The 57,671-nt window shown below is 47.4% G+C and carries 44 protein-coding genes (1 of these 44 running past the window's edge); 25 read left to right on the top strand and 19 right to left on the bottom strand.

Features of this window, described 5'->3' with window-relative positions:
- Positions 1 to 156, top strand: the 3' portion of a protein-coding gene (locus JWH17_RS10980; protein WP_205222665.1) for an ABC transporter permease. Its footprint begins 594 nt before the window's first position; 156 of the gene's 750 nt are visible here — the last part of the coding sequence; its start codon lies off the left edge, out of view; the stop codon is at positions 154 to 156.
- A 60-nt stretch (positions 157 to 216) separates the two neighbouring features.
- The gene (locus tag JWH17_RS10975) at positions 217 to 1,230 is read left to right on the top strand and encodes an ABC transporter substrate-binding protein (protein ID WP_205222664.1); all 1,014 of its coding nucleotides are present in this window, start codon (positions 217 to 219) and stop codon (positions 1,228 to 1,230) included.
- A gap of 213 nt (positions 1,231 to 1,443) precedes the next feature.
- Here the strand turns inward: JWH17_RS10975 and JWH17_RS10970 are convergent, their stop codons facing one another.
- Positions 1,444 to 2,715: a putative sensor domain DACNV-containing protein gene (locus tag JWH17_RS10970; RefSeq protein ID WP_205222663.1), complete on the bottom strand. Its 1,272-nt coding sequence runs from the start codon at positions 2,713 to 2,715 to the stop codon at positions 1,444 to 1,446.
- A gap of 953 nt (positions 2,716 to 3,668) precedes the next feature.
- Here JWH17_RS10970 and JWH17_RS10965 point away from each other — a divergent pair.
- The 3 genes from JWH17_RS10965 (at position 3,669) to JWH17_RS10955 (ending at position 7,226) form a co-directional block, all read left to right on the top strand.
- Entirely contained in the window at positions 3,669 to 4,862 is a 1,194-nt protein-coding gene (locus tag JWH17_RS10965) for a porin family protein (protein WP_205222662.1), read from the top strand.
- 709 nt (positions 4,863 to 5,571) lie between these two features.
- The gene (locus JWH17_RS10960; RefSeq protein ID WP_205222661.1) at positions 5,572 to 5,946 is read left to right on the top strand and encodes a DUF2237 family protein; all 375 of its coding nucleotides are present in this window, start codon (positions 5,572 to 5,574) and stop codon (positions 5,944 to 5,946) included.
- 152 nt (positions 5,947 to 6,098) lie between these two features.
- Positions 6,099 to 7,226 carry an ADP-ribosylglycohydrolase family protein gene (locus JWH17_RS10955; protein ID WP_205222660.1) on the top strand — a complete coding sequence of 376 codons (1,128 nt, stop codon included), beginning with the start codon at positions 6,099 to 6,101 and terminating at the stop codon, positions 7,224 to 7,226.
- 489 nt (positions 7,227 to 7,715) lie between these two features.
- Here JWH17_RS10955 and JWH17_RS10950 read toward each other — a convergent pair whose 3' ends face one another.
- Positions 7,716 to 8,207, bottom strand: a complete 492-nt coding sequence (locus JWH17_RS10950) for a cyclic nucleotide-binding domain-containing protein (protein ID WP_205222659.1) — start codon at positions 8,205 to 8,207, stop codon at positions 7,716 to 7,718.
- A gap of 455 nt (positions 8,208 to 8,662) precedes the next feature.
- Between JWH17_RS10950 and hrpB the strand changes: the two genes are divergently transcribed.
- The 10 genes from hrpB (at position 8,663) to JWH17_RS10900 (ending at position 23,510) form a co-directional block, all read left to right on the top strand.
- Positions 8,663 to 11,191 carry an ATP-dependent helicase HrpB gene (gene hrpB / locus JWH17_RS10945; protein ID WP_205222658.1) on the top strand — a complete coding sequence of 843 codons (2,529 nt, stop codon included), beginning with the start codon at positions 8,663 to 8,665 and terminating at the stop codon, positions 11,189 to 11,191.
- On the top strand, positions 11,188 to 12,096 hold the full coding sequence (locus JWH17_RS10940) for a radical SAM protein (RefSeq protein WP_205222657.1): 909 nt from the start codon (positions 11,188 to 11,190) through the stop codon (positions 12,094 to 12,096). The genes hrpB and JWH17_RS10940 overlap by 4 nt, the downstream gene beginning before the upstream one ends.
- A gap of 676 nt (positions 12,097 to 12,772) precedes the next feature.
- Positions 12,773 to 13,066, top strand: a complete 294-nt coding sequence (locus JWH17_RS10935) for a 4Fe-4S dicluster domain-containing protein (RefSeq protein ID WP_205222656.1) — start codon at positions 12,773 to 12,775, stop codon at positions 13,064 to 13,066.
- A 25-nt stretch (positions 13,067 to 13,091) separates the two neighbouring features.
- Positions 13,092 to 14,237, top strand: a complete 1,146-nt coding sequence (locus JWH17_RS10930) for a 2-oxoacid:acceptor oxidoreductase subunit alpha (RefSeq protein ID WP_205222655.1) — start codon at positions 13,092 to 13,094, stop codon at positions 14,235 to 14,237.
- A gap of 3 nt (positions 14,238 to 14,240) precedes the next feature.
- Positions 14,241 to 15,092 (top strand): thiamine pyrophosphate-dependent enzyme, encoded by an 852-nt coding sequence (locus JWH17_RS10925; protein WP_205222654.1) that lies wholly within the window; start codon positions 14,241 to 14,243, stop codon positions 15,090 to 15,092.
- Positions 15,093 to 15,128: 36 nt separating this feature from the next.
- On the top strand, positions 15,129 to 15,734 hold the full coding sequence (locus JWH17_RS10920) for a 2-oxoacid:acceptor oxidoreductase family protein (RefSeq protein WP_205222653.1): 606 nt from the start codon (positions 15,129 to 15,131) through the stop codon (positions 15,732 to 15,734).
- Complete coding sequence (locus tag JWH17_RS10915) at positions 15,734 to 19,132, top strand: FAD-dependent oxidoreductase (RefSeq protein ID WP_205222652.1); 3,399 nt, start codon at positions 15,734 to 15,736, stop codon at positions 19,130 to 19,132. Before JWH17_RS10920 ends, JWH17_RS10915 begins: the two co-directional genes overlap by 1 nt.
- Positions 19,116 to 20,732, top strand: coding sequence for a hydrogenase iron-sulfur subunit (locus JWH17_RS10910; RefSeq protein WP_232371036.1), 1,617 nt, complete (start codon positions 19,116 to 19,118; stop codon positions 20,730 to 20,732). The genes JWH17_RS10915 and JWH17_RS10910 overlap by 17 nt, the downstream gene beginning before the upstream one ends.
- A gap of 21 nt (positions 20,733 to 20,753) precedes the next feature.
- Positions 20,754 to 23,183, top strand: coding sequence for a CoB-CoM heterodisulfide reductase HdrA2 (gene hdrA2 / locus JWH17_RS10905; RefSeq protein ID WP_205222651.1), 2,430 nt, complete (start codon positions 20,754 to 20,756; stop codon positions 23,181 to 23,183).
- A 150-nt stretch (positions 23,184 to 23,333) separates the two neighbouring features.
- Positions 23,334 to 23,510 (top strand): Trm112 family protein, encoded by a 177-nt coding sequence (locus tag JWH17_RS10900; RefSeq protein WP_205222650.1) that lies wholly within the window; start codon positions 23,334 to 23,336, stop codon positions 23,508 to 23,510.
- 331 nt (positions 23,511 to 23,841) lie between these two features.
- Here JWH17_RS10900 and ppsA read toward each other — a convergent pair whose 3' ends face one another.
- On the bottom strand, positions 23,842 to 26,292 hold the full coding sequence (gene ppsA, locus JWH17_RS10895) for a phosphoenolpyruvate synthase (RefSeq protein WP_205222649.1): 2,451 nt from the start codon (positions 26,290 to 26,292) through the stop codon (positions 23,842 to 23,844).
- A gap of 281 nt (positions 26,293 to 26,573) precedes the next feature.
- Between ppsA and JWH17_RS10890 the strand changes: the two genes are divergently transcribed.
- From JWH17_RS10890 to JWH17_RS10865, 6 genes are all read left to right on the top strand, one after another.
- Positions 26,574 to 28,334: a phosphohexomutase domain-containing protein gene (locus JWH17_RS10890; protein WP_232371035.1), complete on the top strand. Its 1,761-nt coding sequence runs from the start codon at positions 26,574 to 26,576 to the stop codon at positions 28,332 to 28,334.
- A 112-nt stretch (positions 28,335 to 28,446) separates the two neighbouring features.
- Positions 28,447 to 29,283 carry a Fe-S cluster assembly protein NifU gene (gene nifU, locus JWH17_RS10885; RefSeq protein ID WP_205222648.1) on the top strand — a complete coding sequence of 279 codons (837 nt, stop codon included), beginning with the start codon at positions 28,447 to 28,449 and terminating at the stop codon, positions 29,281 to 29,283.
- On the top strand, positions 29,283 to 30,464 hold the full coding sequence (nifS, locus tag JWH17_RS10880; RefSeq protein WP_205222647.1) for a cysteine desulfurase NifS: 1,182 nt from the start codon (positions 29,283 to 29,285) through the stop codon (positions 30,462 to 30,464). The genes nifU and nifS overlap by 1 nt, the downstream gene beginning before the upstream one ends.
- Positions 30,465 to 30,488: 24 nt before the next feature.
- Positions 30,489 to 31,421, top strand: coding sequence for an FAD-dependent thymidylate synthase (locus JWH17_RS10875; RefSeq protein ID WP_205222646.1), 933 nt, complete (start codon positions 30,489 to 30,491; stop codon positions 31,419 to 31,421).
- Between the two features lie 225 nt (positions 31,422 to 31,646).
- Entirely contained in the window at positions 31,647 to 33,890 is a 2,244-nt protein-coding gene (gene pilB, locus JWH17_RS10870) for a type IV-A pilus assembly ATPase PilB (protein ID WP_232371034.1), read from the top strand.
- On the top strand, positions 33,887 to 34,672 hold the full coding sequence (locus JWH17_RS10865) for a glycosyltransferase family 2 protein (RefSeq protein WP_205222645.1): 786 nt from the start codon (positions 33,887 to 33,889) through the stop codon (positions 34,670 to 34,672). Before pilB ends, JWH17_RS10865 begins: the two co-directional genes overlap by 4 nt.
- 167 nt (positions 34,673 to 34,839) lie before the next feature.
- Here JWH17_RS10865 and JWH17_RS10860 read toward each other — a convergent pair whose 3' ends face one another.
- The 14 genes from JWH17_RS10860 to JWH17_RS10795 form a co-directional block, all read right to left on the bottom strand.
- Positions 34,840 to 35,943 (bottom strand): glycosyltransferase, encoded by a 1,104-nt coding sequence (locus JWH17_RS10860; RefSeq protein WP_205222644.1) that lies wholly within the window; start codon positions 35,941 to 35,943, stop codon positions 34,840 to 34,842.
- Positions 35,944 to 36,442: 499 nt separating this feature from the next.
- Positions 36,443 to 37,237 carry a glycosyltransferase family 2 protein gene (locus tag JWH17_RS10855; RefSeq protein ID WP_205222643.1) on the bottom strand — a complete coding sequence of 265 codons (795 nt, stop codon included), beginning with the start codon at positions 37,235 to 37,237 and terminating at the stop codon, positions 36,443 to 36,445.
- A 9-nt stretch (positions 37,238 to 37,246) separates the two neighbouring features.
- Positions 37,247 to 38,314: a glycosyltransferase family 9 protein gene (locus JWH17_RS10850; RefSeq protein WP_205222642.1), complete on the bottom strand. Its 1,068-nt coding sequence runs from the start codon at positions 38,312 to 38,314 to the stop codon at positions 37,247 to 37,249.
- 8 nt (positions 38,315 to 38,322) lie between these two features.
- A complete protein-coding gene (locus JWH17_RS10845; RefSeq protein WP_205222641.1) occupies positions 38,323 to 39,381 on the bottom strand; it encodes a glycosyltransferase family 4 protein in 1,059 nt (352 codons plus the stop codon).
- Positions 39,382 to 39,390: 9 nt separating this feature from the next.
- A complete protein-coding gene (locus tag JWH17_RS10840) occupies positions 39,391 to 40,266 on the bottom strand; it encodes a glycosyltransferase family 2 protein (protein ID WP_205222640.1) in 876 nt (291 codons plus the stop codon).
- 234 nt (positions 40,267 to 40,500) lie between these two features.
- Positions 40,501 to 41,697, bottom strand: coding sequence for an O-antigen ligase family protein (locus tag JWH17_RS10835; protein WP_205222639.1), 1,197 nt, complete (start codon positions 41,695 to 41,697; stop codon positions 40,501 to 40,503).
- 16 nt (positions 41,698 to 41,713) lie between these two features.
- Positions 41,714 to 43,444 (bottom strand): lipid A export permease/ATP-binding protein MsbA, encoded by a 1,731-nt coding sequence (gene msbA / locus JWH17_RS10830; protein ID WP_205222638.1) that lies wholly within the window; start codon positions 43,442 to 43,444, stop codon positions 41,714 to 41,716.
- 69 nt (positions 43,445 to 43,513) lie between these two features.
- Positions 43,514 to 44,395: a glycosyltransferase family 9 protein gene (locus tag JWH17_RS10825; RefSeq protein WP_205222637.1), complete on the bottom strand. Its 882-nt coding sequence runs from the start codon at positions 44,393 to 44,395 to the stop codon at positions 43,514 to 43,516.
- A gap of 57 nt (positions 44,396 to 44,452) precedes the next feature.
- Positions 44,453 to 46,738 carry a peptidase U32 family protein gene (locus JWH17_RS10820; RefSeq protein WP_205222636.1) on the bottom strand — a complete coding sequence of 762 codons (2,286 nt, stop codon included), beginning with the start codon at positions 46,736 to 46,738 and terminating at the stop codon, positions 44,453 to 44,455.
- Positions 46,739 to 46,788: 50 nt separating this feature from the next.
- Positions 46,789 to 48,255: a sensor histidine kinase gene (locus JWH17_RS10815; RefSeq protein ID WP_205222635.1), complete on the bottom strand. Its 1,467-nt coding sequence runs from the start codon at positions 48,253 to 48,255 to the stop codon at positions 46,789 to 46,791.
- Between the two features lie 59 nt (positions 48,256 to 48,314).
- Complete coding sequence (pyrR, locus tag JWH17_RS10810) at positions 48,315 to 48,848, bottom strand: bifunctional pyr operon transcriptional regulator/uracil phosphoribosyltransferase PyrR (RefSeq protein ID WP_205222634.1); 534 nt, start codon at positions 48,846 to 48,848, stop codon at positions 48,315 to 48,317.
- A 4-nt stretch (positions 48,849 to 48,852) separates the two neighbouring features.
- Positions 48,853 to 49,428, bottom strand: a complete 576-nt coding sequence (gene purN, locus JWH17_RS10805; protein WP_205222633.1) for a phosphoribosylglycinamide formyltransferase — start codon at positions 49,426 to 49,428, stop codon at positions 48,853 to 48,855.
- Entirely contained in the window at positions 49,428 to 50,051 is a 624-nt protein-coding gene (locus tag JWH17_RS10800) for an IMP cyclohydrolase (RefSeq protein ID WP_205222632.1), read from the bottom strand. Before JWH17_RS10800 ends, purN begins: the two co-directional genes overlap by 1 nt.
- 63 nt (positions 50,052 to 50,114) lie before the next feature.
- Positions 50,115 to 50,495: an RNA-binding S4 domain-containing protein gene (locus JWH17_RS10795; protein WP_205222631.1), complete on the bottom strand. Its 381-nt coding sequence runs from the start codon at positions 50,493 to 50,495 to the stop codon at positions 50,115 to 50,117.
- A 269-nt stretch (positions 50,496 to 50,764) separates the two neighbouring features.
- Here JWH17_RS10795 and folE2 point away from each other — a divergent pair, with 269 nt between their 5' ends.
- Both folE2 and JWH17_RS10785 read left to right on the top strand, forming a co-directional pair.
- Complete coding sequence (folE2, locus tag JWH17_RS10790) at positions 50,765 to 51,514, top strand: GTP cyclohydrolase FolE2 (protein ID WP_205222630.1); 750 nt, start codon at positions 50,765 to 50,767, stop codon at positions 51,512 to 51,514.
- Between the two features lie 189 nt (positions 51,515 to 51,703).
- A complete protein-coding gene (locus tag JWH17_RS10785; protein ID WP_205222629.1) occupies positions 51,704 to 52,147 on the top strand; it encodes a PilZ domain-containing protein in 444 nt (147 codons plus the stop codon).
- A gap of 118 nt (positions 52,148 to 52,265) precedes the next feature.
- Here the strand turns inward: JWH17_RS10785 and JWH17_RS10780 are convergent, their stop codons facing one another.
- Positions 52,266 to 53,810, bottom strand: a complete 1,545-nt coding sequence (locus tag JWH17_RS10780; protein WP_205222628.1) for an adenylate/guanylate cyclase domain-containing protein — start codon at positions 53,808 to 53,810, stop codon at positions 52,266 to 52,268.
- A 535-nt stretch (positions 53,811 to 54,345) separates the two neighbouring features.
- On the opposite strand from JWH17_RS10780, the gene JWH17_RS10775 reads away from it, so the two are divergent.
- Positions 54,346 to 55,260, top strand: coding sequence for a metallophosphoesterase family protein (locus JWH17_RS10775; protein WP_205222627.1), 915 nt, complete (start codon positions 54,346 to 54,348; stop codon positions 55,258 to 55,260).
- A gap of 83 nt (positions 55,261 to 55,343) precedes the next feature.
- Here JWH17_RS10775 and JWH17_RS10770 read toward each other — a convergent pair whose 3' ends face one another.
- On the bottom strand, positions 55,344 to 56,264 hold the full coding sequence (locus JWH17_RS10770; RefSeq protein ID WP_205222626.1) for a manganese-dependent inorganic pyrophosphatase: 921 nt from the start codon (positions 56,262 to 56,264) through the stop codon (positions 55,344 to 55,346).
- Between the two features lie 297 nt (positions 56,265 to 56,561).
- Here JWH17_RS10770 and JWH17_RS10765 point away from each other — a divergent pair, with 297 nt between their 5' ends.
- The gene (locus tag JWH17_RS10765; RefSeq protein ID WP_205222625.1) at positions 56,562 to 57,521 is read left to right on the top strand and encodes a hypothetical protein; all 960 of its coding nucleotides are present in this window, start codon (positions 56,562 to 56,564) and stop codon (positions 57,519 to 57,521) included.
- Positions 57,522 to 57,671 lie beyond the last annotated feature (150 nt).

Genomic DNA, 57,671 nt, shown 5'->3' with positions numbered 1-57,671 from the left:
GCCGGAATCGGCTACAATATCCGCATTGCCCTCTATCAAAGCGATCTTAGCAAAATTTTGATCGCACTTTTTCTGATCGGCATCACGGTTGCCGTCTATCAGGCCCTGCTTGAGTTACTGGGAACCGCCATAAAGCGTGCCTGGACAGGAAGGTAACCCTTTGCTTACAGATATGAGGGACGTAATCAGACCTATCAAGCCAACCAAGGAACAAAGATGACACACAAAGCAAAAAGCCTCACCCTTCCTGCCTGTATATTGCTTGCCATGGTGTTGCTCGTCACGACCAGCGTCGAAGGAAAAGAAAAAGTCACCTACCGTCTGAAGTGGCTCCGTAATGTCAGCGTTATCGGTGCTTTATATGCGGAGACGCACCACTTGTTCGAGAAGGCCGGCCTTGATGTGGAAGTGAAGGCCGGTGGCCCGGAGCGGGATGCAATCCGGGAGATAGAAATGGGATACGCTGATTTTGGAGTAGCGTCCGCTGATCAGGTGCTTCGAGCCCGTGCCAAAGGATCACCAGTGGTAGTGATCGCCCAGTTGTTCCAGGTCAACCCTTTGCAATGGATGTATCGCCCTGAAGAGATGCAGATCGATAATCTTGCGGATCTGAAGGGGAAAATCATCGGCATAACATTTGGGGGTAATGATGAAACCATTATGCGAACCTCGCTGGCTAAAGCAGGTCTCAGCAAGTCGGACGTAACGCTGTTTAGCGTCCGCTATGATTATACGCCGTTTTACCGTCGTCAAGTCCAGCTCTGGCCGGTTTATCGGAATGCCCAAGGGCCGATAATCGCGGCACATCTTGATAAAGCACAGGAAAAAACTTCCTTTTTCAATCCAGCGGAGTTCGGAGTAAAATTCGTGTCCAACTCCGTAGTCACCAAATCGCAAACCTTGGAGGAAAACCCTGAGCTGGTGAAGCGTTTTTTAACCGCACTGCTTACAGGGTGGCAACAGGCCCTAAGTCTTGAAAATCAGGAAGAAGCAATTAAAATCCTGCTCCAATATGAAACCAATACGCCGCATTCAATTTTGGAAGAACAGCTAAAAATTACCCGCGAATTAATCCACCCTACAACCAACCTTGCTATCGGTATGATCGATGAACCTGGCTGGGAGCAAACCGAGCGTATCATGCAGGCACAGAAACTCCTTCCCATGGAGGGCGTCGATTTCAAGACTCTGTTACAACCGGTCGACGGTGTCAATGAAATCTACAGGTGAAAAGGTGAAGCAGGTGAAGGGGTCGGACTTCGGCAACTGACTGTTTTGGTCTTATGACACTCATTAGCACACCAGTTTTTTGTCCTTAGCGGCTCCTTTTTCATCTAAAAAAGAACCTTCTCAATAAGATCCAAATGCCTCGTCCCATGTGCGGTGAGTCAAGCAAAGCCAAAGACCTGCACCTTATCGTTTGGCTATACGCCCCGAAACACATCACACTTCCAGCATATCCATTTCAGCAAACCGAAAATAGCTCCACAGCAGGGCTCCCAGCCCTTCGGGTATTACGGCTAACTCTGCTTGTTGAATGGCCACGAGGTCGCCGTTTTCGGGGTCTGCAGTAAAAAAGGTAACATCGCCGTCCTGTGATACTACAATTGCAACAGATTCGGGCTGTGCATGGGCAAATCTGGCTGCAGACTGGTGTCTGGTCCCACCAAGATCCATTATGTTAACCACTCTACCGCTATCACCCTCTACCGGTTTGTAGACGCGGATGTTTGCAGGAGGAGTCTGGTTTGGGGCAAGAATGATTTTGGCGCCAAAGCAATAGACAAATCGATCAAAAGACATGGCCAACGCTCCATCCACAGCCGTCAGCCTGGCGATATGCCGACACTGCTGCTCTATTTGCTCACCCAATCTTCTCAGATTCTCCATCTCGGTAATTGGTTTATTTTTGACCAATGCGCCGAAAAAATCGGTGACGGTCGCCATTAAAGAAGGCTTTTTCGCCAAATCGTAATCATATTCAAGAAAATTTGCGCCGCCGGTATAGGGCACAGGAGTGTCGATGGAGTGTCGCCAATCCTCCGTCTCCGGAACCACCAGAAGGGTCCCTCCCCTGGAGTGCTCACGCATTCGTCTTGCTGTGGCCAAAAGCGACATAAAACGCACCAGACGCAACATTTTATCATTCTGTTGGGTTGCTGGTGATGACAACTTGGCGGTGATTTTTCCCATCAGATGAGAATGATCCACAAAGAATGCTTGATTGCCGTACAGTGCCGCCAGACTTTTTCCACCAAAGGTAATCAGCACCCTTCCCGGCCCTATGGCTTCAACGCACAGGTTGGCAAGGAGTGTATTGGCCGACCGAGTTTTAAATCCCCACACAGAAAGTTTTTCTTGTTCATCCGGCCAGACACCGATATCAGCACGTGGGTTTTCCAGTGCGGCCCCCAATTTGACGAGGTTTTTCACATCAAAATTGATCGGATTTTCAAACTTAAAGGTACCGAATGCATCATCAACAGGACTAAGAACGAGTGAAAGGGTCACAGCATTTCCCTCTTCAGTGGTAAAACTAGTCCAGACGGCCGCATCGATCATCTGCGAAATATGTTCCAACGAAGGGAGCAAGGCTACCTCCTTAAAAAGGCCGCCGAATATTGTCGACGGTGTGGCTGATTCGAGCAGCAACTGTATTCGCTTCCATAATTCTGCAACGAATTCAGCATTTAAGCTGTAAGTGGTATGTATCATATGAAAAAAGTAATTTCCTAACGCTCGATGAAGTTGACGCAGCTGGTGAGAGTCTCATTTTCAGTAACAATACCTGCAAAAATATTACAACCTAAATCCTGCAGAAGATGGCTCCTGGATGCTTGTTGTAGCCATTACACATTCATCAACGCTGAGGTATTGGTATTACCGTAGGCATTTAAAGGGCCAAATACTCTTTTATCGTCTTTTTCAACTTGCCAAGGTACTTGTTCGTTATAGTGAGGATAAGGCGAGCAAGTGTAACCGATCCGCTATAGCCACATTATGTAGTCGAGCGCGGGGTACGTCCCGTTGATATATTTAAGAAGGAACCTGGGTTGCGTCTACATGGTAACTTGCTCGTTCCTTCTACTCTCCAAAGTCCTTACTAACCTTGCAATAATCTTTTTCCCTCCGAAAGGGACCAAGACCGAGCTTGCCTCCCGACAACCCATAAACGCGCTATTTACCCTATTATCGGTACTTGTTCAGCAACAGAAAAATTCAAAAATACTAAGTTGTTACCATTTATCCTTATTCTTCAACAACTCTCCTCGCTAGTTCCATAATGTCTTCACATTTTCTATGTAAATGTTCCACATACATAAAAAAGCACACAATAAGCAAGAATTGCCGGATCATATTCCTTGCTGGTGTAGCTACATGTTTGAAAACAGTTCGCGGAGTCTGACAGGCATATAATTCTCAAGCAAGAGGAAACGGGTAACACTTCATCAGCACCCGACCAGTGCAGGACAGAACAGGCAAACAAAGCATCACTCTTGTTGTCTCGCCTGCTGCATTTGGATCTCTGCTGAGCAGTTACAGATTGTAGAGATAATAAATCAAGGAGTTCTTACCGCCGTGAATAGTTACGACGAGGTTACTTGTTATTTGCTGGATATTAACGGTGATTCCAGCAGAGAAAAAACAATCCAATAAAGGAGAAAAAAATGAAAAAATTATTAGCGGTCGGGCCGGCACTGCTGTTGGCAGGCAGCATTGCTACCGCAGCAGACACGGATAGCGAGTCAGGCATTACAATCACAGGTGATGCTCGTGCTCGTGTAATTTACAAAGACGCATATGATTTCGGCAACAGCGATGATGATGCAAGCATAACGATGGACTCGCGTGTACGTTTTGACGTAACCGGAACAGCAGCAGGCGGCGCGTATGTCGTTGGCCGTATTCGTCTTGCAGAGGAAAAATTCAACGGTGAAACCTCCTCATCTGCTGACGACAACATCTATGTCGATAAAGCATATATCGGCATTCCATTCAACGACGCCTTTACACTTGAGGCAGGTAAGTACCGCGTGAGCTACGGTAATGGTTTTATGTATGATGATATTGGGCTGGCAGGGTTCAGAGGTATTTACAACGCAGAGAATTACCGTCTTATTCCATTTTTCGAGGTGCAATCTGAAGGTCAGGAATCCGACGACGAAACGGATGTGACTGAAGATAATGATAGCTACCGTTTTGGTTTAGCCGGTAATTACGCAATGGACGACTGGAACCTGGGCGCCGTGGCTGCATACCAGACCGATGATCGGACGGCCGTTGATCCTGCAGAAGAAGGATTTTTCGGTACTCTTTTTGGAAAATGGAAACAGGGACAGTTCGGTGTTGAAGGTGAATTCTCTTACGCAGAATCCGGGCTTGATGACTTCACAGGCACAGAGGATGGTTACGGCGGATACATTCGTGGGTTGTGGTATAAGGACGCACTGACCATGTCGCTTGATATAGGGTTCACTAAAGACGGATTTCAAGCTGATGAATACTATGGTTTTATAATGGTCGGTGGCGACCACCCGATAACCGTTGACGAAATCGGCGACACTGGTGACTGGACCTGGGCCGGACTAACCTCCACCTACGCACTTACAGATGCGTTGAGTCTTACGGGCAACATCGTCTATGTTAACATTGACGGCAATGAGGATATTGACGTTACTGACAATCGTCTTGCCAAGTATCTGGAGGTCTCAGGTGCTGTCAAGTATGCCATATCCAAAGGCTGCACCTTTTCCTGGTATGCGGGCTATCTGCAGCCCGATTACGATGGCCGCCTGGATGGTGTCGGTGTTGAAGATGATCCAGCTTTCGGCACCTATGCAAAATTTGATGTAGAATTCTAGTCCGGATTTCTCATCAATATTTTTTTTGCAGGGCAAAACATAACCCGTGCAGCAGGTAAGCGAAGACTCCGGGTAGCGAAGACTCCGGTAGTAAACTACCGCAAGTGGCTTGTAACACAGATCCTGCGGGAAATTTATTACCTCGAAGGAGGAATTTTTTGATTGAAAACGAAAAACAGACTGTTAATTGTGCAAGTATTTTTTGAGCAATAATGTCGATTAATTGAATTTGAAATCAAAAAGTTCATCAGAAATTCAGACCAGTCATTTTCAATGAAAACAAGCGGGTCTTTCCCCACGACCCGCTTCCAAGAGATTCTGAGCACAAGCGACCTTCGAACAATTTCATTTTACGCTGACTGTTTTTTGCCCCTCCAAATTCACCCACACCTCCTTGTTGAAATAAATGAACTGACCATCGGTTACGTCTCTTTTACAGCACACATTATAATAGGCTGGATACACCTCCCCAAACCCTTCAGTCAGGTCCCAAAAGGCACGCAACTCTGCAAAGTGTAGTCTGACAGTCGTCCGGCAACAGATAAATTTTAATTATCTGTGAACCGGAATTTAAGGAACAAATAAAAACGAAGTGAAACTCAGGGGAAAATAAAATTCTTTCTTGTTACTCAATCCCCAGTGTTTACTGTACAAAAGAAAGAATGAGCATGTATGCAGCTACACCAATGACAAAAAGGCGGTTCATTCCATGACAGAGTATAAAAATGTACTAGGCACGCCACTACAAACCTGCAGCCTCGACCCACTTGCCGGGTATACGCGGGAGGGAAGCTGCAAAGTCACAGAAGATGATATGGGCGTACATGGTGTGTGTGCTGTTGTTACCGAAGAATTTCTCGAATTCTCAAAAATGATGGGCAATGATCTCTCGACGCCAATGCCCCTTTACAATTTTCCAGGCTTGCAGCCGGGAGATAGATGGTGTCTCTGCGCGGCTCGCTGGAAGGAAGCGCTGGATAATGATGTGGCCCCGCCAGTGGACCTGATGGCCACCCATGAGGCTGTCTTATCGTATACAACCTTTGCAGAGCTGCTGCTGCATTCAATCGGTAGCGAGCAATAATTGGCGAACAGGCAAACATTACAATTCGATCTGCCTAACAAACGCAAACACACAATACATTGGCAGGCCTGAAGGGCTGCTCACCATCTATTGATGCGCATCGTCTTGATATTTTTCTTGTTTGCAGTCCGGCAATAGCCCAGGAGATGACAATGGCCCCAACTGCAGCCCATACCCAAAAAGAGAGATTTGTGGAAAGAGCCAGGGCTGGTTTACGATCACTCTATGTCGGCGATTCTTTAGCTATGCCGGTTCACTGGTACTACAATCCAATGGACATTCTCGAAGCTTTTCCAGGCGGGATTCAGAAATTTGAGGATGCTCCGGAAAATCATCCGTCTTCGATCATGTCGCTTCATTCCACAGCAAAAGGCGGCCGAGGGAAACAGGCCTGCGCCGGAGGCAGAGAAATTGTGGGAGAGGTAATTCTCAAAGGAAAAAGAGCTGCCTGGGGTCTTCCCAATCAGCACTACCACCAGGGCATGAAGGCGGGAGAAAACACCCTCAACGCTCATTGCGCACGGCTGGTTACACGGGCCATGATAGCAGAAGGTGGCCGTTATAATCAAAAACGTTTTCTCAAGGATTATATCAATTTCATGACCGCCGATATCCCACGGCATCCGGATACATATGCAGAATCATACCACAGGGGATTTTTCGCCAACCTCGAAAGCGGCAGTTCTCCGGAGCAATGCGGAGCAGTGACACATGACACCCCTTCAGTGGGAGGATTGGTGATGTTGGCTCCCATTGCCATTGGATCGTTTGTACATGGGAATTCGCTCCAGTCTGTACAGGGTATCTGCAGGGATCACCTTTTTCTGACCCATCCGGATACCTTTCTTGCCAAGGTTAGCGATGCATTTGTCAAACTTGTAAGCGATTTACTTTTTCGGGAAAATGATGTAGAGGCACGGCAACATATTGCTGCAGCAGCCCAGCACTCTATTGGGATTAACGTGAGTAGCCTTGCGGCAAAGACACGTACAGACAATGAGGTGGTTGGCCGTCGGTATTCCACCGCATGCTATATCACCGACTCCTGGCCAAGTATTCTGTACCTGGCGTATAAATACGTCAATGACCCAAAAGCCGGCCTGCTGGCCAATACCAACCTGGGAGGTGACAATGTGCACCGTGGAGCGATTTTGGGAGTTATCCTCGGTCTTGCCACCAGTCGGACAGTGGATGCGTTTTTCAATTCCTTAACAGATCGACAGGCGATTGATCAAGAGATAGTGGCATTGCTTGGCTCCCTGCAACAAAACGGCAAGTAAACCTGCACACATGGAGCTGATTATCTCACTGCGAAAAATTGACACGCACGACCAAGAAGAAAAACAACGAATTCATCTTGCTGCGATTAAATAATCAGAGCCAAGCGAGCACCAATCCCCCTTTACCCCACATTCCTCATGAGCATTTTGCTTATTTTTCGAAAAAAATAGTGATTTCAGATTGATGCTAATAAATCCAATCCAATGTAAAATTAACAAAATGCTCACCAAAGGGAGTCCATAAAGGACCTATCCCGAATTTCTCATGAACATTGTGCCAACCTGTCAAATTACAAACAATTTTTATATGTTATACAAACTAAGATGCAGTTGAAAGTTTTTCACAATGTTCACCAAAGGTCAGTCCATCCAGCACCATTTTCTTCAGTATTTTGGCAATGAATATAGGCGACTATCGGAGTCTGCGCTTACCTATTCATTACCAAAAACTTTGAACCTGGCACTGCCTGAACTGATGAGAAATCCAGGTTATAACTGGAGGCTGGATCCGACTGAATCTGCAAACAGATTTGACGTTTCGCGGATGGTAGAACAAAGAATTGCGGCAATTTTTCGAATAAGTTTTACTCCGCATCGTGGAGACTGGTCGACAAGGGTGTCAAAGCTTTGCCTTGAAAGTATAAAGAGAGTGGAGGGCTCAGTTGCCATCGCTGTTGCAGATCGTGTTTCATAGTCGATAAGAGCCATTTCCCCCAGTGTTGCACCATTCGTTAATGACGCTATCGCGACTGGGATATCGTTTTCGGAACGTTTTGAAATCTCAATTCGCCCCTCAATAACAATTGCAAAAAAATCGCCTTCATCGCCCTCATCGAAAAGCACTTCATTTTCATCTAAAGAGTGAATCTTTGCATGTTTGACCAAAATGTCGATTTCATCATCCGACAGATCCGTAAAAAGCTCTAGCTGTCGAATATTCTTTCGTAGTACCGAAGATATTGTGTCATGCTGTGCCGTCACCTGAGCACCTCCTCTGAGTTAAGTGTAGGTCAAATTTCCTGGGTTATACTTAAGGGCTATTGCCTGAGCACCTGCCGTTTTTTGTTCGTCTTCTACAAGCATATGGTAGTTTTGTTCCTCTTGTCAAATTTGTATTGCTACCGTGTCTTCCCTTAGCTAAAATTTCTCAAGGGTACCGGCCTCGTTATTTGCAGATTCTTTTGTCCTTTCTCTTTTCCTTTGAATTACGTTAGCATTGGTGCTCCACATTTAAAGCTCACACCTCCCTTGGTTACCAATCCACGTAGCTACTCTTTGGCCCTGCAACAGGTAGCGTCCATAAAGATTGACCTTGCCGGGTACGTTTCTGCTGGTACAATGTGTTATCAAAACCAAAATCACTACAGCACCCGATTTATAGCTACTGCTCGTCTTTTTAAAAAGGTCTACCCAAAGCTTACCTTCCACTGGTTTCCATGCATCTGCCCGACTTACCCATCCACACCGTTATCCCAGAGCTGAAGAAAGCGCTCCGCTATGGTTCAGCTGTCTTAGCGGCACCACCAGGCTCGGGCAAGACCACCATTGTCCCTCTTACCCTGCTTAACGCCCCCTGGTTGAAGGATAAAAAAATACTTATTCTAGAGCCAAGACGGCTGGCAACCCGTGCTGCAGCAGCCAGAATGGCCACCCTCTTGGGAGAACAGGTGAGCCGGACTGTTGGCTACCAGATCCGTTTTGACCGACGAGTATCGCAGGCTACCCGGATTGAAGTTGTCACCGAGGGGATTCTGACCAGACGCATCCAGGAGGATAATGAGCTGCAAGACATAGGGCTTATCATTTTTGACGAATTCCACGAACGCTCCATTCATGCTGACTTGGCCCTGGCTCTTTGCCTCGATTTATGTCAGCTTCGCGAGGATCTGCGGATCCTGGTCATGTCGGCTACCCTGGACACCGCCCCCATTGCCGAGTTGCTGGGTAACGTTCCGGTTATACAAGGAGAAGGCAGAACCCACCCTGTGTGTATTGACTATCTGCCGCAGCAGCCCACCGGCAGGATAGCCGACACAGCAGCTGCAGGTATTCGGCGGGTCTTCAACCGGCATCCAGGCGATATCCTCGCCTTTTTGCCTGGTGCAGGAGAAATTAATGACGTTGCCGGGCAACTCAAGGACACCCCCGGATTTGACAACGAAATTATTGCACCGCTGTATGGCAACCTTTCTCAAAAAGAACAGGACCAGGCTATCATTCCCGATCCCAACGGGCGTCGACGTATCATTCTCTCTACCTCTATTGCTGAAACCAGCCTTACCATTGAAGGTATCAGTTGGGTGATCGACAGCGGTTGGTCACGAAAGCCGCAATTCCATCCAGGCAGCGGACTTTCACGCCTGAAAACTGTTCGCGTTTCCAAAGCCGTAGCGGAACAACGTGCCGGCAGGGCCGGACGACTGGGGCCGGGCAACTGTCTGCGACTCTGGACCCAGCAAGAACACTACAGTCTGGCACCGTTTCACCCGCCTGAGATAGTGGACACGGACCTGGCACAACTGGTGCTTGAGCTGGCCCTCTGGGGAGTCACTGATCCAGCCGAGTTACGCTGGCTGACCCCTCCTCGCCAAGGTGCATACCAGCAGGCAAAAGAACTGCTCTTTTCGCTGGAGGCCTTAACCACATCCGGCAGAATTACCTCGATCGGCAAAAAACTGGCCGGACTTGCTATGCATCCCAGACTCGGCTACATGCTACTGAAAGGACAAGAAAAAGGCCTGGCAGCACTGGCCTGTGACCTGGCTGCGCTTCTTTCAGAGCGTGACATTGTAAGCAACAAGGTTGATACCCCAACCACTGATCTGCAAAGCAGGCTGCAGTTGCTTTCACTGTGGCGTCGGAAAGAAACGGCTGCAGTAAAAAACAAAGGGGGCAATCCGGGAGCATGCAGCCGGGTTGACCGAAATGCGCGTACCTGGATGCAGCGACTGCAAGAGAGTAGGAAACCCTGCGACACCGATTTGGCAGGCATCTTGCTGAGTTTTGCCTATCCTGATCGCGTTGGCCGCCGTCGCCATGATAAGCACGAAAATTACCTCATGGCGTCAGGGCGAGGAGCGATACTCCCTCAGTTTGACCCGCTAACGAGTAGTGAATACATTGTCACCCCGCATCTGGATGCCGGCAGCAAACAGGGAAGAATTTTTCTTGCAGCCTCATTGTCACTTGCTGAACTGCGCAAACAACATAGCAACCTGTTCAGCAAAACAACCGGTGTATATTGGGATGATGACACAGCAAAAGTGATTGCCGTTGATCGTTTATGCCTGGGAGCCATTGTAGTGGAAGAAGAACCGGCAAAAAAAATTTCCCCGGATCAAATCTCCCTCGCTCTTTTAAGCGGCATTAAAAGCATGGGTATAGGCTGCCTTCCCTGGAACAGAGAGTCTCGCCAACTGCAGGCCAGGATAAACTGTCTTCGCTCATGGCAACCTAACGGCCCTTGGCCCGACCTCAGCAACAAACACCTGCTTGATGACCTTTCATGGCTTACGCCCTACCTTACGGGTATCAGCAAAGCAAAACAACTCAAGCAACTGAACCTGCAGGAAATCTTTATGAACATGCTGGGATGGGAAAATCAGCAGCATTTAAAACGTCTTGCCCCAAGCACCCTTACGGTGGCAAGTGGCTCCAGGATACGGCTCACCTATCAACCTGACGAATCACCGCTGCTTGCGGTTCGCATTCAAGAGGTGTTTGGTATGCAGCAAACCCCGGTTATATGTGACGGCACAATCCCTGTCCTTGTTCACCTTCTTTCTCCGGCTCAACGACCGATCCAGGTGACAACAGACCTGGCCGGATTTTGGCAACGAACCTACCCGGAAGTAAAAAAAGAGCTCAAAGGGAGGTATCCTAAGCATTTCTGGCCGGACGATCCCTTGACAGCCATCGCCACCAGAAGAACGAAAAAAAACATAAAACAACCCAAAAACCTATGAGAAAAATTGCTTTCGGCTATTCAACCCGCTGTAACATCCGCTGCTCGCACTGCGTTGCAGCAGGAGAGACTCCAAGCTCGACCAAAATGGAGCTGAACCAGGCTAAAAAAATTATCCGCGAAATGGCGATGGCTCAGGTCAAGGGAATCAGTTTTACCGCAGGAGAGCCTTTTATTTACTTTCAAGAGCTCCTGGAACTGATCGACCTCTGTTCTGAAAACAACATTTACACCCGGGTGGTAACCAACAGTTCCTGGGCCCAAACCCCTGAGCAGGCGGGTGAGAAGATGCACCTGCTTAAACAATGCGGCCTTTGCCAGCTGCGACTGAGCTACAGCAGATGGCACCAGCAACACGTACCCAAACAGCAGATCCTGAACGCGGCAAAAGCTTGCCGGGAAGCAGGGATTGATTCTTTCATCTCTTTTGTTACCGATTTTTCAGAGCTGGACGATCCTTTTGAAAAGTACCTGCGGGACCACAACCTTAAATTTTTTCCAGAACCGGTTATCTACGCGGGACGTGCTGAGGATTTTAGCCGGAAGCCTCTTTTTACGGATTACCAGGCAAATTGCTGTCAAATGAACCCTTACCTTGCCCCTGATCTAACGATGTATGCCTGTTGTGATGCAGGCAGCCATTTCAGCACTACCAATTTTTTCAAACTCGGCAGCCTTAAAGATTGGTCCATGGAGCAGCTGCTCACCAAGAGTGAAACCAATGCTTTGTATAACTGTATCCGCACCATGGGTATTACCACCATCGCCTCATATGCCGGGATGAAATCAAGAGATATTGTGACGTATCGTAAATGCAGCTTATGCAAAAAATTATTCAACGACCGGCAAACCCTGGCCAGCTTGCAAAAGGCTGCCGTAAACGACCTTCTGCAATGGAACAGATAAGGTGGCAGAGCGTGTCCACCACCCTGCGTATTTAACCAGCAGAAAAACGGAATAAAATGAAGAGACCTCAACTACTTCGCATTTTTTAACCTCGTAAGCACCTCACCACTGGGCACACCCATGACCCGGCGCTATAGCCCCAAAACCAAACCTGTAAGCTAAAAACGCGAACCATCACCGCAGACCAAAAGCACGAAAGCAGGACACGCCCACCAAGAAAGTCCAACAAAATGGACAGTCCGCTAAAACGACCACCCCAGTCTCCTGACTTGCATTTTTCTAAAAAGAACTCCCCTTCTCGCAAACTACAGCAGAGCAAACAAAAAGCCCCACCACCAGAACACCCTGTAACCAACACCTACAAACAACAAGACACCGTCAGAAAAAACACCCCCCTGTCTGCTTCAGCCTTCGCTATCAAAAAAATTTATGCTTGACACAAACTGACATTATAGAGTTAATTCCTGGATTCATTCTGACACGTGTCGGAACGCCTCATCTATTTTTTCCACTTTTCCACTTTCTAAAAGGGTCGCTCACCGCGCGACAAACCATGCAGTGCTCTATATCACTTGCAATGGAAACAATATCGAGGCAGCCAGGGAAACAGGGGACGCTTTTCGTTCTTCCACATACAAAAAGTTGCAACATTAACCACCATCACCGGGGAATCAGCATGGCATTCTGGCGAGAGCCTCTCGACGCTCAAGAAATCCAGGTAACAAAAGGGATTGTCTATATCATTGAAGACAGGTGCAAGGGATGTGGGTATTGCATTGAGTTCTGCCCCAAAGAAATTCTGGCTTTTGCCGACAAGTTCAACAATAAAGGGTACCACCCTCCCTTTGCCGTTAGACCCGACGACTGTGTCAACTGCCATTATTGCGAAATAATCTGCCCGGAGTTTGCCATTTACTCTGCAGAAGATCCTCAGTCATCGACTACGACACCCCCTGTAAACCCTTTTTAACATCCAGTAATCCCAGGGACTGATTATGAAACCAGCAGTACTGACAGGTGAACATTATATAACAGGTGACGTTGCCTGCGCCGAAGGCGCTATTGCCGCAGGATGCAAATTTTTCGGAGCCTATCCCATCACTCCTGCAACCGAGGTAGCTGAGCATATGGCAGAACGCCTGCCTGACGTTAATGGCACCTTCATCCAGATGGAGGATGAAATCGCTGCCATTGCCTCCATCCTCGGCGCAGCATGGACAGGCACAAAAAGCATGACCGCCACATCAGGACCTGGATTCAGCCTGATGATGGAAAACCTCGGCCTTGGGGTCTGCACGGAAACGCCATGCGTTATCATCAACGTACAACGTACCGGGCCATCAACCGGGCTCCCTACCCTTACCGGACAGGGAGACATGATGCAGGCCAGGTGGGGATCCCACGGAGACTACGAAATTATCGCTTTAGCCCCCGCATCTCCCCAGGACTGCTTTTATCACACCATTCTTGCCTTTAACCTGAGTGAGAAGTACCGGGTTCCGGTGTTGGTGATGGCCGACGAAATTGTTGGTCACATGAGTGAAAAGGTGATCATTCCAGACGCTTCTAAAATCAAACTGATTGACCGCCCCAAGCCCAGAGGCAGAAAGGACCGATTTAAACTGTACGAACCCGGTCCAAACGGTGTAGCCCCTATGCCGGCCATTGGGGATGGATACAACGTGCATGTAACCGGCCTGACCCACGACGAACGCGGCTACCCTGCCATGAGCGTTGAGGCTCAGGAACAGATGATGACCAACCTCAAAGGGAAAATTCGCAATAACCTCGATGATATTATTGAAACCGAAGAGTACAAGATGGACGATGCCGACATTGTTATTGTCTCTTATGGCATTTCAGTTCGTACAGGTCTGACGGCAGTCGACGAGGCAAGAAAACTTGGATACAAGGCAGGCCTGCTGAGACTGGTGACGGTCTGGCCCTTTCCGGAACAGATGATAAAAGACATTGCCGAGCGCGTGCGGGGCCTTATCACGGTTGAAATCAACCTGGGCCAGGTTCATTACGAGGTTGAAAGGTGCGCAGGCGGCAAAGCTCCAGCCTATCTTGTCGGCAGTGCAGGCGGTAAAATAATCCACCCGGACAAGGTTATCGAACTGATCAAGGAGACATTCTGAGCAATGACAAAAAATCCTAAAAAATACAACAAGCAACCTGTCCACCCCCTTGACGATCTTATTCGTACCGACCGAATCCCGCATATATGGTGCTCGGGGTGCGGCATCGGCACGGTGTTTTCTTCCTGCTTAAAAGCTATCAAAGCTACCGAGATTCCTTACAACCGGTTCACGATGGTCTCCGGAATCGGCTGCTCAGCCAGGGGGGCCGGCTATGTTAACCTTGACTCCTTTCATACCACCCATGGCAGGGCCATTCCCTTTGCCAGCGGGATCAAGATGGCCAACCCGGACCTGAAGGTTATTGTCTTCAGCGGCGACGGCGACCTGTTTGCCATTGGCGGCAACCATTTTATCCATGCAGCCAGGCGCAACATGGATATCACCGTTGTCTGTGTTAACAATCTCACCTATGGGATGACCGGCGGCCAGGTAGCAGCCACCACCCCCAACAACGCAAACACCACAACAACTCCATTCGGCAATCCGGATTCACCTTTCAACCTGCCATTGATGGCCTATGCTTCCGGTGCCTCCTATGTTGCCAGGTGGACTATTCTCCACACCAGGGACCTAACCGACTCTATCAACGAAGCCATCAATAAAAAGGGTTTTTCATTTATCGAGGTACTCTCCCCCTGTCCGATCAATTATGGACGAAGGAACAAGGAAAAGCCGCTCGATACCCTTAAACTCTACCAGGACAACACCATTATCAAAAATGGCGCTGATCCGGTAACGGCTGATATCGATTTTAACCGTGGAGTTATCTTGGGCAAATTTGTTGATACAGAGCGAAACACCTGTGACGACATGTACGCCTCGACCTGTCATCGTCCCTGTTCCGACGACTAAGCCTCCTCTCACCAATACGCCTGCTGACAAAGTAATATGACTGACAAGGAAAAAAACACCATTGCGCAAACGGAAATCATTGTCACTGGATTTGGCGGTCAAGGCATAATCCTTGCCGGAAAAATCCTGGGCATGGCGGCCTCTCTTGGCGACCATAAGGAAAGCACACTGGTGCAGGCCTATGGTCCTGAATCCAGGGGTGGCGCTTGTAACGCACAGGTAATCATCTCCAACACTCCCATCCATTACCCCTATGTGCAATACCCTGATATCCTGATTGCCATGTCCCAGGCCGGTTATGATAAATTCGCCGGCCAGATAACTGAAGACAGCATTCTGCTCATCGACCAAGATCTGGTACCTACCGTTGATGCGCCCTGCCCGGCCTATGCAATCTCCTCTACACGGATGGCGGAAAAACTGGGAAACAAAATGATGGCTAATATCATCATGGTTGGTTTTACAACCGCCATTACCCAGCTTGTCTCCACCAGTTCTGCCGAGGACATGATTGCCAAATCCGTCCCCAAAGGCACAGAACAAAAAAACATTGCAGCCTTCACCAAAGGCTATGATTACGGCCTCTCCACCCTTAAGGGCCGAGAAAGGAAAGCCGCCGGTCAGACAGGAGCCATTGTATAATGAAACGAGAAAAAGAACGTTTACAAAGAGTTATCGTTATCGGAGCCACCCCGGAAGGCATTGCAGCTACCAACAAACTTGGCGAGCTTGGCGTACCCGTCACCCTGATCGAGTCGGAACCGGATATGGACTACAAGCTGAATGCCGACAAGTTCCGACTCCGTTCCGGCCTGAGCTTTAACTATGCATACCGACCTGGACTGATCAGGATCATGCGCAACAGCGCCATCCGTAGCATCCTGCCCGCCAGAATCAATTCCATTAAACACACCGCTCAGGGATTCAGTGTCCGGGTTGCACAAGAACAGACCTTTGTTGATCCTGAAAAATGTACTCTTTGCGGCAAGTGTGCCGCAACATGTCCGGTGACCACCTGTGAAGGCTCCAGCCCCATCACCTTTCACTCTCGGGTGGCACTTCCAGGGCGCCCCGTTATCGATAAAAGACAGCAGCCACTATGCCAGGCAAACTGCCCGTTGGGAGTCAATGCCCAGGGGTATGTTGCCCTGGCGGCTCAAGGGAGATACCAGGAGGCGCTGGATCTGATCCGTGAGCAAAACGTGCTGCCGGGAATATGTGGCCGTATCTGCACCCATCCATGCGAAGATGCCTGCCGAAGAGGCGAGGTTGACGAGGCCGTATCCATACGGGCTATCAAACGCTTTGTTGCCGATTACATAGAGGGTGATACGACAAGAACCGAGCCAACCGACCGTCTACCCGCCCCCAAAAAGCGCAATGAAAAAATAGCTATTATCGGTTCAGGGCCTGCCGGCCTGGCTGCAGCCGCAGAGCTTGCAGGGTTAGGTTACCCGGTGACCATATTTGAAAAAGAAACAGCCATCGGTGGAATGCTCCGCTACGGCATAGGTACTCACCGGTTGCCGGAAGCAATTCTCAACCGCGAGCTGGAACACATTAAACGCCTTGGCGTACACTTTGTAACAGACCGCAAGATAACACTGGAAGACGACCTTCCCCCCCTCCGGAGGGAGCACCAGGCAGTCATCGTAAGTACTGGCACCTGGTATGACCGCAAGCTCGGTGTCCCCGGCGAAGACCTCTCTGGTATCGAAGGATGCATCGCCTTTCTGGGAAGCCGGAAGCTGCAATGCATGAAAACACTCAACGAAAAGGTGGCTGTCATCGGTGACGGCAACTCTGCCTTTGACCTGGCCCGGACTCTGATCAGATTGGGGGCTGCGGTAACACTTGTCTCCTGGTTTGGAAAAAATCAGATACCTGCTGACGCAGATGAAATCCGGGAGGGTATTGAAGAGGGAATAACCATTGTTGACCAAACCCAGGTCATAGGGTTTATAGGCGAAAACAACCACTTTACTGCACTTGAGTGCAAAAAGACAAAACCAGGACAACCTGACGCCAACGGTATTGCCTGGCCGGCCATTGATGATAACCACGCTCCTTTTACCCTCGAATTCGATCGTGCCTTTGTGGCCGTAGGGCAGGTCGGTGGTTTTGCCTTGCAAGATGACACCCTTCCGTTCGAAGTCACGGAACGTGGTTTTATCGCCACCGATGCGGCACAAAGGACATCAACAGACGGATTGTATGCAGCAGGAGACGCAGTTTCCGGGCCATCATCGGTTGTCCACGCCATGGCCTCAGGTAAGCGTGCAGCTGCTGCAATCCATACAGACCTCAGCGGAGAGGCACTTGTCCAGCCTCTTACCCGTCCTGAGCAAAAGGATTTCACAGCCATTCCACCAGATATCGCCTGGCAAAAACGACCGGAAATGGCTGAAAAAGAAGCTGAAGCAAGGAAAAAGGATTTCACCGAGGTAGCACTTGGCCTTTCCAAGCAACAGGCCCAGGCTGAAGCACAAAGATGTCTCCAATGCGGCGCCTGTTCGGAATGCTTCCAGTGCATAGAGGCTTGCGGCGCCCTCAAGGCCATCGACCACCTGCAGCAGGAGCAGGAAATCAAGGAGCAGGGAGGCGTACTTATTGTTGCCGACCCAGCCATGACCACCAATATCAAGGGGGAGGATGTCATCCGGGCATACGGCCCCAAGGCTGCTCGAGCCGATGTTGACGATATGACCGTGCGCGGTTTTGCCGCAGCGGGCAAAGCAATGCTTCTTCTCAGTGACACAGCCGGAAAAAAGACCAAGGGACACGGCCTGGCCTTTGCCGTACCTGATGCCGGCCTCTCTCCCGAATCGCGCATCGGTGTTTTTGTCTGCCGCTGCAACGACTCCCTCGGCTGGATGGAAGGGATGACTACGTATCTCCAGGAACAGAAGGCAATGGACCCTGCAATCGTTCACATGGAGGAATTGACCTCTGCCTGCGTCAGTGAAGGAATCGATACCATCATAAAAACTACCCGGGAAAAGGGCTTGACCAGGATTGTGCTCGGTTCCTGTGTCTGCTGTCCGCTCAACTTTGTGTGCAGCTCATGTACAGATCAACGCAGCCGTCTCAAAGACAAACTTTTCCATGCTACGGGTATCAGTAGATCCATGGTGGAAACGTCCAACCTGCGCGGTGAGATATTACGCTTGGTCAAAAGCAATCCTGAGCTCGCCATGCAACGGTTCCAGGGGTTACTTCACAGGTCAATAGAACGGGCAAAAATACTCAAACCACTGCCCGCAGTAGACCGCAACTATAATTTTACGGCCGCTGTCATCGGCAATTCCGAGGCAACACGCACCAGTGCCGTTCACCTTGCCGATACCGGGCACGACGTCTTTCGCTTTGGCACCAGAGAGCAGCCTCTCACCGAACCTACACCCAATGAAAACATCCACAGTTTCACCGGCTGGGATGTAAAGGCGCTCAGCGGCACCATCGGTGACTTCCAAATCCTGATTGAATCCGATCAGGAACGACAGGTGATCAGGGCCGGAACGGTTATCCTTGGCGACAAGGCACGACGAACCCTTCCCTATACTCATCAGGAAGGTCTCCCCACCTGCCACATAGAACCACTCCTCCAGCAAAAAGGAGTCGCCGGCATTCCTTTTGCCTATCCGTGCGCCACTTCGGTTCCAGGTCTCTTTCTTGCCGAACCACCTGGTATCAATGTTTCCAAGCTGAAAAAAGGCGCTGCTGCAGCGATAATGGCTGCATCTGCTCTGCCGAGAGGGCCACGGCAAAGTAAAGGGTTTACTGTGGTTGTCAATCAGAAACTCTGCCGGGGATGCGGTCGTTGCTCAAGCGTATGCCCATACCATGCCGTCACCTTTCAACAAAACCAAAGCGGAGGGTGGCAAGCCACGGTGGACGAAGCCATCTGCAAGGGCTGTGGTAACTGTATATCCGTCTGCCCGACCGGAGCTGCCGACAGTCCCTATCGTAACCGAGAATACCTTGAGCAAACTCTCGAAGAAATATTAAGCAATCAGGACATTCATGACTATGCACAATAAAGAGTCCTCACCTATTAAAATCATCTTATTCCTCTGCAACTGGGGAGCCCATGCAGCCTACCAGACCCTGCAGGATGAACAGCGCCCTATCCCGGATGAAGTGCACATGGTTCGCATTCCCTGTACCGGCAGGATCGACCGCGCTCTGTTGCTCAAGGCATTTTCCATGGGCGGAGATGGAGTAGCCCTGGTCGGCTGCGATCCGGGTACCTGCAGGTATGGCACAGGCACCGCAACAGCGCAGCGTAACACCAAAGATACAGGAATGATTCTTGACCTTCTGGGTCTTGGTAGCGACAGGCTGCGCTTTGCCTCTTTCTTGCCGGATGAATCAGAAAAACTGCTGCTCTTTCTTGAAACCTTTCTCCACGATCTGCAGCAACGCGGGAAAACAAGTATTCAACCCGCTGTCGGAGCACAACCGGTTACCAACATTCCCATGAATGCAGGCCCCGAGCTGCAGCAACTCATTGCCGCCCATGACATTTACGCTTGCCAGGATTGCGGTAAATGCTCTTCTGCCTGTCCTTTGGCGCTGATCGGTAAACCCTTTTCAGCACGCGGCATAGCCACTGCAGCCATTGCCGGTAATCTGAACGATGAGAGCGTGAAGGAAAATGTCTGGTCCTGCCTGACTTGCGGATTATGTTACGAGCGCTGTCCGTCGGCTGTCAATTTTCCCAAATTTATTAAAGAGCTGCGCCATCTTTACAAACAAAATAACAAACTCGGTGACGAAACCCACGGTGGTTTTCTGCACGCGCTGATGCGCTCCATGGCTTCACCCGAACTGACTCCCAACCGGTGGCAGGACATCCCACAAGAGCTGCAGGTCGACCAGAAAAGCAACATCCTCTTTTATGGAGGTTGCGCACCTTATTACGACATTTTTTTTAACAAGCACCTGGATGTACACACAGAAAAAATCCTGTTCGATGCCATCAGGCTGCTCAACTTCTTTGATGTCCACCCTCGACTACTCAAAGATGAACGCTGCTGCGGCCACGATCTGCTCTGGTCCGGCGACAAGGAGTGTTTTCTTCAAATTGCTCGTCTGAATGCCGACCGGCTGAACAGCCTTGGCATTGACACCATGATCACTTCCTGTCCGGAATGTTACATGACCTTTAACACGACCTATCCGGCACACGGTTTGGCACTGAACTTCGAGGTCATCCACCTGTATGAATTCCTCGAAAAAGAGATTGACCGGTCTGCAGTCAGCTTCAAGCCCTTGGCCAAAAACATAACCTTCCAAGACTCCTGTCGCCTTACTCGCCTTGAGGACAAACCGGAATTGCCGCGCCAACTGCTAGACCGGCTCAGTCCAGAGTCGTTTCAAGAAATGCAGGAATCCGGCAGAGCGGCTGTGTGTTGCGGAAATAGTGCCTGGACAGGGTGTGATAGCTACAGCAAGGCAATGCAGGTTAAACGCCTGGAACAAGCTCAAGATACAGGAGCAGACCTGCTCGTCACAGCCTGCCCCAAGTGCCAGATCCATCTCAAGTGTGCCATGGAAGATCCATTACGGCTTAACAAACTATCCATCGACATGCAGGATCTCACCAGTGTGATTGCGCAAAGCATCAGCTGGAAATAATCATATCAGCGGAGAATTCCCATGACCCCAACCAATTCCCGACAAAGATCCGCAGGAGACGAAGCTGCGCCCCGCATCGGCGTCTATGTCTGTCATTGCGGTCTAAATATAGCCCAATCTGTTAACTGCCCGCAGGTGGCAGAATCAGCCTCTACAGCCAATGATGTTGTTTTGTCCAAAGACATTACCTACGCCTGCTCAGAACCAGGCCAGCAGGAAATAAAACAGGATATTATCGACAACCAGCTGAACCGGGTTGTAATCGCATCCTGCTCTCCACGGCTGCATGAACCGACCTTCAAGCAGATGGTGCAGGATGCAGGCCTCAATCCCTACATGATGGAGATGGCCAACCTGCGGGAGCAGTGCTCCTGGGTGCACATGAACGATATTGAAAACGCCACCCGCAAGGCAGAGACCCTTGTAGATATGGCTGTTTCCAGAGTACGCCACCTTGATCCATTGACCGAAGAGACGCTGCCGCTGATCAAAAAGACATTGGTCATTGGCGGCGGTATTGCCGGAATCCAGGCCGCCCTTGATCTTGCAGATTGCGGATATGACGTCACCCTGGTGGAAAAACAACCCTCCATTGGCGGCATGATGGCCCGGTTGGATAAAACCTTTCCAACCATGGACTGCTCGATTTGAATACTCGGTCCTAAGATGACGGATGCCGGTCGGCATCCACGAATAAAGCTCCTGACCTTAAGTGAGGTCGTGGACGTGAAAGGCTATGTCGGTAATTTTGACGTTAAAATTATCAAAAAGGCAAAATATGTTGACGAAACTGCCTGTACTTCCTGCGGCGATTGCGCCACGGTTTGTCCTGTGGTTCGTCCGGATGAATTTAATATGGGACTTGCCTCGCGCAAGGCCATTTACAGTCCGTTTCCCCAGGCTGTCCCTTCCTCTTATCTCATCAATATCAATGAGTGTTTAGGACATAACCCGGCGGTCTGCTCAAAATGTGTCGATGCATGCGATAAAAAATGTATCAATTTCCATATGTCGGACGAAGAGATTACAGAGCAGGTAGGCTCTATTATTGTAGCAACAGGGCTGGAGCCATATGATCCCACCGAACTGGACGAGTACGGGTATACCCGATTTGAAAACGTACTGACCAGTCTTGAGTTCGAGCGATTGGTCAACGCCGGAGGACCATCAAAAGGGTCCCTGATTCGACCGACAGACAGAAAAAAACCGAAATCGGTCGGTTTTATTCAGTGCGTTGGTTCCAGGTCACTCAGAAAAGGGGAGCAATACTGTTCCAACATCTGTTGCATGAACACCATCAAATCCACACTGGTGCTCAAAGAGCATTATCCGGACATGGAAGTAAAGGTGTTCTATATTGATATCCGTGCCTTTGGTAAAGGATTTGAAGACCTGTATACGAGAAGCCGTAGGCTGGGAGTCAAGTACATCCGCGGATTGCCTGGTTCTCTTGAAGAAACAGCAGAGAATACCATGCGGGTTGCGGTTGAGAACTCCGCCACTGGTAAGCTGGAATTCCATGAACTGGACATGCTGGTGCTTGCCTTAGGCGTAAAACCAGCGCCTAGTACCCAACGCCTGCAGGAGATTATGGGACTACAGCTGACCCCTGATGGTTTTTACCTGGAAGCCCATCCCAAGCTGCAACCGGTGGATGCCGCAACCCGCGGTATCTTTTATGCAGGATGCGCCGAAGGGCCAAAAGACATCAAGGAAAGCGTCACCCAGGCTTCAGCAGCTGCTGTCAGAGCTGTCCGCCTGATGCATAAGGGAGAAATAAGCTCTGAACCGATCACCTCGGAGATTATCGCTGAGAAATGCAAGGCCTGTGGCAAGTGCGCAGAGGTATGTCCCTACAATGCCATTTCGGTTGATGTAAAAAATAAAAAACCGGCAGAGGTCAATTCCGCAGCGTGTGCTGGTTGCGGAACCTGTGCAGCTGAATGCCACTTTGATGCGATCATCATGAATCATTACACCGACCAGCAGATTCTCGGCCAGGTCGATGCCATGCTTACCACAGAACCGGAAACCAAAATATTGGTCTTTGCCTGTAACTGGTGCTCCTATGCAGGAGCCGATTATGCCGGCGTATCGAGGTTGCAGTATCCAGCCAACGCCCACCTGGTAAGAGTCATGTGTTCGGGCAGGGTGGATGAGAAATTCATATGGGAAGGATTTCGCGGCGGAGCACCGGTGGTGCTTGTGAGCGGCTGCCACATAGGCGACTGCCACTATATCGATGCCAATCACTGGACCGAAAAACGGGTGGCGAAACTGCACAAAAAAATGGTACGACTTGGCATCCGCCCGGAAAGGTTGCAACTGGAATGGATCAGCGCGGCCGAAGGAATTCGTTTTGCCGACAAGATGAAGGACATGGAGGCGTTGAGAAAAAGTGTCTCAGCCGAAGAGATAGCAGACACCATAGAACTGCTAACCAAACTGTAGGCCTGCTTGAAAACATTGCCACAGTCAATAAAAGATGTATATTCGTTGTATTGACTGTGGCAAACCAGGCTCGTTGCCTTTTTTGACTACTGCCCATAACAAAGACAGGCAGAGTGCAAACAGACTCCTCTCAAACGACACGACACTCAAATGATAAAAAAAGAACTACTCGACATACTGGCCTGCCCCAAGTGCAAGGGACCTGTAGAAAGTGATGAAGAACACAGCAGTCTCATCTGCCGCAACTGCAAACTGGCCTACCCTGTTAAAGATGATATTCCGATCATGTTGATTGATGAAGCGACTCCCCTTGAAGAAGACAACTGACAAACTTCCGGCAGGTCATTCCTTCTCAGTGCACAAAAAAAGCCCCGGTCATTGACCGGGGCTTTTTTTTAGTGTTCACTAGCCCGGATTTCTCATCAGTGAAGTTTTTCGCAGATCGAGGCGCAGGACACGCAGCTGTAGTAAGCTACCGCAAATGGCCTGCAACAAAGAGTCTGCGGAAAAATCCGCTGACCCGGAGGGTGAGTTTTTTGATTATCGACGAAAAAACAGTCTGTTTTTTTAGCACTACCGTATTTTCTATAAATATCAAAAGCTTAAGTCGAAAACCAAAAAACTCATGAGAAATTCGGGCTAGCTCTGCACTCTTTGCTTAAGGCGCTATACCCATTTCCTTTTCTTTTTTGGCAATTTCCAGCCTGGTCTTAACAACGGTATCCGACACCAGACTGATGGAGTCGATCCCCTGCTCAACCAGAAAGGTTGCAAAATCGGGAAAATCTGAAGGCCCCTGACCACAGATACCGATCTTTTTCCCCCGTCGTTTTGCAGTCTTGATCACCATTTTGATCATATCCTTGACCGCCTCATTACGTTCATCATAGATGTGCGAGACCAGATCGGAATCACGGTCCAGGCCAAGGGTTAACTGGGTTAAATCATTGGAGCCTATGGAAAATCCGTCAAAGACATCGGCAAAGGCGTCGGCGGAAATGACATTGGATGGAATTTCGCACATCACATACACCTCAAGCCCGTTCTCACCCTGCACAAGTCCGAACTCGCGCATCACTTCAATCACCCGTCTCCCCTCTTCAGGGGTTCGACAGAAGGGAACCATCAGCTTAATATTATCAAGCCCCATATCATTTCTTGCCTTGAGCAGCGCCTTGCATTCAAGTTCAAAGGCAACTTTGTACCTGGAGTCATAATAGCGGGAGGCTCCGCGCCAGCCGATCATGGGATTTGACTCCTCCGGCTCATACAGATAACCACCGATCAAATTGGCATATTCATTGGATTTAAAATCAGAAAGCCGAACAATAACATCTCTTGGATAGAATCCGGCTGCAATTCTGCCAACCCCTTCTGCCAGTTTATCAATAAAATATTGGCGTTTATCATCAGGATAGGCACTGGTTTTGTAGTTGATATCCTCGATCACATCCCATATTTCGTCATCATCCTTGCCCTCTTCACATAACTCCTCATAATTATAGAGTGCCAGCGGATGGATACCTATATGGGAATTAATAATGAACTCCTCACGAGCCAGCCCCACCCCTTCATTGGGAATCTGTCCCTCGACAAAGGCTTTTTCAGGCAACCCTACGTTCATCATTACTTTGGTCCGGGTCGCAGGAATATTGTCCAAATCCAGTGTTTCTATGCTGAAATCCAACAGCCCATCGTAAATATACCCGGTCTCTCCTTCTGCACAGGAGGCAGTCACCTCCTGACCATCCTTAATCACCTCTGTGCCGTCTTCTGTGCCGATAACGCAGGGGATGCCCAGCTCTCTGGAAATAATGGCAGCATGACAGGTACGACCACCACGATTGGTGACAATGGCACTGGCGATTTTCATGATCGGTTCCCAGTCCGGATCGGTCATGTCTGTAACCAGAATTTCACCTGCCTCAAAATCATGCATCTGACTCACGTCATGCAGGATTCGTGTTTTTCCTTTGCCGATCTTGGCGCCGACCGCCTGGCCACGGGTTAAAACAGGTCCCTTCTCTTTGAGGAGATAGGTTTCCAAAACCTTTTTATTTGTCTGTGAATGTACAGTCTCTGGACGGGCCTGAACAATAAACAGGCCACCGGTCCCAACGGTTTCGCCATCACCATCCTTAGCCCATTCAATATCCATGGCATGCCCATAGTGCTCCTCAATGATGCATGCCCAACGGGACAGCTGCAGTATCTCGTCATCACTTAGTACATAACTCCCTCTTTCCTGGGCAGTCGTATCCACATTGACAACCGACTCTTCAGCATCAGGGTCGGGATTGTAGATCATTTTGATTTCTTTGGTACCAACCCGCTTACCGACAATGGGCCGTTTTCCCTGCTTGAGCGTCGGCTTAAACACATAATATTCATCAGGGTTCACGGCTCCCTGAACCACATTTTCTCCAAGTCCCCAGGCAGCGGTCAAAAAGACGGCGTCCTTGAAACCCGATTCCGTATCAATTGAAAATAAAACCCCGGAAGAGGCTGAGTCAGAGCGCACCATTTTCTGAACCACAATGGAAAGATACACATCAAATTGGCTGAAGCCTTTATCATGGCGGTAGGAAATGGCTCGATTGGTAAAGAGGGAGGCAAAACACCGTTTACAGGCATCGATAAGTGCCTCTGGCCCTCGAATATTAAGATAGGTATCCTGCTGACCGGCAAAAGAAGCATCCGGCAAATCCTCAGCGGTTGCAGACGAACGTACCGCCACATCGACATCTTTACCATATTGGTCTTCCATCTTCCGATACGCGGCAATAATGGCCTCGCGTAAATCATCGGGAAAAGCCGCATTACGGATAATATCCCGTACCTTTGCCCCACGCTCCTGCAGGTTATGTAAATCGTGGGTGTCGAGATCTGCAAGTGTCTCTCTGATGGCAGCTTCAAGTCCCGCATCTTTCAGCAAGTGCTGATAGGCATAGGCTGTGATAGCATACCCATTGGGCACCACCACCCCCTTTGCATCAAGATTGCGGTACATTTCACCAAGGGACGCATTTTTGCCGCCAACCATGGCTACATCATTGATCCCTATTTCATCAAACCAGAGAATGAGTTCCTTCTCATTTACCTTTTCCATTTTTTCCCTCACTTCATTATGTCTCACCGCATCTTCCATCTATTTTACAACAATACCTAACAAACCACTTTTCATTCTGTCAAATACGATGAATACAAAGGAGCAATTGATATTTTGTCAGATGCGAAAAAAAATCAAAATTCGCCTGCTCCAGAGGGGGCGACAACCGATATGTTGCCAATCCTCCGGTGAAGCATTATACTTCCAATCTCGATAGCACAAATACGATCAAAATACTCGACTTAAATGCTGATCAACACCAGATTCAAAGAGGTATTGACATGATGAGCAACAAGGAGCAAGCAGCCGCCATTACAGAGCGTTATATCACCCCCGACAATCATGCGGTCAGCGACTATTTTGCGACGCTCAGTGAATTGATCCAGCACAGAAAGACTGCAAGAAACGAGGACGACAAGGCCTTCTGGCAAGCCGAAGTCAATGTGGTCTATACACTGCTTGAAGACGAACTACTCACCAACACGGCTCTTCCGGTAAGCGAGGTAAAATTCGGCACTTCAGGTTGGCGGGGTATACTTGGCAAAGATATCTTTCTAACGTCTGTGGCCACAGTGACCTGTGCTATCTTAAACCTGTATAAAGAGGGAAAAGAGAATCCCCACATATTCAACGCTCTGGGAAATATCGATTTTGCGACCATGCAGCAGCGCGGCTGTGTTCTTGGCTTTGACAACCGATTTGGCGGCAACCTCCTTGCCCTGGCCGTGGCCAACGTGCTGACCGCAAACAAAGTTAAGGTTTTCTATGCAGGGGAATCCACCACCGGCGCACTTTCCGCTTCCGTCCTCCAGCACCAGGCTGCATTCTCCATCAATCTGACCCCCAGCCATAACCCGATGCAGTACGGTGGTTTTAAATTCAATGCTGCTGATGCAGGCCCTGCTGCTGCCATACTTACAGATACCATCACAACCACGGCCAGGCAATACCTAGCGGCAGGTACCAATCCATATTTACCGGCAACCATTTACCTGCAGACTCCGCTGGCAGAACTCACAGGTATTGAAACGGAAGATGCCCTGCGCAGCTGGCAGCAACTGGTCCGGCAAAACGAAAATCAGCATGGCATAGCATACAGCCGACTCTTGGCCGATTTTGCCGCTCGTGAGGACGTAGTCGTCTGTGTCGATCCCGTACATGGGGCATCACGAGACTATATATCCAGACTTCTCGGCGATCCTCCACCCGAAAGGCTGGTCTTGCTTCGCAATACTCCTGACCCGACCTTTGACGGCATCGCTCCGGAGCCATCTTCTGCCAACATGCAACCGGTTCTTGCCGCTCTCAACGCGCAACAAGCCCCCTTAAAGATTGGCGCTATCATTGATCCGGACGGAGATCGCATTCGCTTCACCGACGGTGATGTTGAGATTTCCATGAATCAATTCGGTGCAATGGCTTATCACTTTATACATGAGGTCAAACACAAAAAAGGGATGGTGGCCAAGACTGTTGCCACCAGCAACCTGGCCAATGGTATTGCCACCCAACTTGGAGAAGAGATTTTTGAACCCAGGGTCGGGTTTAAAGAATTTAAACCTGTCATGGGAAAAGCACTTGTCTTTTTTGAAGAATCCGACGGTATTTCCATTATTGGCCACACCCCGGAAAAAGATGCCTTTATCGGCCTGATACTGGCAATAGACATGGTACTCACCCTTGGCATTTCTTTGGGTCAATATCTGCGCCGGATAGAGGACACTTTTGGATATTATTATCCGGACCGAGATGGCATAGTCGTTGGCCAAAGCGGTCAACAGCTGCTAGACACACTGCAGCAACTGGAAAAATACCAACGCAATGAAAATATCATGATCGGCGGGCATCCGAAAAGAATTGAACAAGTGATTGATATAGACGGGCGAAAAATGATTCTTGAGGATGGTTCCTGGATAATGATCCGCCCTTCCGGGACGGAACCCAAGGTCCGATTTTATGTCGAGGCCAGAGATGCTCAAGAAACTGCCCTACTTACAAAAAGTGCACATTCAATGCTTGCCGAAATAGGACTCCTGCCATAGAGTTAAGCGGAAATACTGCGCAAAAGACGTTATCATGATGGATTTCGGGTTAACGCCCTCTCGTCACACCTCTTTTGTTCGACATAAAAACAACAACTTAGAGATCTACACTATGTGGGAATATACGGATAAAGTCCAGGAACACTTCATTAACCCTAAAAATGTCGGAGAGGTTAAAGGCGCAGATGGCGTTGGCAATGTCGGTTCTCTGGCATGCGGGGATGCGCTCAAATTAACGATTAAAATCGACGAAAACGATATCATCACCGATGCAAAATTCAAGACCTTTGGTTGTGCATCAGCCATTGCCAGCTCTTCAGTACTCACCGAAATGCTCATAGGGATGCCGCTTGAAGAAGCCAAGCGCATAACCAACGATGATATCGCCCAGGCCCTTGGCGGACTGCCAAAAGAAAAAATGCACTGCTCTGTCATGGGCCGAGAGGCATTGGAAGCAGCCATTGCAGACTACACCGGGGCCATCCTCCCCATGGCACAGGGTGAGGTGGTCTGTGATTGTTTCGGCGTCACAGACCTGGAAATCATTCGTGCAGTGAAAGAAAACAATCTGCGCTCAGTGGAAGAAATTACCAACTTTACTAAAGCGGGTGGCGGCTGTGGCAAGTGTGAAGACTCCCTGCGCTCTCTTTTAGCAAAGACAGTGGAAGATCTGCCAGTGTCCGCAGCGGAACCTGCACAGCAAAAACGAATGACCACTCTCCAAAAAATCAAGAAGATTGAAGAGGTGTTGGAAAGAGAAATAAAGCCGACCCTGAAAAAAGATGGCGGCAACATAGAACTTATAGATGTTGATGGTGATTTTGTCACAGTTTCTCTACGCGGAGCGTGTTCAGGTTGTCATTCATCACAGACCACGCTCAAAGAATATGTTGAGAAAAAACTGCGTGAGCAGGTTCTCGACACGCTTATAGTAGAGGAGGAAAAATAATGCAGTGCAATCCCGACAACGTCATTTATATGGATAACAACGCAACCACTCGAGTTGCACCGGAAGTGGTTGATGCCATGATGCCGTTTCTTACCGACTACTATGGCAATCCCTCTTCCATGCATACCTTTGGCGGGCAGGTAGGCCAGGCTGTTGAGCAGGCGCGCGGTTCCGTTGCCGACCTCCTTGGTGCCGATGCAAGTGAAGTTGTCTTTACCAGTTGTGGTACAGAAAGCGATTCAACGGCAATACTCTCCGCCCTGCAAACTTATCCTGATAAACGACACATAGTGACCACCAGAGTCGAACACCCGGCGGTCAAGAGCCTGTGCGAGAACCTGGACAATTTAACAGGTCACAAACACAGGGTTACTTGGCTCAAGGTCAAAGCTGACGGCACTCTCGATATGGAAGAGTATAAAGCAAGTCTTTCAGAGGACACTGCCATTGTCAGCGTCATGTGGGCCAACAATGAAACCGGTGTCATTTTTCCGGTGGAAGAAATGGCCAAGATAGCAAAGGAACGTGGGATTCTTTTTCACACAGATGGTGTGCAGGCGGTTGGTAAAATCCCCATGAACCTACAGGAAACCGACATTGATTTCCTCTCCTTGTCAGGACATAAACTGCATGCGCCTAAAGGTGTCGGCGTTCTGTATATAGCCAAAGGAACTCCATTTATCCCCTTTCTCAATGGTGGACACCAGGAACATGGTCGTCGGGGTGGTACCGAAAACGTGGCCTCGATCATCGGTCTTGGTAAGGCCTGCGATCTTGCTGCAGCAAGCTTGACCGACGAAAACACCAGGGTACGAGCGTTGCGAGACAAACTCGAGCAGGGATTACTTTCCTCTGTGCCGAAATCCCTCTTAAATGGTCATAAAGAAAACCGACTGCCCAACACCTCAAACATCAGTTTCGAGTATGTAGAGGGGGAGGCCATCCTGCTCCATATGAACCAGTACAATATTTGTGCATCCTCCGGGTCCGCTTGTACCTCAGGTTCACTTGAACCTTCCCATGTATTGCGCGCAATGGGCGTACCGTTTACAGCGGCGCATGGATCGATCCGCTTCAGTCTTTCCGTATACAACACCGAGGAAGACGTAGATTTTGTACTGGAAAAAATGCCTGCAATCATCGAAAATCTGCGCAAGATGTCTCCATTCTGGGAAGAATAACCCTCTAAAATAAAGTAAAAATACATGTTCATCACCAAGCCGTCATACACAATCCTTCATGAACTTGATCGGCAAAGCCTTCCGGTTCGCATCGAGTACAGTGGCAGAATCTGCTATAAAAGTGAAGATAGGATAGACGAGACCTCAGCCATTCCTTTTGTGCGCAAAATGGGGGAGTACGGACATAATTCAGTTTTAGAGATGGGGGTCGTCACCTTCAGGCTATCTGAGCTAAGCAGTGAACAGGTTACGGCCTTCTTCCGCTGCCAACCGAAATACCTGAATATCGGAACCGAACCAGGCAACAGACTCCTGGTTACCGGTTCCATCCGCGGGTACCGGGAAATGTTTGTCAACCACAAACAAAACGAAGTTACCCGGGCACTGACGGATTTTCTTGCTCGCAGACATCCCTATTTTTTTGAGACCATTTGTCGGCCGGAAGAAATAGACGTCCCAAAAAACATCTCAGTTGAAAAAATAGAATTGGAGCAGGTTGACAAGTTTGAGGGGGAGCAGCTAGCCTTGCATCGCTACCTTGGAGTTCGTTTCATAGTGAACCGGGCTGTCACCCATGAACTTGTCCGCCACCGTCCATGTGCTTTTCTCCAGGAAAGTCAGCGATATTGCAGGTACTCGGCAGACAAATTCGGTAATGAGGTGACCTTTATCCAGCCCCTTTTCTACACCGAAGGCAGCACTGAATTTAAGCAGTGGAAACAGGCCATGGAGACCACGGAAAAAATCTACCTTGAGCTACTCAACACCTCGACTCCGCAGGCTGCTCGCACAGTCTTGCCCAATGCCTGCAAAACGGAAATTATTGTCTACACAAACCTTGCTGAGTGGCGCCATATTCTTGCTCTGCGAACACCAAAAAATGCAGACCCATCCATGCAGGAAGTAATGGTACCGTTACAACAGGAGTTACAAGGTCTTTATCCGGCAATTTTTTGATTCATTTTTTTTAGAGCCTATACCGACGCCAAAGTATCAGGCTCTTTCCCCCTTTCTTCCCCCCACTGGTTACGCCATATTTGTCACAGTCAGGCAATACTGAAGAATGATTCCTTTTTTTGACCATCTTGTTCTTTTATAGTAATATGCGAAAAGAGTGTTCACCTTTTATATGCAGTACACAACGTACTGTCTTCACATTATGAGTTTTTACGTGACGTAAGAATGGCTATCAAACCTGTAAAAAACAACAATTCACAGACACGTTCTCCCATGAAGCGGACGGTCAAAGACCAGTCCGGTGCAGGGAAGTTAAAAATAGGGGAATTACTCAGTAAAGCGGGGTATATAACCGCAGCACAATTTGAAGAAGCCAAACGGGTACAAAAGAAAACCGGTGAACGACTCGGGCGAATTCTGCTTGAAAGCGGGGTCATTGAACGTGACACCATCGCTAACTTTCTCAGCAGAAATTACAATTACACCATGGTCAACATCGAGGAGGAGCCGCCGAGTCAGGAAGCCCTCGACCTTGTTCCCTATGAAATAGCAAAAGAATATCTTGCTTTTCCGCTGCGGGTAGCCGGCAACACCCTGCAAATCACCATGACCGAACCCACAGATGCGGTGGAAGTCGAGGAATTGCAGGATAGGGTTAACCGGGGACTAAATGTTTGTGTCTCCACCGCAAAAGAGATCATCGATGCCTATAAAAAGTATTATAAAATCGATGAGGAGGAATATAATTCTTTTTTCAAGGTTGACCTGGAAGAAGAGCAAGAGGAAGTAACACAGGTTGATGACTTCGGAGCCCTTGTTTCAGATGCTGCCGAAGACTTTGAAATTGAAAGCGGCACTGATGCTGAGGATGGGTTTGATCAATTTTCCGCCTCAGATGCTCCCATCATCAAGCTCGTTAACGGCATACTTGTCAAAGCCGTTCAGGAAGGTGTCAGTGATATTCACATAGAACCTTTTGAAAAGACCATGCAGGTCCGTTACCGTAAAGACGGATCGCTATTCAAATCTATGAACCTGCCACTGACCATCAAAAATGCGATGGTGGCAAGGATAAAAATACTTTCAGATTTGAATATTACTGAACGACGTGTTCCCCAGGATGGCCGTATCAAAATGCGATTAGGCCGCAATAAAGCGGTTGATTTTCGTGTTTCCACCCTACCATTACTCCACGGAGAAGGTATTGTTCTTCGTATTCTGGACAAAAGCTCACTCAATGTTGACCTTACCAAACTAGGTTTTACCACAGATACTTTTACCTCCCTGCGCCGCTGCCTTAAAAGGCCCCAGGGCCTGTTACTTGTAACCGGGCCCACCGGTTCCGGTAAAACAGTAACGCTTTATTCGGCTCTCAACTCCCTTAACACTGAAGATATTAAAATTCTTACTGCTGAGGACCCGGTCGAGTTCAACTTTAAAGGGATCAACCAGGTAAACGTCAACACCGAAGTAGGCATGACGTTTGCCGCTGCCTTAAAAGCCTTTCTCCGCCAGGATCCCGATATCATCATGGTCGGTGAGATTCGAGATTATGACACCGCAGAGATAGCCATGAAGGCCGCCATGACCGGTCACCTCGTTTTCTCTACTCTGCATACCAATGATTCACCGTCAACTGTCAGCCGTATGGTGGACATTGGCGTCCCCGCTTACATCCTGGCCTCATCACTGACCATGGTTCTCTCCCAGCGACTGGGCCGTCGACTTTGCGTTCAGTGCAGGGAACCTGCACAATACCCCAAACAAGAACTACTCAGCGCCGGCTTTCGTGAAAGCGAAATTGATGATCTTCAACTCTACAAAGCTAAAGGGTGTGCAGAATGTAATGGACTTGGCTACAAAGGCAGGGTCGGTTTCTTTGAACTCATGGAAATCACCGACGATGTCGCCCAGGCCATCCAGGCTGAGGTCGCAGAAGAGCAGTTGCGAAAGGTTGCCATTCAAGAAGGTATGTATACCCTGCGGGAAGCGGCCCTGCAAAAGGCACGTGAAGGGGTTACCAGCCTGGAAGAAGTCCTTCGCCGGACAGTCGCCCATGAAGACAGTCTACCTGCCTATCTCGTCAATCCAGATGTGGAAGAATACGAGGATGGTGATGTTATTATTCAAGAATCAAACAAGGATAAAGATTTCTTTAAACTTGTGCGCGGCAAGGTCGCTGTGTTAAGGGGTGGTAAAAAAATTGCTGAAATAACTGAACCAGGAGAATACTTTGGCGAGATGGCCTCTATTCTCGAAGAAACCCGTTCCGCAACCATTATTTCAGCGGGTCGCTGCACCATCAAAAGATATCCCGGTGACAAGCTGAACGAACTCATAGAAAAATATCCAGAGGTTTCAAAGCACCTCTTTAAAACTCTCGTAGAACGATTGCAAAAAACCGACAGAATAGTTGTTCAACTGGCCGGTGGCAGCAAAAAACGTCCTCAAGTAGTCCGTCGCGCATGAAAAAAATTTCAGTATATATCATTGCCTATAACGAGGCAGATAAAATTGAAGCCGCAATCAACTCTGTCCTCTGGGCCGACGAAATTGTTCTTGCTGATTCATACAGCCAAGACGAGACTGCCCTAATTGCCGAAAAATTAGGCGCTCGAGTCGTTCAAATTGCATTTCAGGGTTTTGGTGATTTACGCAACAGGGCAATGGCTGCCTGTTCGTATGATTGGATATTTTCTCTGGATTCCGACGAACGTTGCACTCCCGAAGCACGGGACGAGATCCTCAAGGCTGTGGAAAATCCTACAGCAGAAGCATACTATATTCCAAGGCGTAATTTTTTCATGGGCCGATGGATTAAACACTCAGGTTTTTATCCTGACTATCGGCAGCCGCAGCTCTTCAAAAAAGGGGTATTAGCATTTAAAAATGATCCTGTCCATGAGGAGTATACTATTTTATCAAAAATGCCTGTTGGCTACCTCACCAACCCTATCTGGCAATTTCCGTATAAAAATTTAGAAGAGGTGGCCCACAAAGCCAATAAATACTCCAGCTTAGGCGCAGAAAAGTTGCAAAATAGATCGCGCAAAGCAACCATGTTCACCGCTGTGGCGCGTGGGCTCTGGTCTTTTTTCCATATGTATTTTCTCAAGCAGGGTATTCTCGACGGATGGCCGGGGTTTATCATTGCCTTTGGCAACTTTGAGGGAACATTTTACAAATATGCCAAGCTCCATGAACTGCAGAGCGACTGGCAACCACCGTCTTCGCCACCCTTAACAAAATAAGGGCTTAAAGAGCCTGCTGCAGCCCCCTCATAGTCAGGGCTCACCTGATCTCGAACACACGATACTAATAATTCAAGCTACCCTTGAGAGAGAAAGAAAAAGGTGTTGTGTGGTAAGCAGGATAAGATGATAACGTATCTGGAAATGTTATACTTTGAGCTTCATAGCTATGAACGCCGGATACCAAAACGCTCGTAAATAGATAGTATGTTTTCCATCATTGCCTTCAGTCCATATTTTTTGATGATGGCTCGCCGTTGAGCAGCGATATGTTCTTTATCTCGATGACGTTTTTTGGATAAGCTCTTGAGTGCTTTACAAGCAGATTCAACATCGTTGTAATCAATTATTTCATACGCGTCGACTGCGTCCAGTGGCTCCAGAAGTGATGGAACTCTGCATAGCAGAACCGGCAAGCCGTATAAAAGACCTTGAATAAAGGATTGTGAAATCCCCTCACTTTCGTAAGAGGAAAAAAATACAAGGTCAAAAGCGGAGAAGTATTTTTCCGGCTGCTCCTGATGACCTGTAAAAAAAACACGATCACCTATACCGGCAGCTTTGACCATGGCTTGCAGCTTCGCAAGTTCTCCGCCTCCACCGACGATCATGAATTTAAATTTTTCCGGCATAGATGCGGCAGTATTAATGATGAAAGGGTGCCCTTTGTAATGCCGCAAAAAAGCAATATTTCCGACTAGTATATCATCCTCACCAACACCGTATCTGCTGCGAATCTCTTTCCTGTCTCCCGGGGAAAATTGAAATCGTTGCTCATCAATACCTGTCGATTGAACAACGATTCGTGAAGGTTTAACTCCCTGGTCTATTAATTGGTTACGAATTGCCTCGCTGCAGGCAAAAATAACATGGGGGAAAATATTGTAACTGACGGCGGAAGAGATAGGGGCAAGCACATGGCGTGTTCTAGTCACCAGCGGCACACCGCATAGCCTGGAGGCAAATCCAGCCATCCATGAATCTTCTGAAGAATGGGTATTAACAATGTCTGGACGTATTTTTCGAAGTACCCTGAAAAGTGCCAACCAGGAACTAATACTGAATTTTGATTTAAAGGCCACCGGATAAACAGGTATACCCTCCTCTTTACCGCGCCGAGCGAGTTCACTTTTTTCCGGAACTATCAGTCCGGTTGCAAAACCAAGTTTACCTATTTCGCGTAGTTCGGTGAGGATTCTGATTTCCTGTCCCCCATAAGCTCGCGACCAGTCAGTGTGTACTACTAGTATTTTGTTATCAATCGCATTCATTTTTTCGTCATCAGAAAAAGAGAATTAATCCCGACTGTAAAAATACGAGTAGAAAAATGCATAACCTTTAGAATATCTACTTATTAATACGAGCGGGGGGCGCTCCCTGGTCTGTTGGTGTTTGCAAGATCATCTATAAGTTACAGGAGGAGAAATTTTGTAAATAATACCAAACAATACCTGGAGCAACAAGAGGTAATAAAATGCCGGCTAGGAGCCTGCCGGAGAAAGCTTTTTTGCCCCATTTCTGTGTTATTGGCGAAAAAATAATGCTCGCAATATTAACTATATGGCTCTGCTTATTTACACGCCAATGCCTTGAACTGAACCAAAATAGCAATTCTCCGACACACTCCTAGGGCTGCATTCAGACCTCCTGATCTCAATTCATGACGTTGCGTTAGCAGGACGCCAAAATGGATTGTAGTGCCGACCTAAAAAGGTCGATTACGGAAAAACACGAAACAACTATATGTGGTCACGAATTGCGAAGGTCGGGCTAAAAATGATGGTTCATCCCTTTGTCACACCACACACTTTTCTCTACAATCGTCCGGTGTAGAATGGAGTCATTAATTGCCAATCTATCTCTGGTGTTCATGGGGTGAAAAAGATGATACCCCAAAGCATAGAATTTGACATTCTGTCGAATAACGCCTGAATTAAGCAATCTGGCCGTAAACTCGGAATCTTCACGGCCCCAGCCAACAAATTCCTCATTAAAACCATTTATTTTGACTGCATCCTCCCGCCAAAACGCAAAATTGCAGGTTTTCACTCCTTTTAACCGGGTACACCTAAACGAAAACAGTTTGGCGAGCAAGCCTGAACGAATACCGTTTTTTCGATTTTCAACCCCTTTGCTGAATAGATGTAACGCCCCTGTTCCCCTCCTAAAAATAGCCTCAGAAACCTGCTTACCAAGTAATAGACGAGTTCCCTGAACAAAACAGTTTGTTCTTGCAAACGCACAGTGATCACCGACAAAGTGCTTTTCAAGAATAATATCCCCGTCAATCAAAATCACATAATTGCCACGCGCTTTTGTTATAGCCTTATTACGGCTCTTAGCCAGCCGAAAGCCTTTGTCTTCATGCCAGGAGTGGATCACGTCAAAAGGTGCGGACTGCTGAATCTTTTTCACCACCTCTGCCGTTGATTCCCCTGAGCCATCATCAGCCACAATAATCTCAAGCGGCGGCCTGGTTTGCGCAAGCGCACTTTGCAAAGACACCTCCAGCGCCTGCGGCCAATTATACGTGGTAACAATCAGACTTACCTGCAGATCATCCATTTTCTTCAATTACATACCAGTGAGTTCAACAACAGCCCCATAAACCTGCTCTACAGTAATTCCTTTCATACAGGACATATGGGAACATACCCTTTGTCGACAACAGAGACAGTCGATTCCTGGAGCCTGTAATATTGTATGAGCAACTTTATATGGGCCAACCCTTTCCGGATGAGTTGGCCCAAAAAGGGCAGCCACCGGAGTGTTAACCATAGCTGCGATATGCATGGGCCCGGAATCGAGGCCAACATACACAGCTGCCTGCTCGATCAATGCCACAGATTCTTCGAGACTCAGGCAACCGGCAGCTATAATCGGTTTTTTCTTCATTATCGAGGTAATAGAGGCAATATACTTTTGGTCTGCTGCACTGCCCCCAAAAACAACAGCCGTTCCTGAGTCAATAAGCTGGTCAGCCAACTGTGCCCATTTTTGCACCGGCCAAAATTTCGTTTCCCAGCGGGCAGCAGGATTTGCATAGGCAAACCGCTGCCCTGCTCCAACACCATGGGTATGTAGAAAATTACTTGCTCGTTTTCGGTCTTCAGAGCTGGTGCACATGTAAAAATCCTCTTCCGCTACAGCGCATTGCAAATGTTTGCAGAAAAGCAGATTCTTGTCCAAGGCATGTTCGACACCCTCTGGCACGGTTACGTGTTCATGCTGAAACAAGGTGTTCAATTCCCTGGCATCTGCGAAGCCCAGGCGGGTTCCTTTGCGATTGGTCAAAGCCAATACACCACTGCGAAAGGAAGCATGCAAATCCAGACTGATATCAAACGGAAAGGCCATGAATGTCCTTTTTAATGCAGCCAAGGTCTTCACTGTTGCAATGAATGCTTTGCCATACACCCCTCTTGGAGCATGGGGATCGCTGGTCGCAGGAATATGAATTGGATAGACATGATCAACAGTAAGGTCTCTCTCCACAATGCCGGCATAGCCTTGTTCGACAATCCAGCCAATACAACAATCCGGGTGATGGCGCTTTAAGGCATGTGCTACAGGCAATGTGTGTACAATATCGCCCAGAGAGCTTTGTTTAATAAACAGAATCCGCTTGTTGCCCAAATCCATTTTTCCTCTCACCCCAATGACCGTGCAAACTGCTTCAACGTATCGATATGTTGTCCTGTTTTCAAGCCGTGCCTTGCTGCAAAATCAGGGGCGATGGTCTTCGGCCGTAACCCCTTAATAGTATCTATAAGGGTTTGAGGATGATTATCAGGTATTACAACCCCGCTTTCCTCTCCTAATAGTTCTGCAGCCCCAACCGAGGCAGTGACCATGACCGGGGTACCGCTTTCCAACGATTCCGTCACAACCAGACCAAAAGGCTCATAGTGCGAAGGAAGCACAACATAGTCAACTGCGCTATACAGGGATGCCATATCATCCTCATAGCCAATATAGCGGACATTATCTGACAGACTGTTCTTTTTCAGGCCCTCACTGCCCACAATGATAAGCTCATGTAGTTCCGGATCAAGAACAGCATATGCAGCAAGTAGCTCATGCAAGCCTTTTCGTTGATGACTCATGGATGGGAAAAGAAGGGTAAGTTTATGCGACGTAATGTGGTACTTTTTCCGCACCTGCTCACACTGTTCTGCACTCACCCGGAAAAAACGTTTCTCATTAACCGGGGGATACACAACCCTCACTTTATCCTGAGCAACCTGATAATGCCTTTCAATCTCTGCCTGAATGGATTTTGAATGGGCGACCACCCACGGCACATTCGTAAACATATACCTTTCAAAACGATTTTCGATGCTGTCATGGCCCCTTCGATACCAATTCTGACTGCGCCTGGTCAGTACTGACTGCGGATGCACCCCGCCAACGACCGCAACATCCTGGCAACCAGTGCGGGTTAAACTTAAGGAAAGGTCATATTCAGCACGCAGAAACCGACGATTGTATTTATTTAAAAAAGCGTATTTTCGGAGACGCCGCGGCAAAAAAAACAATGTTGTTTTGTGAAAAGTACAGGCATAGCTTTTGGCGAGTTCCCTGTCAATTTCATAGGCATGGACATGCACCTCATCACCGGCATCCAAAAAGCCTTGCACAAGAGTAAGGAGGTACGACTCCATTCCGCCTGATTTACTGAACTGATTATGGATAAGGGCAACTTTCATCGCTGATACCTAAGTGATGGAGCGATACAGACTAAAGGCAATTTTATACTGATAAAGCTTCATCTGGTTCCTCTGTTTTTGATGGCGTGAAGCTGGTAAACACGATAAACAGAAAATACGCCAGGCAGCTTGAATTGAACGCGCCCTGCCAATTTTCCGTTGCATGTTGATGGGATAGTGCTTGCTTAAAAACTGCACTTCCGCTTTCATTTTTTTTTCAAAAACCGACAATGGGTCAACGTTCCGTTCACTTTGGCCTTCCAAATGGGTTATAACCGCTTCCGGTATGAAACCGATAGCCCATCCAGCCTTTCGTATGCGCAGACAGAGATCAATATCTTCTCCATACAGGAAAAACTGTTCATCAAAGCCACAGATACCATCCATGACCTCTTTACGGACAACCATGCCAGCACCCAATACCCAGGCAATACTGCCCGGCAACGCAGCAAACAACCCCTTGCTGTAATGCCCGCCTGGATAATCATACTCAATTGTATCATGATCATGTCCAGAGCCGGTGATCATTCGTATACCACCCAGCCCTACCTGTGTTTGCTGGTGCATGTATTCTCTCATGGCTACCAGGCATCGTGGTTGCAATATCGTATCTGGATTGAGCAAAAACAATAAATCACTCTTAGATTGCTCTGCAGCCTGATTATTTGCAGTTCCGAATCCCACATTTTCGTGATTATCGATCAGCTCAACCTGTGGATAGCTCTGCTTTATTAAGGCAACACTGTTGTCGGTCGAGTTATTGTCAACCACAAACACCTTCTGCCACTGGTCACGCTGTGCCATCACAGAATCAAGACAGGCAGGCAGCAGGTCTGCAGTGTTATAGTTAACAATTATGATCGACAGTGACGGCAACTCAGGCATATTTAGGCTTTTTCCTATAGTGAACAAGGAGATAATACTTATAAAGAGCTTTACTCTTCTCTGCACAAAAGGATGGAAGTAAGATCTCGTTTTTCGTCTTCAAACCAAAAAATTCCATTTCCCCATTAAAAGCAGGAATTAATCCTGTCATCATAGTGAGTATGCTTTTTCATCCTGCAGATGATGACAGAGGACACAACCCACGGAATGGTTGACTCTTGGCATTAGCCCCTATCAGCAAGCATCCGGTACTTTTTTAAACAGCACAGCCGAGAATAGAGAGAAGAAGAAACCAGTTTGATAGACAACGAGATAGGATTCCGTCAACATAATAACCAAAAAGAAAACAGGGAAGGCGTAGCGCATCCGCTGCAAATCGTCTTTTTGCACCCAGCCCTGCCTGAACTGTAAGAAAAAAAGCGATAATATGACCACTAGGCCAACACCGCCAAATCGGGTGCCGACAAGAAAATATTGGTTATGCGGATTATCAGTAGGTGATATCTGCGGAGACCGCTGCTGGTTAACTTTGGAGTACTCTGCATCAAAATCACCGGTCCCTACACCCAGCAATGGATAGGCTTTCATAATTTCATATGAGTTGCGCCAATACAACAAACGTAACCCAACAGAGGTATTGGGGTTCTTTTCAAACTGCGCTATTTCATTTCCGGCAAGATCAACCCTGCTTTTAAACTGGGGGCTCAAGGAGTACCCTGCATAAAAAAGCAGTGGTAGAAAAAGTGCTGCTCCACAAACAGCCACGATCAGATTTTTTCGAAACTTTTGCAGTAAAAAGAGAACAATCAGGACAAAGAAAACCAATTGCCCTGCCCGTCCTTCGGTAATAAACATGTTAAAAACCATTACTCCCAGCAAAACAAAACCAAGCCACTTAAAAATGCCACTGATTTTCCCCCAGAAAAGTTCATGGGCAAGCATATAGATGGCAATGGCAAGCAGGGGGTTATACACCACATGAAAGGTTTTCTTGGTGATATGCTGTGGGGTGACATCAGCGTAATGAAGTAAATCAAACCACGCCAGGTAGGTTAAGCTCATGGCCACGGTCATACCTGCTAAAAAAGCTGCTATATACCACCGTCTTTTATTGTACACAACAAGCGTCATGAACAGCGGCATGAGCATAAATTTCCACCTTTTAGCGATAAAGGCCAAACCGGATTGTACATCATCACTCCACAGGAGTCCTGCAACCATGAGGGCAATGTAGGCCAACACGGCTAGACAAACTCCATTTTGGCTCACCTCCGTCAACTTTTCGACCAACCGCCCGTCAATAATCCAACCAAGCAAGATCAGGCAGGCAAGCACGGAAATTACAGATGTTGAAAGGGGGATAAAGAATGCCAACAGCAGCATGCAACAAAAGTTCATTTGCTGCACACGCTGGGAAAAAGACGGACTCATAACTCTATTTCCTTATTCATGCTGCATATTGTAATGAATAAAGAGCCTTATACTCACCATCAAATGCCAGCAATTCTTCATGGCTCCCTGCCTCCACCAGCCAACCGTTTTTCAGGACAATAATTCGATCCGCTTTTTTAATGGTGGAAAGCCGGTGTGCAATGACAATGGTCGTTCTATTCTGCATCAAATTTTCAAGAGCATACTGGACCTTTTGCTCTGATTCCGTGTCCAACGCGGATGTTGCTTCATCTAAAATGAGAATAGGGGCATTTTTAAGCAAGGCTCTGGCTATGGATATACGCTGTTGCTGGCCACCGGACAATCTAGCGCCGGACTCACCGACAATGGTGTCAAGACCATCTGGTAAGGCATTGATAAAATCCAAGGCATAGGCAGAGCGGGCAGCCTCCAGTATCTCTTCATCCGAGCATCCTTCAACTCCATAACCGATGTTGTAGCGCACAGTATCATTAAAAAGAATCGTCTGCTGGGTAACCAATGCGATCTGGCTCCGTAACGAATGCAGGGTTACCTCTTTAATATTCTTTCCATCTATGCGGATAGAGCCTGATGTAACATCGTAAAACCGGGGGATAAGGTTAGCCAGCGTACTTTTTCCGCCACCACTGGGCCCTACCACAGCGAGAACCTCGCCTCTCTTAACCTCCAGCTTGATATTATGCAGGACGGGCTCATCATCTCCATACCTAAAGGTAATGTTATCAAACGTAATGCTGCGGGAAAATGGGGCCAATGGAACAGCACCGGTTTTTTCCTTGATATCCAGCTCCACATCCAGGAGAGAGAATATTCGCTGTGCTGCAGCCATTCCCGACTGGATAGTTGAATTTATCTTACTAACGCCCTTAACCGGTTCATAGAGCATGATCAAGGCCGTAAGAAAGGACATAAACGTTCCAGGAGTAGAGTTGCCGTTAAGCACCTGCATCCCTCCAAACCAGATAATAAGAGCCATCCCAATCCCGCCAAGAAATTCTACCATGGGGTGTGAGAGGCAACGATATCGGGTTTCACTCATTAAAATATCGAAAAGCCGCTGCATATGATCTGCAAATCGGCTTTTCTCAAACTTTTCCATGCAAAAGGCTTTTACAATCCGAGTACCTGCTATGGTTTCGTGCAATTGATTGGTAGACGTTCCTAAGTGAGTCTGGTAACGAGTACTGATCCGCCGAAATTTTTTCCCATAAACGGTAATGGGCACCGCAGCCATGGGAATGAAAATTAAAGAAACAAACGCGAGTCGCCAATCCATATAAAAAATAACGCCAAGCAAACCAATCACCGTAAAAAAATTGCGTAACAAGTGAATGAGAGCATGGGACACCGACCCCTGCAGCAGACTGACATCATTTACAATCCTCGAAATAAGCTCACCTGTGGCATTTTTATGAAAAAAACTTAAACTCAAATCATTCAGATGACTATAGGTAGCAATGCGCAAATCTCGAATGACATTTTGCCCTACCCACTCAAGCAGGTACGAATAGACAAAATAAAACACCCCTTTAACCAGAAAAAGTAACAAAAGAGCAATGGGCAGTATATTGAGCAGCGTCGCGTCTTTATTAAAAAATATTTCATCCAGTAATGGCTTTACCATATAGGCTTGGCCTGCATTAAAACCTGCAACAATGATCATGGCACCCATGGCGATGAACAGTTTCACCTGGTAAGGTTTGAGTACCTGAGCGAGCCGTGAAACAATTTCTTTAGAAGTCATTTATAGATAACTAAACAGTTAGTAGTAAGAATAGATTGTGCAAAAACGACGACGACAATAGCTGATTGGTCAGTGGGCAGCCATTTGAACAAGCTGTTTAAAACATCTTTCAACTGTACCGGTTGTAAGGAGATATTTCCAATAATGCTGGCGCAGGTGGCTACCTATAAAATTCACTCTCGGCGTCACCACTCTAACATGCCCCCACCCCGGCTGCCACAGCCGAGCCTTCTTTTTCCTTCCATGAATACTCAGGGTCGGGATACCTAGACAGGAAGCAAGATGCCCACCGCCGGAATCATTTCCGATAAAATAACCGGACTCATAAAGATAGCCAGCGCAATCAGCGATAGTTGAAAAACCTATGAGTTGGAAAGCAGGCTTAATAAATGTCTCCCACTCCTTGCTCTCAGGTTTGCTCATAATATAGACTGGCTCAAAGCCCCGTTTTTGCAAGCGATAACCAAGTTGCAAAAATCTTTCCGGCACCCAATTCTTACATACTTCCGCACTGGTTGGATGAATACATACCCGGTTTTCGTTTTTTCTCCAGCTTAATCCTGCCGGAGGTGAAATACCGTTTTCAAGAACCGGTTGATGGTTGGGGAAAACGTGACGACAGACCACCTGCATATTTTCGACTTGCGTTATTTGAGGCTGTTGGAGGGAAATATAATTCATCTGCCTGGATATCACTTCCTTATCTGTTGAAGGCTCCATTCTGCCCGACCAGAAAAAAAGCGTGTACGATTCCAGTTCGTTGGAGAGATCGGCCACCGGCAAGGAACGTTCAACCCTGTGTTGCGGAAACCAATCCTGCAATTGGTAGATAAGATCGCTATACACAGTGGTGGCATGTCCGCGAAGATGCGCATTATGCAGCAGCACCATTTCAACCAGATTATCTCCCAAGCCCTTACCACCAATCAATGCTATTGCACCTTCAGCCATTACAGACTCCACCTGCTACAACTTCCATCTAGCCCAATAAGGGCTAAGCATTGCACCTCAAGCGAGTCCTTCATTGTAATTTCCATCGAGCTTTTGCTGTCCGTCTTTTCTCCCATCGAGCCAGCCGGCAGCCTCTGCCAGCCCCTTGTGCATATTGCCCCCTTCAAGATCGATGACAAAATACCCCACTCCCATAGCCATCATTTCCCGAACATAAGGAAACAGGACAAAAGGCACTTCTGAACGGACATAGGTTAAATCCCTTTTACGTTCAATGGTATAGGCCTCTCCTCTGGGACTAACAACATTTTTCCGGGTCTGCAGATGGGTCGCGTTGAGCTTTGCTGTAAAAAGTGGTGGTTTGCCATATACATACATGCCGACCTGAGTGGTGGAATAGCGAGCCTCCTGCGCTTCCATGCCTTTCCTGGCGGTAAGTGCTTGTTGCAGAGTATCTCGGTCGGTTTCCAGGGAGAACAACATTCCTTGAATGCCATGCTCCCACCCATGCAAAAGAGCAGCATTATTGAGTACATTTACGGTGTAATCAGCATACAGCTTGATCCCCCTTTCTGCTGAAAAGGATGAAAAAAAGCTCACCTGTGAGATATGACCAATCTGGAAACGAGAGAACCCCATAGCAACCATATCTTTCACTGCCTTTCTATACCACGCTATATCCCTTTGATGAATAACCGGCGGCAACATCCATATCAGCTGCGGGTAGAGGGCTGCAGCTCTTTTCCCCATTGCTGCAATTTGCTGACATGCCTTCTCTTGTAAAAAAACAAGCAATTTTGTCGGTCGCACAGGATATCGCTGTCTCGTTGAGGGCAGCTCACTACAACGCAGCCACCACTGTGGTTGGAGCTGCCTTTTGGGAGAAGAACGTACTGATTTACCGCGGGAACTGCTGACTCCTTTGGCAGCGCCCACCTGGCGCCCTTGGCTCCATCCCACCGACCGTAAAACCTTGTCAACCTTTCCCACATCGGGCTTTACTTTCTTCAGTGATTTGCTTTTAGAAACAGAATGACGTGTGCCTTTAACCTCGTTTTTTCTGCTTGCACTCACATCAACCTGAAAAAGCAGCCCCTGGGTTACTCTCTGCTGCTTCCCTTTTTTGCTCAATGGTGGAAGCCCTATGGTCACTGTCTGCCCTTTTTTTGCTTGGCGAACAGGACGATTACCGTGCGTCATGAACTGCAGGGTAAAACTCTCACGCACATCACTGGATTCATCCTGAAAACGTAAACGATCACCAACACTTACATCACATCGAAGTGCCACTAAACACGCCGGTCTAGTGTCTCTCTGGTCTTTCTTGTTCTTGATCACTTTTGCCTTACCAGCAAAAACGCCGGCTACGCCAACCAAATGGGGTTTAACGATCTCTTCATGGTTGCCAACAAAAAAACCACGAGTCCGTGTTCTACTCATCGCCTGATCAAGCAAATCATTTGCTTCTTTTTGCACACGCCCTTTTTCCTGAACAGGTGCCTGCAAATTATCAAGACACAACCGATAAGCACGAACAGTTTTTCGTACATACTCAACTGATTTCAAACGCCCTTCAATTTTGAGGCTCACCACTCCTAGTTGTGCCAGCTTGCTTAAAAAACCAATTCCACATAGATCGTTCATGGAAAAAAGAAACAATCCTTGCTGCCCCTTTCCCGGCCCGCCGCCCCTGGTCTGCTTTGGAGCCTGTAATCGGTAATGCCTGCGACACGGTTGCACACATTGGCCCCTGAGGCTTGATTTCCCGCCATGCATGCTTGAAAACATACAGAGCCCCGAGTAGCTGAAACACATGGCACCATGAATAAATATTTCGAGATTTGCCTTACTCTCCCGACTTATCGTACCAATTTCTTCTAAAGAAAGCTCCCGAGCCAGAACCACTCTATCAAATCCTTGGTTTGTAAAAAAATCAGCACCCAGCGTGTTATGAACTGACATGAGGGTAGAGGCATGCAGGGAAAGTTCAGGAAAATACTTTTTCGCTAGAAAAAAAAGTCCCAAATCCTGGACGATCAATGCGTCCGGGCCAATGGTAGCCAGAACAGACAGGGTTTCCACCGCCTGTCGCATTTCCTGTTCCTTGACCAGGCTGTTCATGGCCACATACAACTGCTTTCCCGCATCATGTGCATACCGAGTCATTGCACTGATATCAGCCAGAGAAAAGTCACGACGTAAAGATCTGGCGTTAAAGCCTGGAGCGCCCACATAAACGGCATCTGCTCCTTCCTCCATTGCTGCTTCAAAGGCAGAAAAGGTTCCTGCAGGTGCGAGCAGCTCCATGGAAGCCGGCTTCTCTAAAGATGATTTACTCGACATGAAAAATTCTTAAGGAAATAGTTATGCTGCTTGACGGCGTATGCTGGCCTTCAAGTACCGTCAGTGAGCAAAAGAGGCTGGATATCAAGAGGGGGAAGCGGAAGAATAAAATAAAAATTATTACCTTGCGAAGTTGGTTCATACCCGGCTTCTCCGCCATGCATTTCCACAACATGCCGGATAAAAGAAAGCCCATGGCCGGTTCCTGGTATTTTTTTGCTGTCAGCCCCACGAACACCTTCTTGAAACAGGTTATTTCCATCCTCCGGGTCCATGCAGGGGCCAGTGGTAAAAACGTTAAACTTTATACTGGTATGACCTGGTTCCGGATAGTTATCCAGTATTTCACGCCCATAAGCCATGGCTTTGCGAGGCACACCGTTATCATCAACAATCTCACGGGTATACTTGGCTGCATTGGAAAAAAGGTTTGCATACACCTGGGCCAGCAGTCCAATATCAACATAGAGAGAAATCTCTTCTTGCTGCATATTATCCGGCTTTTCGACGCTGACATTAGCCGCCTTGAGCCTACTGGCATAGTGCTCCAACTGCGGGATAATAACATCTTTTTCAACAAAACACTGCTTAGGATGCAGGACCAGGTGTCCTCTTTCAAAATGCTCTTTTCGAAAAAGACTTTCTAAAAAAAGACTGGTAATGGAGTGGTGTTTAACCATCTCCTGATGATAGGCCAAGAGGCTTTTTTGCATCTCTGCTAAGCCGCGACAACAGTTTTCACACTCTCCTGGATCCTGGACGTTTGCTATGGCCCGTTGCATTTGCTGCTGAAGCCCCGATATTTCTTCGATTTTCTTTCTGAGCTGATTAAAAATATGCTTGAAGTACATATTGGGCACAATGATATTGTGCTCAATATCAACAACAAGGGCATTGATAAACTTAAGGTGTTGAACATTCTGCCGGGCAATGAGACGATTATCCAGGTTGTATCCAATTCGGTTTGCATACTTGGTAAAAAAGAACCTGTCGGCATCGGAAAGTTTCCTTGCCCCACTCAACTCGTACATGCCGAGAGTATGCCCTGCACCACAGGATCCTTTTATATCATTCCAAAGGGTTGTCTGTCGTTGCGGCCTGTTATGAGCATTCACATTACCGAAGGCTTTAAAAGGCTGTTTACTGTAAATCGGAATGACATAAGAATCTGCCATCTCATAGGGGGTGTCATTCATCTGTACAGGAAATGCCGCAGGTTCAGGTTCCTTTAAAACTCCCCGTTCGCTGGAGCAAACCAAAGAAAGCCCCTCGTCCTCGCCCTGACACAAGTACAAAGCACTTGAAACCCCCAGCATTGCATAGGGAACGGATACGCAGACTCGGTAAAAATCATCGAGGGAATCATACTCTTGGGCAAGATCAAAAAAAGCCTTCAAAAAATCATTATGATATTGAGCAAAGTTATATTGCTTATAACTTTCAGTCTTTTCATGTACGCGTTCACACACCCTCTGCAGGTCAGGTGGTATGGGTTTTTTCTTTGATTGCTCTTTCATAAGATGGGTGCACTAAAAAAGCATGCATTTCATCCTGCGCTCATCAAGCAGGCTGATTTTCAGGATTGTGACAAAACGACCTCGTTGTGCTCTCCACTTTCTTCCAGCAACACATCGACTCGTTCATTCTTTGCCGCATTCACTGACATCCCTACATAATCGGGCTGGATTGGGAGTTCTCGACAGCCGCGATCTACAAGAACAGCAAGTTGGATAGATCGAGGACGTCCATAATCCATGATTGCATCCATGGCCGCCCGAATGGTCCGGCCGGTGAAGATCACATCATCAACAAGAATGACTGTCTGCTCTTCCAGAGCAAAATCAATTTCTGACTTCTTGACTATCGGATTTTGGGAAATCAGACTCCAGTCGTCTCGGTAAAGGGTTATATCGAGATTACCGGAGGGAAGCAAAATCTGTTCATGTTCACGTATTTTCTGATGAATACGTTCCGCCAGGAAGACACCACCGGTATGAATGCCGACAAGAGCAAGTTGTTCGCCGCCATGGTTGCGCTCGATGATTTCAAGACTTATGCGATCAAGGCTTCTGTCTATGTCCCTGCCCGTCATAATGGTTTGTGCTGCCATACCCCTACACCCTGTTCCAGAAATAGTCGATTCCTTTGCTATCAACCAAATTAATTGCGGCCGGGAAGGCCTCACATTCCACCTCAAAAACCCTGGCAGCTATGTCGTCGGGAGTATCTTCATACTCAAGGGAAACGCAGCGCTGCAATACAATTGGGCCCTGGTCATACTCCTCGTCGGCAAAATGCACGGTACAGCCACTTACAGTACATCCTTTTGCCTTAACAGCTTCATGCACGTAATGCCCATAGTACCCCTTACCGCAAAATGACGGAATAAGTGCAGGATGAATATTCAGCACCGCCCTTTCCAGCCCCTGAGGTGGGACATACAATTTCAAGTAACCTGCTAAAACAATAAGATCGATATCGTAATCTTTTAATATAGCATTTATAGCCGTATTATCTTGTGCATAGAAGGCAGGATAGCCATATTTTTCTGCTTTTTCCAAGCCAAGCACAGAAGGGACATTAGACACCACCACCTGAATATCAGCCTGCAATACTCCTTTTTCAATCTGCTGATGGAAATTATCCAATGTCCGCCCACTCCCAGACAGCAATACTGCCATCTTTTGCATTATTTTTCTCCTGTAAAAAACGCTTCAGAAGCAGGGTCAACACTGCTCATCCATTCAGCAATAGCTTTATCATAAGCTGTGGTTAACGCAAAGACCTTTCCTGCAAGGTAAAAACGAGTGGAAAGTTTTGTATCGCCATACTCTTGCAATTCTGAGAGGACAAGCGAATAGTCAGCCGGGTCTACGATCACAGTTACATCATTAAAATTTTTCGCAGCAGCCCTCAGCAGGGTCGGTCCCCCGATATCGATATTCTCTATCGCATCCACAAAACTGCAATCCTTACCTGCGATTGTTTTTTCAAAAGCGTACAGATTGACAGCGACAATATCGATGGAGCGAATACCGTGTTCAGCGCACTGTTGGCGATGCTCAGCGTTACTACGCTGGTGTAAAATACCACCATGAACCATTGGGTGAAGCGTTTTGACTCGCCCATCAAGCATCTCAGGAAAGCCTGTAAATTCGGATACATCTGTCACCAAAATGCCACTTTCACGCATTTTAGTTGCTGTCCCTCCTGTGGAAAGAATTTCAACACCGAGAGCAACCAGTGCCTGCGCAAATTCTTCAATCCCACTTTTATCGGTTAAGCTGATAAGTGCTCGCTTACCGTTTTGCATATATCTTCTCCTACAACAATATTATCGATGCAATCCCCGCCATCAGCGCTGGCTGAAGAATGGTTATTGTTTTTTCAAAAATTGACGGATTTTTCTACGATCTCTTTTATCAGGTCGACGGTCCGGCTTCCCCGCCGGAGCGGTTATAAGTCGCCGTTCTTCCTTAACCTGTTCTCTTTTGGCTATCGACTCCTGACTTTCCTCGTAGAGCAGGCGAGCAACGCTTGCTGGTCCGCGACGATCATGCAGACCTAAAATCGTTATCGTAAAGGTCAATGCGCCTTTACGAATCTCGAGAGCATCACCTTCCAACACGGTCCGCGACGGTTTAACCCGCTGGCCATTCAGATGTACATGCCCTCCACTGACTGCTTTAGCAGCCAAGGATCTTGTTTTAAAAAAACGGGCTGCCCATAGCCACTTGTCTATCCGGACTTTCTCCACAGCAGTACAAATCCATTATTTAAAAATTAAAATGTTTATTATTAGCATACTTTCCGATATCCATCAAATAAAGAACTGATATTATCAGGAGCACCTCTTCACATCCCAATCACCCCAGCCCTCTCCAAAAAAATACTCATTCTCGATTATGAATATTGCTCGAGTTGGAAAAATACTGTATGTGCATGAAGTATTGATCCCTCTTGCCAACAAAAAACGACCTTTTTTCTTACTTCTTTGCACATACACTTTCAGTTATACTAATCCGCATGACCCTACAAACTGTCGGCATCCACAATTTGACTCGTCCTATTTCCATTAAAACGAAAAGAGGAACCATCCAGCAAACTGTGGCCACCATTGACCTTGATGCACTTCTTCCTCATGAACGATCACAATCGTGTATTGAGGTTATGATGCCGCTCCTGGCCGAGTATGCTGAAGATATTCATGTTGGTGTTCTACCCGATCTCCTGCTCACCGTTCGTGAACAACTCCAGGCAAAAGAAGCACAGCTGGCAATGACCTTCCCCTATTTTATCAATAAAACCGCGCCGGTTTCGGCCACATCAAGCTTAATGGAGTATCAGTGCACCCTTAGAGGTACCTCGACCAAAAGATCATCTCCTCTCATCCGGGTATCGGTTCCGGTTACGACCCTCTGTCCATGTTCAAAGGAAATCAGCAAGGCAGGCGCTCATAACCAAAGGGCGGAAGTAACTCTAACGGTTCAGCCCACAGGATTCCTATGGCTGGAAGACCTTATACAGTTGGTCGAAGAGAGTGGTTCCTGTCAACTTTATTCATTGCTTAAACGACCCGACGAAAAATACGTAACCGAGATGGCCTATGATAATCCTATGTTTGTTGAGGATGTCGCCAGAATGGTGGCTCTCAAAACACGTCACCTTCCAGGTATAGAATGGTTTTCAGTGGGTGTGGAAAGTTTTGAATCGATCCACAAACACAGTGCCTACGCTTATATTGACAGCAACGACCTCAACGACATATCAAATTAAATCGTTTTCCGGCTGAAGAATGTAGCACAACATACGGATCAGCCGGTGAACCCCTTTTTTGTGTCTTCTGCCCTACTGCCGCGGACATTCCTTTTTTATTCCGCGCCGTCACTTTCCATGATAAAATGGGAGAAAAATCAGCCCGAATTTCTCACAAGAAACCCGGGCAAGTCCTTTTCGGGATATAACATGGTTATCGAACTACGAAAATCAGTCAGGAATCCGGATTACCTGCCAGTAACAGTTAATGCCATAAACAGCAAGGACGGCACAGTACTTGCTGGCCCTTTTTCCAGCCGTATTATAGATATATCTTCCCATGGCGCCTGCCTGCTTATGACCCAGATCATCAAGGATCGATATCACATTTTCCATACCGTTCAGGACCATGCTTCCCACTTACTTGAGCTGACCATCAACCTCCCGCCTGATCTCATCGACTACTCGATCATCGCCCGCCCTGTATGGATGGATATTTTTCGCCAACAGGAAATAAGTGCCTTCAAACTCGGCATAGAATTTATAGAAAACATGGAAGGAAAAAAAATGCAGAAACTTAAAACCTCAATCATGAAAGAACAGGAGCAAAGAGGATCCTGGTGGTCGCGAGCCTGCTCGGCAATAAATAAATAAAAACCACATAGGCAGGCTATGCCCCTTTTCACGCCTTAAAAATAAACAGAAATTCGACGCAATATTGATACATTTATTTCGTTACAGTCCGTAAAAGCCATTTATGGACGAACAGGAGCTACAATTTTTCCATCGCAGGAATGGTATAAACCACCATGGGTTCTTCAATGCCCCTGAGCTTCATTTCACCCCACCTTTCCATATGAAAAAGGTGATGTACATCGTTGCGCACAGACTCTGTTAAATATATCCGACAGTGGCTTGACTCCGCTGCCAATCGTTGTGCGATATTCACTTCATTACCGATAACAGTGTAGTCAAAGCGCCTTGAGGAACCGACATTCCCTAAAAAAACGTTACCGCTCGTAATCCCGATCCCCAAATCTATGTTACGAAACACATCACTTTTCGCCCGCCACTGCCGATGAATTTTCTCAAATTTTTGTTTGATCATAAGTGCTGCGTTTACCGCAGCAAAAGTAGCATTTTGATTGGCAATTGGGGCACCAAACATAGCCAGGACCGCGTCGCCCATGAACTTGTCGACAGTTCCCTGCTGCTGAAAGATAGTATCTGTAAAAATATTAAAAAAATCATTGAGAAAAGCTCGAAGCCTATCTAATTCCAGCTGTTGAACCAAGGCCGTAAAATTTCGGATATCGGCAAAAAGAATAGTTACTTTCCGGATGTCACCAAGCTCCATCAGTTCCGTTTCTCTTACCAGCAGGAGTTGGGCCACTTCCGGTGCCATATACTGCTCAAGCAGGGTTCTGGTGCGGGTAACTTCTTCAACCTGCCGGAGTGCACGCACATTTTCCAGAGCCATGGCGGCCTGGCCGCAAACAATACTGATCACTTCTTTATCTGCCTCTGAAAAACGCTCATCTGTTCCAGTCTGGCTGATGTTCAACACCCCTATAATGTTGTCCCTTATGATAAGAGGGCAGGATATTGCAGAGACGATCTCAGCCCTTTTTAAAAACGGCGAAAAAATTGTTGTTTCCTGGTCTTCTTTATTAAGAATAACAGGCTTCCCGTGCTTAAAAACCCACCCCGCAATGTGTTCACCTTTGGCTATTCGAACCGAGTTTGCCAATCTCTTGTCCATCCCTCTGGATGCTGCAATATGCAGGCTTGCCTGTTTTTCATCATAAAGAAGAATTGACATATGCGAAGAACCGGTCAACTCGGCAACACTCTCAAGAAGGCCTTCCAAAACCTCCTTTTCCGTGGTTGAAGAAAGGAACTGTTCGCCAAGGCTGTAAAGAGGCAGCAAGGTTCTTAGACGGACATTCTCATCATCTAGTTTTTTACGTTCAATAGACTGCTTAACCATGGTGCGCAGATGTTCAGCTTGAACAGGCATTTTAAGGATACCTGAAAAACCCGCCGAAAAGGAGGCAACAAGCAGATCATTTTCGACAGAGGAAGTTAACAAAACTCCCGAGAGAACCGGAAATTGTTCCCGCAGCGTGACAAAGGTTTCGTAGCCATTGATGCGGGTTGAATCCTCCACCAGCACTATGGCGACCTCATGCTCTTGACACATTTGCACGGCTTCTTTTTTGCCGGTACAGAACAAAACAGTGTATTCGTCAAGTGCCGAGCGTAGCCTCGCGACACTCGCAGAATCTTTGACCACCAGCAGAATAATCATTTTCATAAGCAGAATAGTTATGTATGCGTTAATATACTTTAATACATACAGTATCACGTGGTCAACGCTGAGACAAGTTGTGAAGAAATCCGATTTAGAAGCTGTCATTAACATATATGGCCACCCTATTGTGCAGGTCTTTCACTCTCTCATGACGTGAGGCCCAGATAAAATTGAGAACCCTTTGCGTTGCTCCCATATTCCCTTACTCCATCCATTGTCATACTCGATACCTGCTTGGTACAGCCCTCGCTCATCAAAAACAGCGTCTCTATTCAACGATACGATAATTACCCATTTTATACTAACAATGACCAAAACACTTCCAGCGAAACACCTTTTCACCGTACTCTGTTTACAGCTTCTCCTTATCCTCCCGGTTCGCGGACAAGAAATCCCCCCGCTCCTGTTCTTTTATTCAAATGATATACAGGGAGAACTCAAGCCATGTGGAAGTGGTTGAGGGAGCGCTAAACTGGGCGGTCTGCCCAAACGTATCACTCTTATTAACCGGTTATCGCGCACAACCAATGCCCCACTAGTGCTTGACAGTGGTAACCTTCTTTTTAAACCACGACGCTCTGGTCAGACAGTTTCCTCCACAGACCAAGCAAAAGCTACCATCATTGCGCAAACTTTTATCGCCGGCCAAAATGTTGTCGCCGCAGTAGGTAGCAATGACCTAGTCGCCGGTTCTTCTTTTTTAAAAAAATTAGAAGAAAAATATTCTTTTCACTTTCTCTCAGCAAATCTCGCTGCTGCAGGTGCGGACAAGCCAATCTTTCAACCCTTTACGTTCAAAATGATTGATCATGATTTCCATGTCGCGATCATCGGTCTTACCGGCCGGCCTCTCTCCCACCTGCCGAGTGAACAGTTCTCACTCCTGTCTTGGGAAACAATTCTGCCAAAGCTCATTACCCAACTCAGCTCGCATGCTGATATGATCCTTCTCCTCTCTAATCTTCCCTCACAAGAAAACGAGAAAATAGCCAAAAAATTCGATGCTATTAATATTATTTTTCAATCCGGGAACGTCAGCAGGGGTAACTCCCCTCCATACCTCGTGAATAATGCCCTCATCTGCCAGACAACAACCAGAGGGAAATACCAGGGAACGCTTGAAATTAAATGGAACGAATCTCGAAAGTGGCAAAAGCATGCCAAGATTAGAATAGAACTCAAACAGATAAAGAGACAACTCCAACTGGTTACCCAAAAAATAGAGCAAAGTAAACAGGTAGACTCTGGAACAAAGCGGCATGAAAACCGCTTGCTTGGCTTACAAAGACTCAAGCAAAAACTGGAAGGGCAGCAAAAACAGTTACAGCAACAACTCAACCATAACAAAAGTTATCAAGGGGCAACCTACAACAACCGCTTTATTGCCCTCTCATCAAAAGTGGAGGACGACCCACAAACAGTACAACGCATTCGTGCCGCAGGAATACGATAAGGTCTACCCGCTCGCCCCCTCAAAAAAAAAAGGGCATATCCTGGAAAGGATATGCCCTTGACTACACCAACTCAATCAATAAATCAGCAACCAAAAGCTTTCTGCAGATTAGGTACAGTCTGCTTTTTACGACTCATCATACCATCTATCCACACGGTATTATCAACAAGTTTTGCATCAAATGCTTTTTCAACAAGCTCAGGTTCATCAGAAAGTACTACCAGGTCGGTTCCCTCTTTTACAACGTCGGTCAGCATCAACAGGATGGAGTGACGACCATCAGCTTTCATCTCTTCCATAGCTTTCATCAGGTCACCGCGCATATCTGCAACCTGATCAAGTGTTGCCAATTCAAGCTGACCAACACCAACTTTTTTACCGTTCATGTCAAAATCTTTGTAATCACGGTTGAGCAGATCCATTGGAGGCACGCCGGCTACGGCACTTTTTGCTTTCAGCATATCCATGAACAGGCTATCAGTGTCGGTTACGCTAGCGATAGTTGCCAGTTCAGCAACAGCTTTTTTATCTGCGTCTGTACAGGTTGGGGATTTAAAATTCACAGTATCACTTAAAATTGCCGCCAACATCAGCCCTGCAACTTTAGGATCAATAGTTACTCCGTCCAAATCATACAGAATTTTTAAAACAGTTCCTGTACAACCTACAGGCATATTACAGAAAAAAATCGGGCTATTGGTGGTAACATCACCAATTTTGTGATGATCAACAATGGCTACGACTTCACCATCGCTAAGATTATCAGGAGCCTGATTCAAATCACTGTGGTCAACAAGAGCAACTTGTTTGCCGGCAGCGTCGGTCATCACTTCCGGCATGGCCACTCCAAAGCGCTCCAATACTGTCACGGTCTCAGGGTTAGCCGCACCCTGCATAACCGGGATATAGTCTTCGCCTTTTGCTTTCATCAGTTCCGCATAGGCAATAGCAGCGGTTACGGAGTCGGTATCCGGACTTTTGTGACCAAAAACATAAACAGACATAGCGTAATTTCCTCCAAGAGACTTAAGTAGATGACACAGTAACTGTGCGCTTTGTTTCCTGATCCAAACGGAGTCTTGAAACAATAAAATTGATCGATATTATAACGTTCACTTATAAGCGTCAAGCAGAAAAACCAGGCCTGAGTTCGATAGAGATATTTACTAGTTATTTTAGACAGTAAACGTCTGCTTTTTACCTGAAAATCATTTTTATTACCCACATTTTCCTGCAATCTGCTAAAGTAGGCACAAGTTATATCAAACTTCCAGCCTTTCAACCTAGCTTTCCTAATTAAAATGTCCATCCCCGATAAGAAACGTATCAAAAGAAAAAAAACACACTCCATCACACGATACGGCATAGCATTGTTTATTCTCGCCGCTATTATGCTGGTTTTTCTTTTTTCTGGAGAAAAAAAGCCATGGCAGCATCAAAAAATCGAGCCGCAACCACCTGCCACACAAGTCATTGCTCCTTCTCCCACGCAGGAACAAACAGTTGACGAAAAAATAAAAGAACAGGCTGCTCAAAAAAATTACTCACCGCAACAGTCTCCACCAAGCGTTGTGAAATCATCTGCATCCAGCGCAGTAGAAAGCATACCTCTACCTGTCGATCAACAAACAACAAAAGCTTCTCAATGCGAGGACCTTGCAACCAAGCTCCACCGCTTTTTTTCCGCACTGGACAACAAACCATATATCGAAGCGGTTAACCTGCAGACGTCACTCCAAACTCATTTTATTAATCTGGTCGATTCACTTCTCGATAATCCTCCCACAGTAGCCAGAGAAACAGATGATCTGTATACCCTCCTCACCAATATGGCTCATTTTTTTCGGATCATCGGCAAAGATAATATCCTGCTTCTTAAAAGTATTCTAGACAGAGAAAGAGACGTTATAGAGGATATCGGGCTTGTGCTCTATAACTGGATAACTGTCGCAGATTGCAGCAGTGATCTATTCCCACTGAAGGCTCCCCTTGACAAATCATATGAATACGCTGGATTTTTCCTCAATACCATGGGAGGACGCTCCTATCTTTTCCGACGAGATTCGAGATCAAGACTGCTCGTCAACTACTACGCCGTCCTTATTGTAGACAAGGCTAACTCTGCCGGCATCAATCGCCATGGAATAAGTATTGCAGACACTTTGCCTCTGCTGATCGATGAAATAGAAGCTTCCAATCAACTTGTCTACAAAGAGCTTTATCTGGACCGGCTGTATCAGCTTTTAGAAACGTACCAATAGATAACGTTCGGCCACTCTTCTAGCCCGACTTTCGCAGTTCGACCTCCGATTTCACTATTTTCGCCCTGTTTTGAAGCGTAACCTCTTGAAGTTGCGTTAGCAGGATGCAAAAAAGGCTTGTAGTGCCGACCTACCCCCTTGCTTTGCTGA

This window comes from Desulfogranum marinum (genome assembly GCF_016918565.1).
Classification (GTDB): Bacteria; Desulfobacterota; Desulfobulbia; order Desulfobulbales; family Desulfobulbaceae; genus Desulfogranum; species Desulfogranum marinum.
Note: the sequence above shows the minus strand (reverse complement) of the source record. Positions and strands in the feature narration are given on the sequence as shown.

Bases quoted from the DNA above. Each gene is read 5' to 3' on its own strand.
- JWH17_RS10785 (WP_205222629.1), top strand. From the start codon at position 51,704: ATGGTTATCGAACTACGAAAATCAGTCAGGAATCCGGATTACCTGCCA.
- JWH17_RS10845 (WP_205222641.1), bottom strand. From the start codon at position 39,381: ATGAAAGTTGCCCTTATCCATAATCAGTTCAGTAAATCAGGCGGAATG.
- msbA (WP_205222638.1), bottom strand. From the start codon at position 43,444: ATGACTTCTAAAGAAATTGTTTCACGGCTCGCTCAGGTACTCAAACCT.
- JWH17_RS10875 (WP_205222646.1), top strand. From the start codon at position 30,489: ATGTTCATCACCAAGCCGTCATACACAATCCTTCATGAACTTGATCGG.
- JWH17_RS10960 (WP_205222661.1), top strand. From the start codon at position 5,572: ATGACAGAGTATAAAAATGTACTAGGCACGCCACTACAAACCTGCAGC.
- nifU (WP_205222648.1), top strand. From the start codon at position 28,447: ATGTGGGAATATACGGATAAAGTCCAGGAACACTTCATTAACCCTAAA.
- JWH17_RS10890 (WP_232371035.1), top strand. From the start codon at position 26,574: ATGATGAGCAACAAGGAGCAAGCAGCCGCCATTACAGAGCGTTATATC.
- JWH17_RS10855 (WP_205222643.1), bottom strand. From the start codon at position 37,237: ATGGATGATCTGCAGGTAAGTCTGATTGTTACCACGTATAATTGGCCG.
- JWH17_RS10925 (WP_205222654.1), top strand. From the start codon at position 14,241: ATGACAAAAAATCCTAAAAAATACAACAAGCAACCTGTCCACCCCCTT.
- hrpB (WP_205222658.1), top strand. From the start codon at position 8,663: ATGCATCTGCCCGACTTACCCATCCACACCGTTATCCCAGAGCTGAAG.
- JWH17_RS10970 (WP_205222663.1), bottom strand. From the start codon at position 2,715: ATGATACATACCACTTACAGCTTAAATGCTGAATTCGTTGCAGAATTA.
- JWH17_RS10915 (WP_205222652.1), top strand. From the start codon at position 15,734: ATGAAACGAGAAAAAGAACGTTTACAAAGAGTTATCGTTATCGGAGCC.
- pyrR (WP_205222634.1), bottom strand. From the start codon at position 48,848: ATGGCAGCACAAACCATTATGACGGGCAGGGACATAGACAGAAGCCTT.
- JWH17_RS10820 (WP_205222636.1), bottom strand. From the start codon at position 46,738: ATGTCGAGTAAATCATCTTTAGAGAAGCCGGCTTCCATGGAGCTGCTC.
- JWH17_RS10865 (WP_205222645.1), top strand. From the start codon at position 33,887: ATGAAAAAAATTTCAGTATATATCATTGCCTATAACGAGGCAGATAAA.
- JWH17_RS10850 (WP_205222642.1), bottom strand. From the start codon at position 38,314: ATGGATTTGGGCAACAAGCGGATTCTGTTTATTAAACAAAGCTCTCTG.
- JWH17_RS10765 (WP_205222625.1), top strand. From the start codon at position 56,562: ATGTCCATCCCCGATAAGAAACGTATCAAAAGAAAAAAAACACACTCC.
- JWH17_RS10975 (WP_205222664.1), top strand. From the start codon at position 217: ATGACACACAAAGCAAAAAGCCTCACCCTTCCTGCCTGTATATTGCTT.
- JWH17_RS10940 (WP_205222657.1), top strand. From the start codon at position 11,188: ATGAGAAAAATTGCTTTCGGCTATTCAACCCGCTGTAACATCCGCTGC.
- nifS (WP_205222647.1), top strand. From the start codon at position 29,283: ATGCAGTGCAATCCCGACAACGTCATTTATATGGATAACAACGCAACC.
- JWH17_RS10920 (WP_205222653.1), top strand. From the start codon at position 15,129: ATGACTGACAAGGAAAAAAACACCATTGCGCAAACGGAAATCATTGTC.
- JWH17_RS10835 (WP_205222639.1), bottom strand. From the start codon at position 41,697: ATGAGTCCGTCTTTTTCCCAGCGTGTGCAGCAAATGAACTTTTGTTGC.
- JWH17_RS10800 (WP_205222632.1), bottom strand. From the start codon at position 50,051: ATGCAAAACGGTAAGCGAGCACTTATCAGCTTAACCGATAAAAGTGGG.
- JWH17_RS10780 (WP_205222628.1), bottom strand. From the start codon at position 53,810: ATGAAAATGATTATTCTGCTGGTGGTCAAAGATTCTGCGAGTGTCGCG.
- JWH17_RS10860 (WP_205222644.1), bottom strand. From the start codon at position 35,943: ATGAATGCGATTGATAACAAAATACTAGTAGTACACACTGACTGGTCG.
- JWH17_RS10930 (WP_205222655.1), top strand. From the start codon at position 13,092: ATGAAACCAGCAGTACTGACAGGTGAACATTATATAACAGGTGACGTT.
- ppsA (WP_205222649.1), bottom strand. From the start codon at position 26,292: ATGGAAAAGGTAAATGAGAAGGAACTCATTCTCTGGTTTGATGAAATA.
- JWH17_RS10965 (WP_205222662.1), top strand. From the start codon at position 3,669: ATGAAAAAATTATTAGCGGTCGGGCCGGCACTGCTGTTGGCAGGCAGC.
- purN (WP_205222633.1), bottom strand. From the start codon at position 49,428: ATGCAAAAGATGGCAGTATTGCTGTCTGGGAGTGGGCGGACATTGGAT.
- JWH17_RS10825 (WP_205222637.1), bottom strand. From the start codon at position 44,395: ATGGCTGAAGGTGCAATAGCATTGATTGGTGGTAAGGGCTTGGGAGAT.
- JWH17_RS10815 (WP_205222635.1), bottom strand. From the start codon at position 48,255: ATGAAAGAGCAATCAAAGAAAAAACCCATACCACCTGACCTGCAGAGG.
- JWH17_RS10935 (WP_205222656.1), top strand. From the start codon at position 12,773: ATGGCATTCTGGCGAGAGCCTCTCGACGCTCAAGAAATCCAGGTAACA.
- pilB (WP_232371034.1), top strand. From the start codon at position 31,647: ATGGCTATCAAACCTGTAAAAAACAACAATTCACAGACACGTTCTCCC.
- JWH17_RS10840 (WP_205222640.1), bottom strand. From the start codon at position 40,266: ATGCCTGAGTTGCCGTCACTGTCGATCATAATTGTTAACTATAACACT.
- JWH17_RS10770 (WP_205222626.1), bottom strand. From the start codon at position 56,264: ATGTCTGTTTATGTTTTTGGTCACAAAAGTCCGGATACCGACTCCGTA.
- JWH17_RS10900 (WP_205222650.1), top strand. From the start codon at position 23,334: ATGATAAAAAAAGAACTACTCGACATACTGGCCTGCCCCAAGTGCAAG.
- folE2 (WP_205222630.1), top strand. From the start codon at position 50,765: ATGACCCTACAAACTGTCGGCATCCACAATTTGACTCGTCCTATTTCC.
- JWH17_RS10955 (WP_205222660.1), top strand. From the start codon at position 6,099: ATGGCCCCAACTGCAGCCCATACCCAAAAAGAGAGATTTGTGGAAAGA.
- JWH17_RS10910 (WP_232371036.1), top strand. From the start codon at position 19,116: ATGACTATGCACAATAAAGAGTCCTCACCTATTAAAATCATCTTATTC.